This window comes from Corallococcus sp. CA049B (genome assembly GCF_003611685.1).
Lineage (GTDB): Bacteria > Myxococcota > Myxococcia > Myxococcales > Myxococcaceae > Corallococcus > Corallococcus coralloides.
The window spans coordinates 1-49,886 of the sequence record NZ_RAWC01000047.1 but is presented as its reverse complement, the minus strand read 5'-3'; the positions used below and the strand labels follow the sequence as shown (position 1 = coordinate 49,886).

The following is a 49,886-nucleotide window of genomic DNA, read 5'->3' as shown; positions in this document are numbered from 1 at the left end:
GGGTGGGGTCGGGCGGAAGGAGTGCGTCTCGGCCGGGCGTGCCCGTGCCCTGCGCGCCGGTGGGACGCGAGCCCGTGGCCTGCGTGCCCTGTGAGGTGTCCGTACCCTCGGGCGAACCCCTCGTGCCGCCCGCACCCTGGCCGCCGTGAGCGGTGCCCGTGCCGTCGGGTGAACCTGTCGCGCCGCCCGTACGCTGGCCGCCGTGAAGGGGGCCTGTGCCGTCGGGTGAACCCGTCGTGCCCTGCGTGCCGCCAGCCGCGGGCTGGGGACCCGGGGCCTTCGAGCCATCCGCGCGAGGAGCCTCCGGTCGCGCCTTCGGCGTCTCGGGCGCGCTCGCGTTCATCCGGTACACCTGCCAGCCGCCCAGCCCCAACGCGAGCGCCACGCCCGCCGCGATGCCCACGCGGAGGCCGCGCCTGCGCCACGTGCGCCGCCGCTGCTGACGCTGGATGCCCTTGAGCAACCCCAGCGCCCGTTCATTCGTCGCGTCCAGCGCGAGCACGTGGTTGAGGCACGCCAGCGCGCGCGGCGTCCGCTTCTCCGCGAGCTGCCGCTCCCCGCGCTCCAACAGCGCCGCGACGATGCGCTGGCGCGCGAGCCGCTGGTACGACGGCGGATCCGCGAAGAACGAGATCAGCTCCTCGCCCACGCGGGAGAACCCCAGCCCCGCGAGCGCATCCGCCAGCGCGTCGCGCAGCTTCCCCGCGTTGGGATAGCGCCGCGCCGGGTCGCGCTGGAGGCACGTCGCGCAGATCTCCGCCAGCTCGTCCGAAAGCGCGGGCACACGGCGGCGAGGGTCTTCATACGCCCCGTCCAGGATGCGCTTGAGCGTCGCCGTGGTGTTCGACGCGGTGAAGGGCAGCCGGCCCGTCATCAGCGCGTAGAACATGATCCCCAGGCTGAAGACGTCCGCCTCCGGCCCGGCCTCCAGGCCCTCGATGATCTCCGGCGACATGTGCGCGGGCGAGCCCACCAGCGCGCCCGTCACCGTCATCCGGTCCTCGATGTCCAAGAGCCGCGCGATGCCGAAGTCCATGAGCTTGAGGACCCCGTCCTCGCGCACCATGACGTTCTCCGGCTTCAGGTCGCGGTGGATGACGCCCGCCTCGTGCGCGTGCGCCAGCGCCGCCGCCAGCTCGTGGATGATCATCGCCGCCAGCTCCGGCGGCTCCAGCGGGCCTTCATCCAGGTACGTCTTGAGCGTGCGGCCGCGGATGTACTCCGTGACGATGAAGGCGTCGTGCGCCTCCGCCGAGGAGAAGTCGAACACCTCCAGGATGTTGGGGTGGTGCAGCTTCGCCACCGCGCGGGCCTCGCGCGCCAGGCGACGGCGCGACTCGTCCTTGCCGGCCAGGTGCGGGTGCAGCACCTTCACCGCGACCTCGCGGTCCAGGGCCGTGTCCAGGCCCTTGTACACGACGCTCATGCCCCCGGAGCCCAGCTCCTCCAGGATGCGATAGCGACCGATATGGCGGCCGACGAGCGTCATGGCGTGCGGTGCGCGCTCTCCCCTCAGTCCCCGAACCCGATGCCCATGCTCCGCGCGAACCGCACCAGGTCCCCCTGGACGTCCACCCGTCGCTCCTTGCGGGACTCACTCAGCGGCACCGGAATGACGTCGTTGTTCCGGAGCGCCACCATGTGCCCCCACTGTCCATCCCGCACCAGGTCCAGCACCTTGCAGCCGTAGCGCGTGGCCAGCACCCGGTCCGCCGCGCTCGGGCTGCCGCCGCGCTGCAGGTGGCCCAGCACCGTCACGCGGATCTCCGCCTCGATGTGGCTCGCCAGCAGATCCGCGCACACCTTGCCGGATCCACCCAGCCGCACCACGCCCCGGCCCGGGATGTCCGCGGCCTCCGCCAGCACGGACAGCGCGCCGCCCTCCGGATACGCGCCTTCGGAGATGGCGATGATGGAGAAGCTGCGCCGCCGCGTGGCCCGCCGCTTCAGCGTCTCCAGCATGGACTCCACGCGGTACGGAATCTCCGGGATGAGGATGAGGTCCGCGCCGCCGGCGATGCCGCTCTCCAGCGTGAGGAAGCCCGCGTGGCGGCCCATGATCTCCACCACCATCACGCGGTCATGCGCCTCCGCGGTGGAGTGCAGCCGGTCCAGCGCCTCCGTGACGATGAGCCGCGCGGTGTCGAACCCGAACGTCTGGTCCGTGCCGGACAAGTCATTGTCGATGGTCTTCGGACACCCGACGACCTTCAGCCCCTTCTCCGCCAGCTGGTGCGCGATGGACAGCGTGCCGTCCCCGCCAATGGCGACCAGTCCGTCCAGCCGCAGCTCCTCGCAGCGGCGCAGGACCTGATCCGACAGATCCCGCGTCCCCCAGCCCGTGCCCTCACGCACCGGGTAGGAGAACGGGTTCGCCTTGTTGGACGTGCCGAGGATGGTGCCGCCCTTGGGCAGGATGCCGCGCGTGTCCTCCACGCCGAGCGGGCGGACGAGCTCCGGCTCCACCAGGCCCATGTACCCATTCTCGATGCCCACGAACGAGTGGCCGAACTCGAGCACGCCCCGTCGTACGAGGCCTCGGATGAGCGCGTTGAGTCCGGGGCAGTCACCACCGCCGGTGAGGACGCCGAGTCGAAGAGGTCGAGCCATAGGAATGAAGAAAGTCGGACGCGGGTGTCAGTGGGAACGGGCGGCACTATGACAGCAACGTCGGTGCGGATTGTAGGTGCCACCCCAGGGGGGTGCAACGCACGAATCAGCGGTTGCGTCGGATCCGCGCTCGCGGCGGACGCGGGGGCGGCCCCTCAGTCGCGCTTGAGGCGGCGCCGGGAGGCCAGCCGGTCCAGGAGGGCCTGGAGGCGATCCTCCTTCTGCGCGGGGAGGGCCCGGTCCGTGGGGGACTGCACGGGCATCTCGCGGGCCATCCGGTACAGCTCTTCCAGCCGCTCCAGCACCAGCTCGTTGCCGGGGCGCTCCTGGAGGGCCCGGCGGTACGCGGCGGCGGCGCCCACGTAGTCACCCAACGTGAAGAGTCGCTCGCCCTCCTGCATGGGGGAGGGCGGGCCCAGCGGGAGGCGCTGGGGTTCGCGCACGCGGTTCTTCAGGTGTTGCAGCTCCTCCGGCTGGAGGCTGTCGCGCAGCTGGGCCAGCCTGGCGGCCAGGGCCTCCTCGCGCGGAAAGGCGGCGAGGAGGTGCTCGAAGAGCTCATACGCCTCCGCCAGCTCGCCCCGGCGCAGGGCGCGGTCGGCACGTGCTTCCATGTCGGCCCGGACGGCAGGGGTCATCTCGGGCGGGAGAGTAACTGGAGCCCACCCGGGATGTCACATGCGGAAAAGCCTGCGCTCGCCGGGCCGCAAGGCCTCTCAGGCAAGCGTCGCGGACGACTCCGGCAATACCGCGCTTTCCGGGGCCTGCGCGCTCCGCCTCCAATGGCGGAAGAGCCACACGGCCACCAGCCCGTGGAGCAGCACGCCGAAGACGCCCTCGCCGTTGAAGACCCAGACCTGGCCACCGAAGAGCCCCGGCCGGCCGTTGTAGACGCTGCCGAAGAGCTGCGGGTTGATGAGGTTCCAGCTGATGTGGAAGAGGGCGGGCGGCCAGATGGAGCGCGACGCCATGTAGAGCTGCGCGAACACCACCGCGGCCACGGCGATGGACAGCAGGAACGTCACGTTCTGCCCCACGTGCCCGCGCTGCGCCTTGGAGAAGATGAGGGGCAGGTGGAACGCGGCCCACACCGGCATGGTGAGGGCCGCGGCCAGCGCCGGCCGGTGCATCCACCAGCGCACCAGCGTTCCGCGCCAGCCCACCTCTTCACCCAGCTCGCTGGGGACGCCGAAGCCCACGACGGGCCCCCATACCAGCGCGGCCAGGCCGTAGCGCAGCCAGCGCCAGCGCTCCGGCAGCTTCGCGCCCAGCTTCTCCACCCAGCGCCAGCGCACGGACGCGGCGGCCAGCCACCACGTCACCGTCATCGCCCAGAATAGGAGGATCATCACCGGCACCGTCGCCGCGCCCGTCACTCCGAACGGGCCCTTGAGCACCTCCGGCTGGTACGTGATGAAGGACGCGTCCCCCGTGATGAACCGGATCGCGTAGGCCAGCGGCGCGATGACGGCGCCGTACGCCAGGGGCAGCGCCAGCCCCAGGAACCACCACTTCCAGCCGGGGAAGGAGAAGCCCACCGCGGACGGGGGCTCGCGACGGAAGAACCAGGAACACGCCAGACCCACGATGCCGGGCACGCACATCATCCAGCGCATCAGCCACACGGACTCGCGCGTCTCGCCGCCCATGATGAACAGGACGGCCATCGTCCAGCTCACGGCGAGCGTCACCGCGATGAACGTGAGCGTTTCTTTCCGGGGATTCCTCATGTTCCGGAGCATACCGGTTGGGCTCGTCCCGTCGAGCCCGACGTACGAGGGGAGGGCGGGCAGGCCGCCCCGCGCCCACGTGCGGCTTCAGCTCTTGAGGACGACCTCGCGCGCGCCCTCGAGTCGCTCGGCCTGGAGGCCGCGCTCGCGGGCGGTGGCGAGCAGCAGATCCGACTCCTTCATGCGGGGCGTCTCCGGCGTGGCGGCGGGCCCGATGATGTGCTCCATCCAGGGCTCCAGGCCCATGGCGTAGTTGAAGAGCCGCTTCGCGCCCACGAGCTCCAGCAGGCGCAGGCCTTCGGCGGAGTTGCTGCCGCGGCAGCGGCGGTTCTTCTCCAGCTTGCGGTCGCGCTTCTTGGGGAAGAAGCCCTCCAGCATCCACGTGTGCGGCGCGCCGACGATCTCCGTGTTCATGAAGACCGTGTGCAGGTCGCCCACCGTGCCGCGCAGGTCGCGGTACGTCGTCTCGTCCACGCACATGGAGTCGGCGGCGAAGAACAGGCGCTCCTCGCCCGTGCGGATGATCCACGCCGTCTTGGCGTGGGCCACGTCGCCGTGCTCGCCCATGAACGGCGCGGCGATGATCTCGCCGTCCGGGATGGGCAGGGATTCGTAGAAGTAGGGCTCCAGCACGTTCTTGAAGCCGAGCGCCTTGCCCAGGAGCCGCGGCGAGTAGTCACCCGCCAGGGCGCCGCTCGCGCGCGGCACCATCAGCGTGCCCACGCGGTGGCGCAGGCGCAGCAGCGTCTCGATGTCCAGGTGATCCGGGTGGCTGTGGGTGATGACCACGTAGTCGATGCGGCGGGGCAGGTCCGCGAAGGACATGCGCGCCAGCGGGCCCATCTTCTCCGGCCGCACCGGCACCACCGCGTCGATGAGGATGGACGTGCCCTTCCACTCCACCAGCACGCACGCGTGGCCCACGTAGCGGATGCGCACCCCCGGCCCGCTCCACGTCTCCGGAAGGGTCTGCGGCGCCTCCGTGAGCAGGGGCATCAGGTCCGCGTCGGACTGCACCGCGCCGCCCAGCACGTCGCGGATCCACTCCAGCGGCTGGGGCTCCAGGTCCAGGCTGAACAGCTTGTCCAGGCGCTCGTCGTGGAAGGGCACCTTCCAGTCCAGCTGCCCCGCCTCCATCAGGCGCGGCGTGGTCAGCAGCGAGTCGCGCTCCGCGTCCGCCTTCAGCCGGCGCAGCCGCATCGACTGGAGGTCCGTCTTGTGGTGACGGCCGCGGTACAGCAGGCCTTCGTGCACGCGCATCGACGGGCGGTTCACGTAGTCGTACACCAGCTCCACCACACCCTTGAGCGGCTCCGGCAGCCGCGCGTACAGCGGCTCCAGGGACTGGCCCTTGGCCTCCGCCAGGAGCTGCGTCTGGAACTCGTCGAACGCCTCCGCCAGCTTGATGTTGTCCTCCTGCGCGGTGGTCATCCGCTGCATGAGCGCCCGCACCTCTTCGGCGCGCTCCGGCGCGATGCCCACGAAGGAGCTGCCGCTCAGCTCCGGATCCTTCGCCGCCTTCGCGTGGAAGTCCGGCGTCTGCAGGTAGGCCTTCAGCAGCGGCAGCAGGTAGGCCTGCAGATGCAGGCTCGCGGGCATGGGCGCCACCGTCATCCACCAGGCCTGGAAGTCCTGGACGAGCGGTTCAACGAGGGTGGCGTCCGCGAGGCGATACAGGGGAGCAGTCATGGTGGGCGATCGCGAGGAGACCCCCACCCCCGGACTCGATTCACGGCGGTTCCCGTAGGGGAACTCGCGGAGTCAAGAGAGGGCGGGGTGAGTGCTGAAGACCAGGAAGCAGGGCTGACGAGCGAATGTGAGCGATTCGAGCAAATTGTTCAAGTTCAGTAGAACCCAGTCCTAGTGGTATTCTCGTATCCAGTTCTGCTCCCCCGGACTCATTGCAAGGGCGCCTGTGCCACACACGACGTAGGTGCGTGTCGCACAAGCAGTCGGCCCACTGAAGCTCTTGCGGTGTTTTCCGGCCTTCCACATGGGTTCTTCCTTGCCGCGTTCCCCTGAGCTGACGCCCTCGAATTCCACCCTCGTCGAAATCTTGCGGAGCCGGGCCGAGTCGCGGTCCGAGCAGCCGCTGTACACCTTCCTGGATGACGCGGGTCAGGAAGACGGAACGCTGAGCTACGCGGGGTTGGACGCGCGGGCGCGGCGGATCGCGGTGGCGCTGCGGAAGGTGGCGAAGCCGGGCGAGCGCGTGATGCTGCTGTATCCGCCCGGCCTGGAGTACGTGGCGGGGTTCTTCGGGTGCCTCTACGCGGGGCTCATCGCGGTGCCGGCGTATCCGCCGGATCCGATGCGGCTGGAGCGGACGCTGCCGCGCCTGCGGGCCATCATCCAGGACGCGAACGCGACGGTGGTGCTCACCACGTCCGGCATCCTGTCCATGACGGAGTTCGTCTTCGAGCAGGCGCCGGACCTGCGCTCGCTGCACTGGGTGGGGACGGACGAGATCCCGGCGGGTGGGGAGGCGGAGTGGACGCCGCCGGCGGTGGACGCGTCGACGCTGGCGTTCCTCCAGTACACGTCCGGGTCCACGGGCTCGCCCAAGGGCGTGATGCTGAGCCACGGCAACCTGGCGCACAACCTGGCGCTGATCACGGACGCGTTCGAGCTGGGCCCCAGCAGCTCGGCCGTCATCTGGCTGCCGCCGTACCACGACATGGGGCTCATCGGCGGCATCCTCACGCCGCTGTACGCGACGTTCCACGCGGCGCTGATGTCGCCGCTGACGATGCTCAAGAACCCGCGCGTGTGGCTGGAGGCCATCACCCGCTACAAGGCCACCATCAGCGGCGGCCCGAACTTCGCGTTCGACCTGTGCGTGCGGCGCATCCCGGCGGAGGAGCGGCAGGCGCTGGACCTGAGCTCGTGGAAGGTGGCGTTCACCGGCGCGGAGCCCATCCGTCCGGCGACGCTGGATCGCTTCGAGCAGGCCTTCGGGCCGCACGGCTTCAAGCGGGAGTTCTTCTTCCCGTGCTACGGCCTGGCGGAGGCGACGCTGCTGGTGTCGGGCGGGCGCGTGGCGGCGCCGCCGGTGAGCTGCGCGCTGGATGCTCCGGCGCTGGAGCAGCGCCGGGCGCTGCTGGTGGACGCGGCGAAGCCGGAGGCGCGCGTCCTGGTGGGCTGCGGCGATGAGCGGCCGGGACACCCGGTGGTCATCGTGGATCCCCAGACGCGCGAGGCGTGCGCGCCCGGCGGCGTGGGTGAAATCTGGGTGCGCGGCCCCAGCGTGGCGCTGGGCTACTGGAACAAGCCGGAGGCGACGGCGGAGGCGTTCCAGGCGCGGGTGAAGGGCACGGACGAAGGCCCGTTCCTGCGCACGGGGGACCTGGGCTTCATGCGGGACGGCGAGCTGTACGTCACCGGCCGCGCCAAGGACCTGATCATCATCCGCGGCCGCAACCACTACCCGCAGGACATCGAGCAGACGGTGGAGGAGAGCCACCCCGCGCTGCGCGCCGGCAGCGTCGCGGCGGTGTCGCTGGAGGTGGCGGGCGAGGAGCGCCTGGTGGTGGTGCAGGAGGTCGACCTGCGCAAGGCGGGCAACCTGCGCAAGCAGGTGGATATGGCGGAGGCGGCGGTGAAGGAGATCCGCCAGCGCGTCGCCGAGCGGCACGAGGTGCAGGTGCACGCCGTGGCGCTGATCGAGCCCGGCAGCATCCCGAAGACCTCCAGCGGGAAGATCCAGCGGCACGCGTGCAAGGCGCAGTTCCTCGCGGACGAGCTGCGCACGGTGCTGGTGTGGCGCGAGCCGGGGTTCGAGGAGGCGGAGGAGACGGAAGCGGCCTCGGAGCCTGCCGCGGCGCCGGTCCGTGAGGACGTGCCGGAGGCGGCGCGGGCCACGCTGACGTGGCTGGTGGAGCGCGTGGCGGAGCAGCTGAAGGTGCCGGCGAAGACGGTGGACGTGCGTGAGCCCATCACGCGCTACGGCCTGGATTCGCTGAGCGCGGTGGAGCTGGCGCACGCGGTGGAGAAGGGGCTGGGGATCGCGCTGCCCATGGAGCTGCTGCTCCAGGGCCCGAGCCTGGTGGACCTGGCGAAGCGCATCACGGCTTCGAAGCAGGAGCCGAAGGCGGCGGTGCTCGCGCCCCGTCCGCGTGGGGCCACGCAGCCGCTGTCGTTCGCGCAGCAGCGCCTGTGGTTCCTGGACCGGCTGGAGCAGGGCAGCGCGCTCTACAGCATCCCGGGCGCGGTGCGGCTGGACGGCGCGCTGGATGCAGAATCGCTGCGGCGGAGCCTGGAGGAGATCGTCCGCCGGCACGAGTCGCTGCGCACGACGTTCCGCGAGGAGAACGGCGAGGCGGTGCAGCTCATCCACCCGGCGAAGGCCTTCGAGCTGCCGGTGGTGGACCTGACGGGCTTCCCGGAGACGGAGCGCGAGGCGGAGGCGCGGCGGTGCGTGGATGAAGAGGCCGTGCGCCCGTTCGACCTGGGCGCGGGTCCGCTGGTGCGCGCGCGGTTGCTGAAGCTGGGTGAAGCGAAGCACGTGCTGCTGGTGACGATGCACCACATCGTCTCCGACGGCTGGTCCATGGGCGTGCTCGTGCGGGAGGTCGCCGCGCTCTACGACGCGTTCCGTGGCGGACGGGGTTCTCCGCTGCCGGAGCTGCGCGTGCAGTACGCGGACTTCGCGCAGTGGCAGCGGGAGTGGCTGCTGGGCGGCGTGTTGGAGAAGCAGGTCGGCTACTGGAAGCAGCGGCTGGCCGGGGCTCCGGCGGTGCTGGAGCTGCCGACGGACTTCGCGCGTCCGGCGGCGCAGACGTACCGCGGCGCGACGGTGCCGGTGAAGCTGGGCGCGGACCTGAGCAAGGCGCTGGGCGCGCTGGCGAAGAAGGAAGGCGTCACGCCGTACATGCTGCTGCTGGCGGCGTTCCAGGTGCTGCTGGGGCGCTACTCGGGGCAGGAGGACATCTCGGTCGGTTCGCCCATCACGGGCCGCTCGCGCGCGGAGACGGAGGGCCTCATCGGCTTCTTCGTCAACACGCTGGTGCTGCGCACGACGCTTTCGGGCAACCCGTCCTTCCGCGCGCTGCTGGCCCAGGTGAAGGAGACGACGCTGGGTGCGTACGCGCACCAGGACGTGCCGTTCGAGAAGCTGGTGGAGGAGTTGCAGCCGCAGCGCAGCCTGAGCCACGCGCCGCTGTTCCAGGTGATGTTCGTGTTGCAGCAGGACGTGCTGCCGCACTTCCGTCTGCCGGGCGTGGAGCTGTCGCCGTACGAGGTGGAGTCGAAGACGGCGAAGTTCGACCTCACGCTCTACCTGACGGAGACGGCGGGCGGGCTGGAAGGGACGCTGGAGTACAACACCGACCTGTTCGCCGCGGCGACGGCGCGCCGGATGATGGAGCACCTGCGGGTGCTGCTGGAGTCGCTGCTCACGGACCCGGGCGCGAAGCTGTCCGACCTGTCGCTGATGGGGGCGCAGGAGAAGCAGACGCTGCTGAAGGATGTGTCGGGGACGGACCTGCCGGCCGCGGTGAGCGGGACGATGCAGGCGCTCTTCGAGGCGCAGGTGGCGCGCACGCCGGACGCGGCGGCCGTCTACTTCGACGGGCAGGCGCTGACGTACGCGCAGCTGGACGCGCAGGCGAACCAGTTGGCGCATCACCTGCGTGGCATGGGCGTGGGCCCGGACACGCTGGTGGGCGTGAGCCTGGAGCGTTCGGCGCGCATGGTGGTGGCGCTGCTGGGCGTGCTGAAGGCGGGCGGCGCCTACGTGCCGCTGGATCCTGCATACCCGCGTGAGCGCCTGGGCTGGATGCTGGAGGACGCGCAGGCGCCGGTGCTGCTGACGCAGCAGAAGCTGCTGGGCGTGCTGCCCGAGCACTCCGCGAAGGCCGTCTGCGTGGACGCGGATTGGGCCGTGATCGCTCGGCAGCCGACCACGCCTGTCGCGACGAGCACGGGCGTGGGGAACCTGGCGTACGTGCTGTACACGTCGGGCTCCACGGGCCGTCCGAAGGGCGTGGCCATCGAGCAGCGCAGCGTGGTGGCGTTCCTGCACTGGGCGACGACTGCGTTCACGCAGCAGCAGCTGGCGGGCGTGCTGGCGGCGACGTCGCTGAACTTCGACCTGTCGGTGTTCGAGGTCTTCGCGCCGCTGATCAGCGGTGGTGCCGTCATCGTCGCGGAGAACGCGCTGGCGTTGCCGACGCTGAAGGACGCGGGCCGCGTGACGCTGGTGAACACGGTGCCCTCCGCGATGGCGGAGCTGGTGCGCAGCCAGGGCGTGCCGTCTTCGGTGCGGACTGTGAACCTCGCGGGCGAGCCGCTGCTGAACCGGCTGGCGCAGGCGCTGTACGGGCTGAAGAACGTGGAGGGCGTCTACAACCTCTACGGCCCGACGGAAGACACGACGTACTCGACGTACACGCGCGTGGAGAAGGACGGAGCGCGGGAGCCGACCATCGGCCGTCCGCTGACGGGCTCGCGCGCCTATGTGCTGGACGCGTGGCTGCGTCCGGTGCCGCAGGGCGTGCCGGGTGAGCTGTACCTGGCGGGCGCGGGCCTCGCGCGCGGCTATCTGGCCAAGCCGTCGCTGACGGCGGAGCGCTTCGTGCCGAACCCGTTCTCGGCGCAGCCTGGAGCGCGGATGTACCGCACGGGTGACCGCGTGCGGTGGCTGGCGACGGGCGAGCTGGAGTACCTGGGCCGCATCGACTTCCAGGTGAAGGTGCGTGGCTTCCGCATCGAGCTGGGCGAAGTGGAGTCGGCGCTGGCGTCTCAGCCCGGCGTGCGCGAGTCGGTGGTGGTGGTGCGTGAGGACGTGCCGGGTGACAAGCGCCTGGTGGCGTACGTGGCGGGCGCGTCGCTGGATGTGGCGGAGCTGCGCAAGGGCCTGAAGGCGCGGCTGCCTGAGTACATGGTGCCGTCGGCGTTCGTGGTGCTGAGCGCGCTGCCGCTGACGCCGAACGGGAAGGTGGACCGCAAGGCGCTGCCGGTTCCGGAGGCCCAGGCGCAGAGCCAGTACGTGGCGCCTCGCACGGCGACGGAGGAGCAGGTGGCGACGCTGTTCGCGCAGTTGCTGCGCGTGGAGCGCGTGGGCGCGGAGGACTCGTTCTTCGATCTGGGCGGCCACTCGCTGCTGGCGATGCAGCTGGTGTCCCGGCTGCGCACGGCCTTCAGCATCGAGGTCCCGCTGCGTTCGCTCTTCGAGCTGAGCACGGTGGCTTCGCTCGCGGCGTTCATCGATGGGAAGAAGCAGCAGGCGGAAGGCGCGAACCTGCCGCCGCTGAAGCAGGTGTCGCGCGAGGGCGCGTTGCCGCTGTCGTTCGCGCAGCAGCGCCTGTGGTTCCTGGATCGGCTGGAGCAGGGCAGCGCGCTCTACAACGTGCCGGGCGCGGTGCGCCTGGAGGGCGCGCTGGATGTGGAGGCCCTGCGGCTGACGCTCCAGGAGATCGTCGCGCGGCACGAGTCGCTGCGCACGACGTTCCGTGAGGAGAACGGCGAAGCGGCGCAGATCATCCACGCCGCGAGCCGGATGGACCTGCCCGTGGTGGATCTGTCGACCGTGGCCGAGTCGGCACGCGAGACGGAGACCCAGCGCCGCGTCAACGAAGAGGCCGTGCGCCCGTTCGATCTGGGCACGGGTCCGCTCTTCCGCGCTCAGCTGCTGAAGCTGGGCGAGGCGAAGCACGTGCTGCTGGTGACGATGCACCACATCGTCTCCGACGGCTGGTCCATGGGCGTGCTCGTGCGCGAGATGGCCGCGCTCTACGAGGCGCACTCGCAGGGCCGCGCCATGCCGTTGCCTGAGCTGGCGGTGCAGTACGCGGACTTCGCGCAGTGGCAGCGGGAGTGGCTGCTGGGCGGAGTGCTGGAGAAGCAGGTCGGCTACTGGAAGCAGCAGCTGGCCGGGGCTCCGGCGATGTTGGAGCTGCAGACGGACTTCGCGCGTCCGGCGGTGCAGACGTACCGCGGCGCGACGGTGCCGGTGAAGCTGGGCGCGGACCTGAGCCGCACGCTGAATGCGTTGGCGAAGCAGGAAGGCGTCACGCCGTACCAGCTGCTGCTGGCTGCGTTCCAGGTGCTGCTGGCGCGGTACACGGGCCAGGACGACATCTCGGTGGGCTCGCCCATCGCTGGCCGCACGCAGGCGGAGACGGAGGGCCTCATCGGCTTCTTCGTCAACACGCTGGTGCTGCGCACGAAGCTCTCGGGCAACCCGACTTTCCAGCAGGTGCTCAAGCAGGTCCGCGAGACGACGCTGGGCGCGTACGCGCACCAGGACGTGCCGTTCGAGAAGCTGGTGGAGGAACTCCAGCCGCAGCGCAGCCTGAGCCACGCGCCGCTGTTCCAGGTGATGTTCGCGTTGCAGCAGGACGTGCTGCCGCACCTGAAGCTGTCGGGCGTGGAGCTGTCGCCGTACGAGGTGGAGTCGAAGACGGCGAAGTTCGACCTCACGCTCTTCCTCACCGAGACGGCGGGCGGGCTGGAAGGGACGCTCGAGTACAACACCGACCTGTTCACGGCGGTGACGGCCCAGCGGATGACGGAGCACCTGCGGGTGCTGCTGGAGTCCGTGGCGGTGCGGCCCATGGCGAAGGTGTTCGACCTTGCGCTGATGAGCGCGCAAGAGAAGCAGACGCTGCTGATGGACGTGTCGGGGACGGACCTGCCGGCCCCGGTGACCGGGACGATGCAGGCGCTCTTCGAGGCGCAGGTGGCGCGCACGCCGGATGCAGCGGCCGTCTACTTCGACGGAGAGGTGCTGACGTACGCGCAGCTGGAGGCGCAGTCGAACCAGTTGGCGCATCACCTCCGTGGCATGGGCGTGGGCCCGGACACGCTGGTGGGCGTGAGCCTGGAGCGTTCCGCGCGGATGGTGGTGGCGCTGCTGGGCGTGCTGAAGGCGGGTGGCGCCTACGTGCCGTTGGATCCGGCGTACCCGCAGGATCGTCTGGGCTGGATGTTGGAGGACGCGCAGGCGCCGGTGGTGCTGACGCAGCAGAAGCTGCTGGGCGTGCTCCCCGCGCATTCGGCGCGCAACGTGTTCCTGGATACCGATTGGGAGACCATCTCCAAGAACCCTGTTTCGCGCGTCGATGCGCGCACGGGCCTGAGGAACCTGGCGTACGTGCTTTACACGTCGGGTTCGACGGGCCGTCCGAAGGGCGTGGCCATCGAGCAGCGCAGCGTGATTGCGTTCCTGCACTGGGCGACGGCGTTCTTCACGCCGCAGCAGCTGTCGGGCATGCTGGCGTCGACGTCGCTGAACTTCGACATCTCGGTGTTCGAAGTCTTCGCGCCGCTGAGCGTCGGTGGTTCCGTCATCGTCGCGGAGAACGCACTGGCGCTCCCGACGATGAAGGACGCGAGCCGGGTGACGCTGGTGAACACCGTGCCCTCCGCGATGGCGGAGTTGCTGCGCAGCGGGGGCGTGCCGGAGACGGTGCGCACCGTGAACCTCGCCGGTGAGCCGTTGCTGAACCGGCTGGTGCAGGCGGTGTACGGGCTGAAGAACGTGGACGCCGTCTACAACTTCTACGGCCCGACGGAAGACACGACGTATTCGACGTACTTGCGAGTGGAGAAGGGCGCGACGCGGGAGCCGACGGTGGGCCGTCTCCTGACGGGCTCGCGGGGGTACGTGCTGGATGCATGGCTGCGTCCGGTGCCGCAGGGTGTGCCGGGCGAGTTGTACATCGCGGGTGCGGGCCTCTCGCGAGGCTACCTGGCGAAGCCTGCTCTGACGGCGGAGAGGTACGTCCCCAACCCGTTCAGCGACGAGCCCGGCGCGCGGATGTACCGCACGGGCGACCGCATCCGCTGGTTGCCGAACGGCGAGCTGGAGTACCTGGGCCGCTTCGACTTCCAGGTGAAGGTGCGTGGTTTCCGCATCGAGCTGGGTGAAGTGCAGTCGGTGCTGTCCACGCAGCCTGGCGTGCGCGAGTCCGTGGTGGTGGTGCGCGAGGACGTGCCGGGCGACAAGCGCCTGGTGGCGTACGTCGCGGGCGCGACGCTGGACGTGGCGGAGCTGCGCAAGGGCCTGAAGGCGCGGCTGCCGGAGTACATGGTGCCGTCGGCGTTCGTGGTGCTGAACGCGCTGCCGCTCAATCCGAACGGCAAGGTGGACCGCAAGGCGCTGCCGGTGCCGGAGGCCCAGACGGCGCAGGGCCAGTACGTGGCCCCGCGCACGGCGACTGAAGAGCAGGTGGCCACGATCTTCGCGCAGCTGCTGCGCGTGGAGCGCGTGGGCGCGGAGGACTCGTTCTTCGAGCTGGGCGGACACTCGCTGCTGGCGATGCAGCTGGTCTCCCGGCTGCGCACGGCCTTCGGCGCCGAGGTCCCGCTGCGTTCGCTCTTCGAGCTGAGCACGGTGGCTTCGCTCGCGGCGTTCGTGGATACGGCCGTGTCAGGCCGTGATGCGTCCAAGGCCCCGGCGATCAAGCCTCGGCCGCGGAGCGCCACGGAGCCGCTGTCGTTCGCGCAGCAGCGTCTGTGGTTCCTGGACCAGCTGGAGCAGGGCAGCGCCTTCTACAACGTGGCGGGCGGTGTGAAGCTGGAGGGCGCGCTGCATGTGGAGGCCATGCGGCGGGCCCTGGAAGAGATCGTCCGCCGGCATGAGTCGCTGCGCACGACCTTCCGCGAGGAGAACGGTCAGGCGGTGCAGGTCATCCACCCGGCGAAGGCCTTCGAGCTGCCGGTGGTGGACGTCTCCGGTGCGCAGGACACGGAAGCGCGGCGGTTGGCGGAGGAAGAAGCCGCGCGCCCGTTCGAACTGGGCACGGGGCCGCTCTTCCGCGCGAAGCTGCTGAAGCTGGGCGAGGCGAAGCACGTGCTGCTGGTGACGATGCACCACATCGTCTCCGATGGTTGGTCCATGGGCGTGCTCGTGCGCGAGGTCGCCGCGCTCTACGAGGCCCAGGTCCTCAACCAGAAGTCGCCGCTGCCTGAGCTGGCGGTGCAGTACGCGGACTTCGCGCAGTGGCAGCGGGAGTGGCTGCTGGGCGGGGTGCTGGAGAAGCAGGTCGGCTACTGGAAGCAGCAGCTGGCCGGGGCTCCTGCGGTGCTGGAGCTGCCGACGGACTTCGCGCGTCCCGCGGTGCAGACGTACCGGGGCGCCACGGTGCCGGTGAAGCTGGGCGCGGACCTGAGCCGCACGCTGAACGCGCTGGCGAAGCAGGAAGGCGTCACGCCGTACCAGCTGCTGCTGGCGGCGTTCCAGGTGCTGCTGTCCCGCTACAGCGGGCAGGACGACATCTCGGTGGGCTCGCCCATCGCTGGCCGCACGCAGGCGGAGACGGAAGGGCTCATCGGCTTCTTCGTCAACACGCTGGTGCTGCGCACGAAGCTCTCGGGCAACCCGACTTTCCAGCAGGTCCTCAAGCAGGTGCGTGAGACGACGCTGGGCGCGTACGCGCACCAGGACGTGCCGTTCGAGAAGCTGGTGGAGGAGTTGCAGCCGCAGCGCAGCCTGAGCCACGCGCCGCTGTTCCAGGTGATGTTCGCGTTGCAGCAGGACGTGCTGCCGCACCTGAAGCTGTCGGGCGTGGAGCTGTCGCCGTACGAGGTGGAGTCGAAGTCGGCGAAGTTCGACCTCACGTTGTCGCTGACGGAGACGGCGGGCGGGCTGGAAGGAACGCTTGAGTACAACACCGACCTGTTCGCGGCGGAGACGGCGCGGCGGATGACGGAGCACCTGCGGGTGCTGCTGGAGTCCGTGGCGGTGCGCCCCATGGCGAAGCTGTCCCAGCTCGCGCTGATGGGCCCGCAGGAGCGTCACCAGGTGCTGGTGGCGTGGAACGACACGCGCGGCGACGTCGCTGGTGACGTGACGTTCCCGGCGCTCTTCGAGGCCCAGGTGCGTCGCGCGCCGGACTCGCAGGCGCTGGTGTTCGAGGATGCCTCGCTGACGTACGCGCAGCTGGACGCGCGGGCGAACCAGCTGGCGCACCACCTGCGCACGCTGGGCGTCGGGCCCGAGGTGCGCGTGGCGCTCTGCGTGGAGCGTTCGCTGGAACTCGCGGTGGCGATGCTCGGCATCCAGAAGGCCGGTGGCGCCTTCGTGCCGTTGGATCCGTCGTACCCGCGTGAGCGCCTGTCCTTCATGTTGGAGGACAGCGGCGCGCCCGTGCTGGTGACGCAGGACTCGCTGAGCCAGCAACTGCCCTCCGACGGCCTGCGCGTGGTGCGCATGGACGTGGAGGCGGCGCACCTCCGGACGCTGCCGGAGACCGCTCCGGCCTCCAGCGCCAACGCCGACACCCTGGCGTACGTCATCTACACGTCCGGCTCCACGGGCCGCCCCAAGGGCACGCTGCTGCCGCACCGCGGCCTCAACAACACCGCCCGGCAGGCCGCCGCGGCGAAGGGCCTGGGTACGGGCCGCCGCGCGTTGCAGTACGCGGCGTCCAGCTTCGACGCCAGCGTGTGGGAGGTGTTCAGCACGCTCGTGTCCGGGGCCACGCTGGTGCTCGCGCCGCGCGACCGGCTGCTGCCGGACGAGCCGCTGCGCACGCTGCTGAAGTCGCAGCGCATCACCACCGTGACGCTGACGCCGTCGGTGCTCGCGCAGCTGAGCACGGACGGGCTGGAGGGCCTGTCCACCATCGTCTCCGCCGGTGAGGCGCTGAGCGTGGAGATGGCTCGCAAGTGGGGGCAGGGGAGGACGCTGATCAACGCGTACGGCCCCACCGAGACCACGGTCTGCGCGACCCTCACGCACGGCGGTGTCCGGGCGGAGCGCCTGACCATCGGCAAGCCGCTGGCGAACGTGCAGGTGTACGTGCTGGATGCCCTGCACCACCCGGTGCCCGTGGGCGTGGCCGGTGAGCTGTACGTCGCGGGTGAAGGCCTCGCGCGCGGCTACCAGGGCCGGCCGGACATGACGGCGGAGAAGTTCGTCCCCAACCCGTTCAGCAACGAGCCCGGCGCGCGGCTGTACCGCACCGGCGACCGCGTGCGCTGGCTGGCCGAGGGCGAGATCGAATACCTGGGCCGCATCGACCACCAGGTGAAGGTGCGCGGCTTCCGCATCGAGCTGGGTGAAATCGAGGCCGTGCTGCTGCGCCACGCGGACGTGCGCGAGGCGGTGGCCGTGGTGCGCGAGGACGTCCCGGGCGACAAGCGGCTGGTCGGCTACGTCGTGCCGCAGCCGGGGCGGACGGTGGACGCGGCCTCGCTGCGCAAGCACCTGAAGGACGGCGTGCCGGAGTACATGGTGCCGTCGGCCTTCGTGGTTCTGGAAGCGCTGCCGATGACGCCCGCTGGCAAGGTGGACCGCAAGGCGCTGCCGGCCCCCACGGGCGCGCTCACGCGTCCTGACGCCTACGTGGCCCCTCGCACGCAGACGGAGACGCGCGTGGCGGCCCTCTTCGCGCGCGTGCTCACCGTGGAGCGCGTGGGCGCGGAGGATTCGTTCTTCGAGCTGGGCGGCCACTCGCTGATGGCCACGCAGCTGGTGTCGCGCCTGCGCGGCGAGTTCCAGGTGGAGCTGCCCCTGCGCGCGCTCTTCGAGTCCCCGACGGTGGCCGCCCTGGCCGCCCGCGTGGACGAGGCCACCGGCGCCGAGCGGAAGTTCAAGACGCCGCCGCTCAAGCCCGCGTCGCGTGAGGGCTCGCTGCCGCTGTCGTTCGACCAGGAGCGCCTCTGGCTCTTCGAGCAGCTCACGCCGGGCACGCCCATCTACAACGTGCCCAGCGCGGCCCGCCTGAGCGGCGACCTGGACGTCGACGTGCTCCGCCGCGGCCTGGAGGAGATCGTCCGGCGCCACGAGGCGCTGCGCACCGTCTTCCATCAGGATGCGTCCGGTTCTCCCGTGCAGGTCATCCTGCCGGCGAAGCCGTTCGTGCTGCCCGTGGTGGACCTGTCCTCGCTGCCCGCCGACCAGGCGGAGGCCGAGGCCCGGAAGCACCTGAACGCGGAGGCCGCTCGGCCCTTCGACCTGGTGCAGGGGCCGCTGTTGCGCGCCCAGCTCCTGAAGCTGAGCGCGCGCGAGCACGTGCTGTGCCTCGCCATGCACCACATCGTGGTGGATGGCTGGGCCGTGGGCGTGTTCATGAACGAGCTCCAGGCGCTCTACACCGCGTTCTCGCGCGGAGAGGCCTCGCCGCTGCCCGCGCTGCCCGTGCAGTACGCGGACTACACCCTCTGGCACCGCCAGTGGCTGAGCGGTGACGTGCTGGAGCAGCAGATCTCCTGGTGGAAGAAGCAGCTCGCCGGAGCGCCTCGCATCGCGCTGCGCACGGACGCGCCGCGCCCCGCGGGTGACCGCTTCCACGGTGACAGCCGCCGCTTCCACCTGTCCCCGGACCTCACGTCCCGCATCGAGGCGCTGGGGCGAGGGGAGGGCGCCACGCTGTTCATGGTGCTGCTCGCCGCGTTCGACGCGCTCATGCACCGTCGCACTGGCCAGGACGACATCGTCGTGGGCACGGACATCGCGAACCGCGCCCGCGAGGAGCTGGAGTCGCTGGTCGGCTTCTTCACCAACCAGCTCGTCCTGCGCACGCAGGTGTCGGGTGACCTGTCCTTCCGCTCACTGCTGGACCGCGTGCGCAAGGGGACCCTGGACGCCTACGAGCACCAGGACCTGCCCTTCGGCACGCTGGTGCAGGCGCTCAAGCCGCCGCGCGAGCCGGGTGGTCAGCTCTTCAACGTGAAGTTCGTGCTGGAGAACGCGCCGCTGCCGCCGCTCCAGCTCCCCGGCCTGGAGCTGAGCCTCCTGGACGCGGAGACGAACGGGACCGCGAAGTGGGACCTGCTCGTCGTCGTGTTCCCGTGGCAGGGCGGGCTCACAGTCACGGTGGAGCACAACACGGACGTGCTCGACCGCGCGTCGGTGGAGCGCCTGTTCGCCCACTTCGAGTCGCTGCTGCGCGCCGTCGTGGACGACCCCGAGCTCCGCATCGGCACGCTGCCGCTGCTCACGCCGGAGGAGCGCAACACGCTCGCCGCGTGGAACGACCGCCCGCGGACGTATCCGCACGGCCAGCCCGTGTCGCGCGTCTTCGAGGCGCAGGCCGCCCGTGCCCCGGACGCGGTCGCCGTGAGCTTCGAGGGCGAGACGCTCACCGCCGGCCAGCTCAACGCGCGCGCCAACCAGCTCGCGCACCACCTGCGCGCCCTGGGCGTCAGGCCCGGCAAGCGCGTGGGCGTGTCCCTGGAGCGTTCGCTGGACCTCGTGGTGGCGGTGCTGGGCATCGCCAAGGCGGGCGGCGCGTACGTGCCGCTCGACCCCAGCTTCCCCACCGAGCGCCTCTCGATGCTCATCGAGGACGCGGGCCTGTCCGCGCTCGTCAGCGTCTCCGCGATCGCGGACGAGCTGCCCGCGCAGTGGCTCCAGGTGATCTGCCTGGATGACGACGCGGCCGCGCTCGCGAAGCGTTCGGACGCCAACCTCGACACCGCGCCGAGCGGCGAGGACGAGCTCTACGTCCTCTACACCTCCGGCTCCACGGGCCGGCCCAAGGGCGTGTCCGTGCCCCACCGCGCCGTGGTGCGTCTGGTGTGCGGCCCGGAGTGGGTGAACCTGTCGTCGAAGGAGGTCTTCCTCCAGCTGGCGCCGCTCGCGTTCGACGCGTCCACCTTCGAGCTGTGGGGCGCGATGCTCAACGGCGCGAAGCTCGCCGTGTTCCCGCCGCGCGCGCCCACCCTGGACGAACTGGGCCAGGTCATCACCCGCGAGGGCGTGAGCACGCTGTGGCTCACCGCGGGTCTGTTCCACCAGATGGTGGACGGCAACCTGGACGGCCTGCGTCCCGTGCGCCAGCTGCTGGCGGGTGGTGACGTGCTGTCCCCCGCGCACGTGCTGCGCGTGATGGAGCAGTTGCCGGGCTGCCGCGTCATCAACGGCTACGGCCCCACGGAGAACACGACGTTCACCGCGTGCTACCCGGTGGAGGACGCGGGCGCGCTGGGCATCTCCGTGCCCATCGGCCGTCCCATCAACGGCACGCGCGTGCACGTCCTCAACGCGTCCCTGCAGCCCGTGCCCCTGGGCGCCCCCGGCGAGCTGTTCGCGGGCGGCGACGGCCTGGCGCATGGCTACCTGAACCAGCCGGAGCTGACGGCGGAGAAGTTCATCCCGGATCCGTTCAGCCCCGTGCCCGGCGCGCGGCTGTATCGCACCGGCGATCAGGTCCGCTTCCGCGCGGACGGCTCGCTGGAGTTCCTGGGCCGCATCGACCAGCAGGTGAAGGTGCGCGGCTTCCGCATCGAGCCGGGCGAGATTGAGACGGCGCTGCGCGGACACCCGTCCGTGCTCGACGTCACCGTCGCCGTGCAGGAGGTCGCGGGCGAGAAGGCCCTGGTGGCCTACGTCGTCACGGAGGAGGGCGCGGAGCCGCTGGGCGTGGACACGATGCGTTCGTTCCTCCACGACAAGCTGCCCGCGTACATGGTGCCCACGGCGCTGATGGCGCTGGACGCGCTGCCGCTCACGCCCAACGGCAAGGTGGACCGCCGCGCGCTGCCCGTGCCCGGCAGCGAGCGTCCGCAGATGTCCACCGCCTACGCCGCTCCTCGCACCATGGAGGAGACCGCGCTGTGCGAGGTCTGGGCGGAGGTGCTGGGCGTGGAGCGCGTCGGTATCGACGACAGCTTCTACGACCTGGGCGGTGACTCCATCCGCAGCATCCAGCTCATCGCGAAGCTGCGCGAGCGCGGGCTGGATCTGCCCATGGTGGAGCTGCTGCGTCAGCCCACCATCCGCGCGCTGGGGAACCTGGTGCACGCGGCCCCGTCGAAGGCCGCGGCGCAGGCCGTCCCGGGCTCGGAGCCCTTCAGCCTGCTGTCCGACGCCGACCGCGCGCGTCTGCCCGCGGACGTGGAGGATGCGTACCCGGTGGCCGTGCTCCAGGCCGGCATGCTCTTTCAGAGCGAGCTGGACCAAGCGTCCGGCATGTACCACGACGCCACCAGCTACCACCTGGAGATGGCGCTGGATGAGGCGAAGATGCGCCAGCTGCTGGCCGAGCTGGCCCGCCGCCACGCCATCCTGCGCACGTCGTTCGACCTCACCGGTTACGAGCAGCCGTTGCAGCTCGTGCACCGCGAGGCCCAGGTGCCGCTGGAGCTCCACGACGTGCGCCACGTGCCTGCCTCTGAGCAGGACGCGCTGCTGCGCAAGCTCGTGGAGGAGGACCGCTGCCGTCCGTTCGACTGGAGCCGCGCGCCGCTCCTGCGCTTCGCGATCTACCGGCGCTCGGAGAAGACGCTCCAGTTCTCGCTCATCTTCCACCACGCCATCCTGGATGGCTGGAGCCTCGCGACGCTGCTGTCGGAGCTGTTCCGCGGCTACGTGAACCTGCTGCGCGGCACGCCGGCCCCGGAGGCGGCGCCGCTGGCCGTCACCTACCGCCAGTTCGTCGCGCTGGAGCACCAGTCGCTCACCTCCGGCGAGGGCGAGCGGTTCTGGAAGTCGCGCCTGTCGGAAGTGGACCGTCCTGCTCCCCGCGCGCCGCTGCCGGCGGGCCAGGAGCCGGTGCTGAGCATGCGGCAGGTGGACGTGCCCGCCGCGCTCCAGGACGGCCTGCAGCGCGTGGCGCAGGCGGCCAACGTGCCGCTCAAGACCGTGCTGCTGGCGGCGCACCTGCGCGTGCGCGCGCTCATGGAGGGACAGCGCTCGGTGGTGACGGGCGTGGTCTCCAACGGCCGTCCGGAGACGGCCGACAGTGAGCGCATGGTCGGCCTGTTCCTCAACAGCATCCCGTTCCCGGTGACGCTGGAGGACGGCACGTGGCTGGACCTGGTGCGCCAGGTCTCCAAGGCGGACGGCGACATCTGGCCGCACCGCCGCTACCCCATGGGCCGGTTGCAGCAGCAGTTGGGGGGCCAGCGGCTGTTCGAAACCATCTTCAACTTCGTCCACTTCCACGTGGCCGGAGGACTGTCGCAGCTCGAAGGCGTGCGCCTCTTGGAGGAGACGCCGTCCACCGCGTGGATGGAGCTGCCGCTGAGCACGCTGTTCCTCCAGCGCCCGGACACCGGCGCGCTGATGCTCGTGCTGCGCACCAACGGCACGCAGCGCGACGCGGACCAGACGGAGGCGCTGGCGGGCTACTACTTCCGCGCCCTCGAAGCGATGGCCGCCAACCCGCACGCGCGTCACGAGCACGCGCGGCTGCTGCCGGACGCGGAGCGCCAGAAGCTGCTGGTGGAGTGGAACGCCACGGGCTCCCAGCCCGTGGGCGACACCTGCGTCCACGAGCGCTTCGCCGTCCACGCGGCCCGCACGCCGGACGCGGTGGCGGTGGTCTGCGACGACGGCCAGCTCACCTACGGGGAGCTGAACCGCCGGGCCAACCAGCTCGCGCACTGGCTGCGCGCGCGTGGCGTGGGCCCGGATGCGCGCGTGGGCCTGCTCACCGAGCGCACCCCGGAGGCCATCGTCGGCATGATGGGCATCCTCAAGGCCGGCGGCGCGTACGTGCCGCTGGATCCGTCGCATCCGCCGGAGCGCCTGCGCACGGTGCTGGAGGACGCGTCGGCTTCACTCGTCGTGACGCAGGCCTCGCTCGCCGCGCACGTGGCGGACGCCTCCAGGGGACACGTGTGCCTGGACTCCGACGCGGGGCTGCTCTCGCGCGAGCGTGAGGACGACCCGAAGCGCCTGGGCGACGCGAGCTCCCTGGCCTACGTCATCTTCACGTCCGGCTCCACGGGCCGGCCCAAGGGCGTGGCCATCGAGCACCGTCAGCTCAACCACTACGTGGAGGGCGTGACGCTCCGGCTGGAGCTGCCCCCGGCGGCGAGCTTCGCGTCGGTGTCCACGCTGGCCGCGGACCTGGGCCACACCGCCGTCTTCCCGACGCTGAGCGGCGGCGGCACGCTGCACCTCATCTCCCGCGACCGCGCCTCTGATCCGGCCGCGCTGGGCGACTACTTCGAGCGCCACGCGGTGGACTGCTTGAAGATCGTCCCCTCGCACCTGACGGCGCTGCTGTCGTCGCCGTCGCCCGAGCGCGTCCTGCCTCGCAAGCGGCTGGTGCTGGGCGGTGAAGCGTCCGATCCGGCGCTCGTGGCGCGCGTGCACGCGCTCGTGCCCGGGCTCGAAGTCTTCAACCACTACGGCCCCACCGAGACCACGGTCGGCGTGCTGACGTGGAAGGTGGAGCGGGGCACTGCGCTTGCCGCCACGGCCTCCGTGCCGCTGGGCCGCCCGCTGCCCAACGCGCGGATGTACGTGCTGGACGCGGCGCTGCAGCCCGTCCCCGTGGGCGTGCCCGGCGAGCTGTTCATCGGCGGCGCGGGCGTGGCCCGGGGCTACCTGGGCCAGCCGGGCCTCACGATGGAGCGCTTCCTGGCGGATCCGTTCCACCCGGAGCCGGGCGCGCGCGTGTACCGCACGGGCGACCGCGTCCGCTACCTGCCGGACGGCGCGCTGGAGTTCCTGGGCCGCGTCGACTTCCAGGTGAAGGTGCGCGGCTTCCGCATCGAGCTGCCGGAGATTGAAGCCGCGATGAGCGGCCTGCCCGGTGTCGCGGAGGTCGTCGTGCTGGCGCGCGAGGACGTGCCGGGCGACAAGCGCCTGGTGGCCTACGTCGTCGCGGTGCCCGGCCACACGCTGGAGGCCGGGGCGCTGCGCCAGGGCCTCAAGTCGCGGCTGCCGGACTACATGGTGCCGTCCGCCTTCGTCATGCTGGACGCGCTGCCCCTCACGCCCAACGGCAAGGTGGACCGCCGCGCGCTGCCCGCGCCGGAGAAGGAGTCCGAAGCCGGCCGCGCCCACGTGGCCCCGCGCACTCCCACCGAGGAGCTCATCGCGGGCCTGTGGTCGAAGCTGCTGGGCGTGGAGCGCGTGGGCGTGAAGGACGACTTCTTCGCGCTCGGCGGCCACTCGCTGCTGGCGACGCAGATGATCTCCCGCATCCGGAGCGCGTTCCGCGTGGAGCTGCCCCTGCGCGCGCTCTTCGAGGCGACCACGGTGGAGACGCTCTCCGCCCGCGTGGACGAGGCGGTCCGCCAGGGCTTCGGCCTGGAGGCGCCGGCCATCGTGCCGCTGTCTCGCGAGCACACGCTGCCGCTGTCGTTCGCGCAGCAGCGCCTGTGGTTCCTGGATCAGCTGGAGCCGGACAGCGCGTTCTACAACATCGCCGCGCCGGTGATGCTGGACGGCGCGCTGGAAGTGGCCCCGCTGGAGCAGGCCTTCACGGAGCTGGTGCGCCGTCACGAAGTGCTGCGCACCACCTTCCGCGCGGAGGGTGGCAACCCGGTGCAGGTCGTGCACCCGGCGTCCGCCATGCCGCTGCCGCTCGTGGACCTCACGCACCTGCCGGAGGCCGAGCGCGAGGCGAAGGCGCAGCGTCTGGCGGACGAGGACGCGGGCAAACCGTTCAACCTGGCCACGGGCCCGCTGCTGCGCGCCACGCTGGTGCGCATCTCGGACGTGCGCCACATGCTGCTGCTCACGGTGCACCACATCGTGTCCGACGGCTGGTCGCGCGGCGTGCTCGTGCGCGAAGTGGCCGCGCTCTACGAGGCCTTCCGTCAGGGCAGGCCGTCGCCCCTGCCGGAGCTGCCGGTGCAGTACGCGGACTACTCGGGCTGGCAGCGTGGCTGGCTCCAGGGCGACGTGCTGAAGAAGCAGGTCGGCTACTGGAAGCAGCAGCTGTCCGGCGCGCCCTCCGCGCTGGAGCTGCCCACGGACTTCCCGCGCCCGGCGGTCCAGACGTACCGCGGTGAGACGCTGCCCTTCACGCTGCCGCGCGAGCTGTCGGATGCCCTGCGCGCCCTGGCGCTGAAGGAAGGCGTCACGCCGTACATGTTGCTGCTCACCGCGTGGCAGGTGCTGCTGGCGCGCCACGCGGGCCAGGACGACGTCACGGTGGGTTCGCCCGTGGCCGGCCGTGGCCGCATGGAGACCGAAGGCCTCATCGGCTTCTTCATCAACACGCTCGTGCTGCGCACGCGGCTGGAAGGGGACCCCTCGTTCCGCCAGGTGCTCGCGCGGGTGCGGGAGTCGGTGCTGGGCGCGCACGCGCACCAGGAAGTGCCCTTCGAGAAGCTGGTGGAGGAGCTGCAGCCGGTGCGCGACACCAGCCGCTCGCCGCTCTTCCAGGTGTGGTTCGTGCTGCACCAGGAGCTGGCGGCGAAGCTGTCCGTGCCGGGCCTCACCCTGAGCGCCTACGAGGCGGAGGCGCGCACCGCGAAGTTCGACCTGGCCCTGTCCATGCTGGACGCGGCGGACGGCTTCGTGGGCCGCCTGGAGTACAACTCCGACCTGTTCGCCCGCGCGACCGCGGAGCGGATGATGGCGCGCCTGCACGTGCTGCTGGCGGGCATCGCCACGAAGCCCGAGGCGCCCGTGGGCGAGCTGCCCCTGCTGTCCGCCGAGGAGCGGCACCAGGTGCTGGTGGGCTGGAACAGCGTCCGCGCGGAGCTGCCGCGCGAGGCGACCATCCACTCGCTCATCGAAGCGCACGCGGAAGGAACGCCGGACGCGGTGGCCCTCGTGTACGAGGACCAGTCGCTCACGTACGCGGAGCTGGACGTGAAGGCGAACCAGCTGGCGCACCACCTGCGCCGCCGGTACGTCGGACGTGAGGTGCGCGTGGCGCTCTGCCTGGAGCGCTCGCTGGATCTCGTGGTGGGCATGCTCGGCATCCTCAAGGCCGGCGGCGCGTTCATCCCGTTGGATCCGTCGTACCCGGTGGAGCGGCTCGACTACATGCTGTCGGACTCGGGCGCGCCGGTGCTGGTGACGCAGGAGTCGCTGATGGACTCGCTGCCCACCGACGGCCGCCTGACCATCCAGCTGGACATGGACGTGGACGCCATCGAGCGGATGCCGGAGGAGGCGCCGCGCTCGGGCACGTCCGCGCACAACCTGGCGTACGTCATCTACACGTCCGGCTCCACGGGCCGTCCCAAGGGCACGCTGCTCCAGCACGAGGGCCTGGTGAACACGGCCCTGCGCGCCGCCGCGGCGAAGCGGGTGGGGCCGGGCAGCCGCGTGCTGCAGTACGCGGCGTCCAGCTTCGATGCCAGCGTCTGGGAGATCTTCAGCACCCTGGCCGCGGGCGCCACGCTGGTGCTCGCGCCGCGCGACCGGCTGATGCCGGACGAACCGCTGCGCACGCTGCTGAAGGAGCAGGGCATCACCACCGCCACGCTGACCCCGTCGGTGCTCGCGCAGCTGAGCACGGAAGGGCTGGAGGGCCTGCGCAGCGTGGTGTCCGCCGGTGAAGCGCTGAGCGTGGAGCTGGCGCGCAAGTGGGGCGCGGGGCGCCTCATGATCAACGCCTACGGCCCCACGGAGGCCACGGTCTGCGCGACGCTGACCGAAGGCGGCGTGAACCCCGAGCGGATCACCATCGGCAAGCCGTGGGCGAACGCGCAGGTCTACGTGCTGGACGCGTCGCAGCGTCCGGTGCCGGTGGGCGTGGGCGGTGAGCTCTACATCGGCGGCGTGGCGCTGGCGCGTGGCTACCAGGGCCGGCCGGACCTGACGGCGGAGAAGTTCGTGCCGCATCCGTTCAGCCAGGAGCCGGGCGCGCGCGTGTACCGCACGGGTGACCGCGTGCGCTGGCTGGCGACGGGCGAGCTGGAGTACCTGGGCCGCATCGACTTCCAGGTGAAGGTGCGCGGCTTCCGCATCGAGCTGGGCGAGGTCGAATCCGTGCTGCTGCACCACACGGACATCCGTGAGGCGGCGGTGGTGGTGCGCGAGGACGTGCCGGGCGACAAGCGCCTGGTGGCCTACGTCGTCGCGCAGGAGGACACCGAGCTGGACGTGGCGGAGCTGCGGCGCCACCTGAAGGGCGAGGTGCCGGAGTACATGGTGCCGTCCGCCTTCGTGGTGCTGGAGGCGCTGCCGATGACGCCCGCGGGCAAGGTGGACCGCAAGGCGCTGCCCGCGCCGTCAGACACCCGCACGGAGCGCAGCGAGGCGGAGTTCGCCGCGCCGCGCACGCCGACGGAGGAGCTGCTCGCCACGGTCTGGACGGAGATCCTGGACGTGAAGCGGGTAGGGGTGCGCGACAACTTCTTCGACCTCGGCGGGCACTCGCTCCTGGCCACGCAGGTCGCCTCGCGCATCCGCGAGGCGTTCGGCGTGGAGCTGCCGCTGCGCGCGCTCTTCGAGGCGCCCACCATCGCGGACCTGGCCCAGCGCGTGGATCAGTCCGTGCGTTCGGAGCAGGGACTCCAGGCGCCGCCCATCGTGCCGCTGCCGCGCGAGGGCTCGCTGCCGCTGGGTCTTGCCCAGCAGCGGCTGTGGTTCCTGGACCAGATGGAGCCGGACAGCGCGTTCTACAACATCGTGCTGCCCGTCCGTCTGGAGGGTGAGCTGGACCTGGGCGTGCTGGAGCGGACCTTCACGGAGCTGGTGCGCCGCCACGAATCGCTGCGCACCACGTTCCACGCGGAAGGCGATCAGCCCGTGCAGCGCATCCACGCGCCCACGCCTGCGTCGCTCGACGTCGTGGACCTGAGCAGCCTGCCGGACGCGGAGCGCGAGGCCGAGGCGAAGCGCCTGGCCGACGCGGAGACCAACCGCGGCTTCAAGCTGGCCACGGGGCCGCTCATGCGCGCCCTCATCCTGCGCATGTCCCAGACGGAGCACGTGCTGCTCCTGTCGCTTCACCACATCATCACGGACGGCTGGTCCATGAGCCTGCTCGTCCGCGAGATCGCCGCGCTCTACGCGGCCTTCCGCGAGGACAAGCCGTCGCCACTTCCGGAGCTGCCGGTGCAGTACGCGGACTACGCGGGCTGGCAGCGCGACTGGCTGCGCAGCGACGTGATGGGCAAGCACGTGGAGTACTGGCGGCAGCAGCTGTCCGGCGCGCCCTCCGCGCTGGAGCTGCCCACGGACTTCCCTCGCCCGGCGGTGATGACGTACTCGGGCGGCGGTGTGGCGGTGAAGGTGCCGCAGACGCTGTCGCAGCGGATCAAGTCGCTGTGCCGCGAGAAGGGCGTGACGCCGTTCATGTTCCTGCTGGCGGCGTGGCAGGTGCTCCTGGCGCGCCACGCGGGTCAGGACGACATCAGCGTGGGCTCGCCGGCCGCCGGCCGCGGGCACTCGTCGACGGAGGGCATCATCGGCTTCTTCGTCAACACGCTGGTGCTGCGCGCGAAGCTGGAGGGCAACCCGTCCTTCCGCGACGTGCTGACCCAGGTGCGTGACACGGTGCTGTCCGCGCACGTCCACCAGGAGGTCCCGTTCGAGAAGCTGGTGGAGGAGCTACACCCGGTGCGCGACACCAGCCGCTCGCCGCTCTTCCAGGCCATGTTCGTGCTCCAGGCGGAGGAGCTGTCCGGCCAGGTGTCCGTGGCCGGCCTCACGCTGAAGACGTTCGAGGCCGAAGCGCGCACGGCGAAGTTCGACATGTCGCTGTCGCTGGCGGACGCGTCCGAGGGCTTCCTGGGCCGGCTCGCGTACAACTCCGACCTGTACTCCCGCGCCACCGCCGAACGGCTGATGCAGCACTTCGTGATGATGCTGGAAGGCATCGCCACGGACATGGACCAGCGCGTGATGGCGCTGCCGCTCATGACGGAGGACGAGGCGCGGCAGGAGCTGGTGGTGTGGAACGACACCCGCGTGGACTTCCCGCGCGAGGCGTGCATCCAGTCGTTCATCCAGGCGCATGCCCGCGCCACGCCGGACGCCGTGGCGCTCGTCTTCGAGGACGCGTCGCTCACGTTCGCGCAGCTGGACGCGAAGGCGAACCAGCTGGCGCACCACCTGCGCACCCTGGGAGTCGCGCCGGAGGTGCGCGTGGCGCTCTGCCTGGACCGCTCGCTGGACCTGGTGGTCGGCATGCTGGGCGTGCTCAAGGCCGGCGGCGCGTTCGTGCCGCTCGACCCGGCGTACCCCATCGACCGGCTCGACTACATGCTGGAGGACAGCGGCGCCACGGTGCTCGTGACGCGCGGCGAGCCCATGCCGGGCCTGCACGCGGAAGACCGTGTGGGGCTGCACCTGGATGACGTGCGGGACGTCCTCAAGGCGCTGCCCACCACGGCGCCGTCCGTGAACATGACCTCCGCCAACCTGGCGTACGTCATCTACACGTCCGGCTCCACGGGCCGTCCCAAGGGCACGCTGCTCCAGCACCAGGGCCTGGTGAACACGGCCATCCAGGCGGGCCGCGCGCACCGCTACGCGCCGGGCAGCCGCGTGCTGCAGTACGCGGCGTCCAGCTTCGACGCCAGCGTGTGCGAGGTGTTCGGCACGCTCGTCGCCGGGGCCACGCTGGTGCTCGCGCCGCGCGACCGGCTGCTGCCGGATGAGCCGCTGCGCACGCTGCTCCAGCAGCAGCGCATCACCGCCGTCACCCTGACGCCGTCGGTGCTCGCGCAGCTGGGCACGGAGGGGCTGGAGGGCCTGCGCACCGTCATCTCCGCCGGCGAAGCGCTGAGCGTGGAGCTGGCGCGCAAGTGGGGCGAAGGGCGCTTGATGATCAACGCCTACGGCCCCACGGAGGCCACGGTCTGCGCGACGCTGACCGAGAACGGCGCGAACCCGGAGCGGCTCACCATCGGCAAGCCGTGGGCGAACGTGCAGGTGTACGTGCTGGATGACGCGCTCCGGCCCCAGCCGCCGGGCGTCCCGGGCGAGCTGTACGTGGCGGGCGTGGGCCTGGCGCGCGGCTACCAGGGCCGGCCGGACCTGACGGCGGAGCGGTTCATCCCGAACCCGTTCAGCCAGGAGCCCGGCGCGCGGCTGTACCGCACCGGTGACCGCGTGCGGTGGACGTCGTTGGCCGAGCTCGAGTACCTGGGCCGCATCGACTCCCAGGTGAAGGTGCGCGGCTTCCGCATCGAGCTGGGTGAAGTCGAGTCCGTGCTGCTGCACCACGCGGAGGTGCGTGAGGCGGCGGTGGTGGTGCGCGAGGACGCGCCCGGCGACAAGCGCCTGGTGGCGTACGTCGTGCCCCGGGCCGCGGGCACGCTGGACGCGGTGGAGCTGCGCCGCCACCTGAAGACAGAGGTGCCGGAGTACATGGTGCCCTCCGCCTTCGTGGTGCTGGAGGCCCTGCCTCTGACGCCCGCGGGCAAGATCGACCGCAAGGCACTGCCCGCACCGACGGGCGAGGTGGCGCGCACGCGCACCTTCGTGGCCGCGCGTACGCCGACGGAGGAGCTGCTCGCGGCCCTCTTCGCGCAGCTGTTGGGCGTGGAGCGCGTGGGCGTGGAGGACCACTTCTTCGAGATGGGCGGCCACTCGCTCATGGCCACGCGGCTGGCGTCGCGCATCCGCGAGGCCTTCGACGTGGAGCTGCCGCTGCGCACGCTCTTCGAGGCGCCCACGGTGACGGACCTGGCCCGGCGCGTGGACGCGCTCGTGGCGCAGGGCAGGGGCGTGAAGGCGCCGCCGCTCGTGGCGCTGCCGCGCGCGGAGCGGATGCCGCTGTCGTTCGCCCAGCAGCGTCTGTGGTTCCTCAACCAGCTGGAGCCGGACAGCGCCTTCTACAACCTCCCGCTGCCGGTGCGGCTGGAGGGCACGCTGGACGTGTCCGCGCTGGAGCGCGCCTTCACGGAGCTGGTGCGCCGCCACGAATCGCTGCGCACCACGTTCCCCATGCGTGACGGCCAGCCCGCGCAGGTCGTCCACCCAGCCGCGCCGCTGTCGCTGCCTGTGGTGGACCTGTCCGGTCAGCCCGAGGACGTCCGCGAGGCCGAGGCCCAGCGCCGGGCCAACGAAGAGGCGCAGCGTCCGTTCCACCTGGCGAACGGCCCGCTGCTGCGCGTGAAGCTGCTCAAGCTGGAGGCCCAGCGGCACGTGCTGCTCGCGACGATGCACCACATCGTCTCCGACGGCTGGTCCATGGGCGTGCTGGTGCGGGAGATGGCGGCCCTCTACGAGGCCTTCGCCTCCGGCCGCGCGCCGTCCCTGCCGGAGCTGCCGGTGCAGTACGCGGACTACGCGGGCTGGCAGCGCGGCTGGCTGCAGGGTGACGTGCTGGCCCAGCAGATGGCGTACTGGAAGCAGCAGCTGACCGGCGCGCCCGCAGCGCTGGAGCTGCCCACGGACCGCCCGCGTCCGGCGGTGCAGACGTACCGGGGCGCCAGCGTGAACCTGCGCGTGGGCAAGCCGGTGACGGACACGCTGAAGGCCCTGGCCTTGAAGGAGGGCGCTACGCCCTTCATGGTGCTGCTGGCCGCGTGGCAGGTGCTGCTCGCGCGCTACTCCGGTCAGGACGATGTGAGCGTGGGCACGCCCATCGCGGGCCGTGGCCGCACGGAGACGGAGGGCCTCATCGGCTTCTTCGTCAACACGCTGGTGCTGCGCACGAAGCTGGACGGCAACCCGTCCTTCCGCGCGCTGCTGGCCCAGGTGAAGGAGACGACGCTGGGCGCGTACGCGCACCAGGAAGTCCCCTTCGAGAAGCTGGTGGAGGAGCTGGCGCCCACGCGCGACACCAGCCGCACGCCGCTGTTCCAGGTGCTGCTGTCGTTCCAGAACGCGCCGGTGCCGGAGCTGGAGGTCAAGGGCCTCACGCTGCGCGCCGTGCCGCTGGAGCACGCCACCGCGCAGTTCGACCTGAACATGACCCTGTCGGAGGTGGACGGCGAGCTGCGCGGCGCCATGGAGTACAACTCCGACCTGTTCGACGCCGGCACCGCCACCCGGATGCTGGAGCACCTCCGCGTCCTGCTGGAGGGCGTGGCGTCGCAGCCGGACGTGCCCGTTCAGCGACTGCCGCTGCTCACCGAGGGCGAGCGGACGCAGTTGCTGACGACGTGGAACGACACGCGGGCCGACTTCCCGCGCGACGCCTGCATCCATCAGCGCTTCGAGGAGCAGGTGGCGCGCACCCCGGACGCGATCGCCGCGACCTTCGAGGGTGAGCAGCTCACGTACCGGCAGCTGGACGCGAAGGCGAACCAGCTGGCACACCACCTGCGCCGGCTGGGCGTGGGGCCCGAGGTGAAGGTCGCCCTGTGCCTGGAGCGCTCGCTGGAGATGGTCATCGCCGTGATGGGCGTGCTCAAGGCCGGCGGCGCCTACGTTCCGCTCGACCCGAAGTACCCGCTGGATCGCCTGTCCTTCATGCTGGAGGACACGCAGGTGCCAGTGGTGCTGACGCAGGACTCGCTGGCGGACGAGCTGCCCGTCTCCACCCAGCAGCTGATCAGCCTGGATGGCGACTGGAAGCGCAGCATCTCCCGCGAGCGCGAGGACGCGCCCGTGACGGCGGTGACGGCCGGCAACCTGGCGTACGTCATCTACACGTCCGGCTCCACGGGCAAGCCCAAGGGCGTGGCCATCGAGCACCGCGGCGTGTCCAACTACCTGACGTGGTGCTTGTCCGCGTACGGGCTGGACACGGGCGCGGGCGCGCCGGTGCACTCGTCACTCGCGTTCGACCTCACGGTCACCAGCATGCTGGCGCCGCTGGTCGCGGGCCGGGGCGTGGTGATGGTGTCGGAGACGCGGGGCGTGGAGGGCCTGGCGGACGTGCTGCGTGAGGGCACGGGCTTCAGCCTGGTGAAGCTGACGCCCAGCCACCTGCGGCTGTTGTCGGACCTGCTGGGCGCGGACGCGGCGGCGGGGCGCACGGGCGCCTTCGTCATCGGCGGCGAAGCGCTCTTCTCGGAGGAGCTGGCGTTCTGGCGCAAGCACGCGCCGGCCACGCGGCTCATCAACGAGTACGGCCCCACGGAGACGGTGGTGGGCTGCTCGGTGCACGTCGTGGCCCCGGAGGATTCCGCCTCCGGCGCGGTGCGCATCGGCAAGCCGCTGCCCAACACGCGGATGTACGTGCTGGATGCGCAGCTGCAGCCCGTGCCGGTGGGTGTACCGGGTGAGCTGTACATCGGCGGCGTGCAGGTGGGCCGCGGCTACCTGGGCCGCCCGGAGCTCACGGCGGAGAAGTTCGTCCCGGATGCGTTCAGCACCGACGCTGGCGCGCGGCTGTACCGCTCCGGCGACCTGGCCCGTTGGCGCGCCGACGGCACGCTGGAGTACATGGGCCGCGTCGACCACCAGGTGAAGGTGCGCGGCTACCGCATCGAGCTGGGGGAGATCGAATCCGCCCTCATGGGCGCCTACGGTGTCCGCGAGTCCGTCGTCGTCGTCCGCGAGGACGTGGCCGGTGACAAGCGGCTGGTCGCCTACGTCGCGGGTGACGTGGAGTCCCTGGACCGCAAGGGCCTGCGCGAGCACCTGGAGCGCATGCTGCCGGAGTACATGGTGCCGTCCGCCTTCGTGGTGATGGAGGCGCTGCCGGTGACCTCCAACGGCAAGGTGGACCGCAAGGCGCTGCCCGTCCCCAGCGACGAGCGCGCGCAGGACGACGCGTTCATCGCGCCGCGCACCCCCACGGAGCAGCTGCTCGCCGGGGCGTGGAGCGAGCTGCTCAACGTGGATCGCGTGGGCTCGACGGACGACTTCTTCGAGCTGGGCGGACACTCGCTGCTGGCCACGCAGGTGCTGTCGCGCGTCCGGAGCATCTTCCGGATCGACCTGCAGCTGCGGGACGTCTTCAACGCGCCCACGGTGCAGAAGCTGTCCGTCCTCATCGACCAGGCGCTCCAGGCCGGCGCGGGCACCCAGGCGCCCGCCATCGTGCCGCTGCCTCGCGAAGGCCGCCTGCCGCTGTCCTTCGCCCAGCAGCGCCTGTGGTTCCTGCACCAGCTGGACGCGTCCAGCCCGGCCTACAACGTGCCCATGGTCCTTCGCCTGAAGGGCTCGCTGGACGTGGCGGCGCTGGAGCAGAGCTTCACGGAGCTGGTGCGCCGGCACGAATCGCTGCGCACGTCGTTCCACCTGGACCACGGCCAGGCCACGCAGGTCATCCACCCGGCGGTGTCGCTGCCGCTCCCGGTGGTGGACCTCTCCGACATCCCGGATCCGGAGCGCCATGACGAGGCCCGCCGGCTCGCGGACGAGGAGGCGGTGCACCCGTTCCAGCTGGCCACCGGTCCGCTGTTGCGCGTGAAGCTGCTCAAGCTGGACGAGGAGGAGCACATCCTCCTGCTCGTCATGCACCACATCGTCTCCGACGGTTGGTCCATGGGCGTGCTGGTGCGCGAGATGGCCGCGTCCTACGAGGCCTTCTCCCACGGCGGCACGCCGTCCCTGCCGGAGCTGCCGGTGCAGTACGCGGACTACGCGGGCTGGCAGCGCGGCTGGCTCCAGGGCGAGGTGCTGGAGAAGCAGCTCGGCTACTGGAAGCAGCATCTGTCCGGCGCGCCCTCCGCGCTGGAGCTGCCCACGGACCGTCCGCGTCCGGCGGTGCAGACGTCGCACGGCTCCAGCGTCCCGGTGAAGGTCAGCCGCGAGCTGACGGAGACGATCAGGGCCCTGGCGCTCAAGGAGGGCACCACGCCCTTCATGGTCCTGCTGGCCGCGTGGCAGACGCTGCTGTCCCGCTACTCCGGACAGGATGACATCAGCGTGGGCACGCCCATCGCGGGCCGCCAGCGCGCGGAGACGGAGGGCCTCATCGGCTTCTTCGTCAATACGCTGGTGCTGCGCACGAAGCTGGACGGCGACCCCACGTTCCGCGAGCTGCTGGGCCGCGTGCGGGAGACGACGCTGGGCGCGTACGCGCACCAGGAGGTGCCGTTCGAGAAGCTGGTGGAGGAGCTGGCGCCCACGCGCGACACCAGCCGCACGCCGCTGTTCCAGGTGTCCATGACGCTGCAGAACGCGCCGGAGGGGGCGTTCAACCTGACCGGCCTCACCCTGGAAGGCGTGGAGGTGGAGCACCGCACCGCGAAGTTCGACCTGTCGCTGGGCCTCACGGAGACGGCGAACGGCATCGAGGGCGGGCTCGAGTTCAACACCGACCTGTTCGACGCGAGCACCGCCGAGCGGCTCGCCCGCCACCTGGGCGTGTTGCTGGCGGGCATCGGGGCGAACCCGGACGCGCGGCTGCACCAGCTGCCGCTGCTCACGGAGCAGGACCGCGCGGAGGTGGTGACGGACTGGAACACGTCCTTCCGCTTCCCGGTGGACGCGTGCCTGCACACGCTGTTCGAGCGTCAGGCGGCGCGCACCCCGGACGCCATCGCGGTCACCTACGCCGAACAGCGCCTCACGTACCGCGAGCTGGACACGCGGGCGAACCAGCTGGCGCACCACCTGCGCACGCTGGGCGTGGGGCCGGAGGTCCTGGTTGGCCTCGCGGTGGAGCGCTCGCTGGAGCTGATGGTGGGCCTGCTGGCCATCCTCAAGGCCGGCGGCGCATACCTGCCCATGGATCCGGCGTACCCGCGCGAGCGCCTGGAGTTCATGGTGGAGGACGCGCGCGTGCCGGTGGTGCTCACGCAGCAGCACCTGCTGGACGTGGTGCCGTCGGGCGCGGCGAAGCGCCTGTGCCTGGACTCGGATGCCGCCGCCTGGGCCTCCGCGCCCACCACCACGCCGGACAGCGGCGTGGCTCCGCATCACCTGGCGTACGTCATCTACACGTCCGGCTCCACGGGCAAGCCCAAGGGCGCGCAGATTGAACACGCCCAGGTGGTGCGCCTCTTCGACGGCACGAAGCACTGGTTCGACTTCGGCGCGAAGGACGTGTGGACGCTGTTCCACTCGTACGCCTTCGACTTCTCCGTCTGGGAGATGTGGGGCGCGCTCCTGTACGGCGGCAAGCTGGTGGTGGTGCCCTACGAGGTCAGCCGCACGCCCGCGGACTTCCACGCGCTGCTCAAGCGCGAGGGCGTCACGGTGCTCAACCAGACGCCGTCCGCGTTCCGTCAGCTCATCCAACACGAGGAGCGCACGGGCGACCACGAGGGCCTGTCCCTGCGCACGGTCGTGTTCGGCGGCGAGGCGCTGGAGTTCGGCAGCCTGCGTCCCTGGTACGCGCGCCACGCGGACAACGCGCCGGTGCTCGTGAACATGTACGGCATCACCGAGACGACCGTTCACGTGACCTACCGCGCACTCAAGGCGGCGGACGCGGAGGGCGGGCGCGGCAGCGAAGTGGGTGTCGCGATTCCGGACCTCCAGGTGTACGTGCTGGATGCGCACGGACAGCCGGTGCCTCCGGGCGTCACGGGTGAGATGTACGTGGGCGGCGACGGCCTGAGCCGCGGCTACCTGGGCCGGCCGGAGCTGACCGCGCAGCGCTTCATCCCGGATCCGTTCAGCACGCGGCCCGGGGCGCGGCTCTACCGCTCCGGCGACCTGGCGCGGTGGCGTCCCGACGGCACGCTGGAGTACCTGGGCCGTGCGGACTTCCAGGTCAAGGTGCGCGGCTTCCGCATCGAGCTGGGTGAAATCGAAGCGGGCCTGCTCTCGCACCCGAGCGTGCGCGAGGCCGTGGTGCTGGTGCGCGAGGACGTGCCGGGCGATAAGCGCCTGGTGGCGTACCTGGTGGGCGCGCCGGGCCAGACCGTGGCGGGCGTCCCGGAGCTGCGCGAACAGCTGCGGCGCACGCTGCCGGAGTACATGGTGCCGTCCGCCTTCATGGTGATGGAGTCGCTCCCGCTCACGTCCAACGGCAAGGTGGACCGCCGCGCGCTGCCCGCTCCGGACACGACGCGCGCGGAAGGCTCCACGCTGGTGGTGGCGCGCACGCCGCTGCAGCTGCAGCTGGTCCGTGTCTGGGAGGAGACGCTGGGGATGTCGCCCATTGGCATCCGCGACGACTTCTTCGACCTGGGCGGCCACTCCATGCTGGCGGTGCAGCTCATGGGCCGCATCCAGCAGCTCACCGGCAGGAACCTGCCCCTGGCGTCGCTGTTCCAGGCGTCGACGGTGGAGCAGCTGGCCGCGCTGCTGGAGGCCGAGTCACGCGCCTGGTCGCCGCTGGTGGCGCTGAAGCCGGAGGGCACGAAGCCTCCGCTGTTCGCCATCCACCCGGCGGGCGGCGGCGTCCTCTGCTACGTGGACCTGGCGCGCGAGCTGGACGCGGATCAGCCGTGCTACGGCCTGCAGGCCCGGGGCACCGAGGGCGAGGAGCCCCTGGGCACCGTGGCGGAGATGGCCGCGCTGTACCTGGCGTCCGTGCGCGAGGTGCAGCCGCACGGGCCCTACCACCTGGCGGGCTGGTCGCTGGGCGGCATCATCGCCTTCGAGATGGCGCGGCAGCTGCGCGCCGTGGGCGAAGAGGTGGCGCTGCTGGCGAGCATCGACGCGTACACCGTGCAGCACATGGTGCCGGACAAGACGCCGGAGCAGGTGCTGGAGGACATGCTCACCTCCGAGCTCACCATGATGCTGGCGGCCACCACCGGCCGCGACCCCCTGGAGCTGCGCGAGCGCATCAGCCAGATGACGCAAGCGGAGCGCGTGAACTACTTCTACGAAGTGGGCAGCCAGGGAGACACGCAGATCGCCGACGTGGGCGTGGAGCGCGTGCGCAACCTGTACCGGGTGTTCGAGTCCACCTCGCGCGCCTTCACGCAGTACGACGCGAAGCCGCTCGACGGGAAGCTCGTGCTGCTGCGCGCCAGCCAGCGTCCGGACACGCGTGAGCACACCGGCTGGGAGGAGCTCGTCACCGGCGGCGTGGAGATCGTGGACATGCCGGGCACGCACATGACGATGATGCGCAAGCCGCTGATCACGAACGTGGCGCGGGAGCTCCAGTCCCGCATCGTCACGCACACGGCGCCGGTGGACGACCTGAAGAAGAAGATCGGGTAGCGGCGGGGCAGGGGAGCGGGCGTGGCGCGGGCTTCGGGGTTATCCTCGGGGCCCGTGCTCCTGCCCGTCCTCACCGGTGTGTGGTTGTCGCTGTCCGGTGCGCTCGGCACGGAGCTGCGGCGGGACGGCTACAGCTTCCGGCCTCCGGACACGTTCCGGATGACGCGCTGGGAGCGCTACACCGGTTCGCAGGTGGGCGCGGTGTCGGAGGACGGCGTGCGCACGCGCGGCCTGTCCGCGGCGCTGGCGGACGGAGAGGGCCCGGACGCGGCCACGTTCCTCATCGCCGTGGTGGATGGGGACTTCTCCGCCAGTCCTTCCGAGCGCGATTCCTTCTCCACCGCCGTGGTCCAGCACTTCCAACGCGAGCTGGGCGTGGCGCTGACGCCGGAGCGGGTGGACCGCGTGGGCGGTCCCGTGCCTCGGGTGGAGGTGCTGGGGACGCTGCGTGAAGCAGGGCAGGTGCGCACTGTGCTGGTGACGGGGCTGGCCTCCGAAGGCCGCCACGCCGTGGTGACGGTCAGCGCGCCCGCCGCCCGCTGGGACGCCCTGGCCCCCGGGGTGCGCGCCTCGCTGGAGACCTTCCGCATGGAGGCCCCGGTGGCGGGCGTCGTCTCCCGGCGGCTCGCGGGGGCGCTGGCGGGCACCCTGGCCGGGGCCCTGCTGGTGTCGTACGCGGCCTGGCGCCGCCGCCGGCAGGGGGAGGGGCCGGCCACTCCGTAGCGTGGCCTGACAGGAGGGCCAAGGCGTCCCCCGGTGGGGCTCGCGGTGGGATACGGTGCCGCCGCCCATGTTCTCCCTTCTCCTTGTCGCCGTGCTCGCGCAGGGGCCCTCGGCTCCTCCGGAGCCTTCGGCGTCTCCAGCCCCGCCGGTGGTCCTCCCGGCGCCGGACGCTGGCGTCGCGGACGCGGTGGTGCCGCCCCTGCCGGTGGCGTCGCTGCCTCCGGCCACGCACGACCTGTTCCGCCGCATCCAGGGCCGCGTCTCGCAGGTGCGCATCATCGAGCGCCGCTCCGGGACGAAGTCCTCCATCGGCTCCGCGTTCTTCGTGAGCGCGAAGGGCCACGCCCTCACGAACTACCACGTCGTCTCCGACCTGGTGCTCCACCCGGAGGACTACACCGCGGAGCTGGACCGCGGCGACGCGACGGTGCCGGTGCGCCTGCTCGCGGTGGACGTGGCGAGCGACCTGGCCGTCATCCAGGTGGACGCGCCCATCAGCGACTACTTCAAGCTGGAGGAGCACGAACCGCCGCAGGGCACGCGCCTGTTCGCCATGGGCAACCCGCGCGACCTGGGCACCACCATCGTGGAGGGCACCTACAACGGCCTGGTGCGCGACGCCCTCTACGAGCGCGTGCACTTCACCGGCGCCATCAACCCCGGCATGAGCGGCGGGCCCACGCTCAGCGGCGAAGGCGGCGTCGTGGGCGTCAACGTGGCCACCATGGGCAACCAGGTGGGCTTCCTGGTGCCAGTGGCCCGCGCGCGGGCGCTGCTGGACAGGGCGCTGGAGCAGGGCGCTCCGCCGGAGCCCGCCGCGCTGATGACGTCCGTGAAGGATCAGCTGCTGGCCAACCAGCAGCGCATCACCGACCGGCTGATGGCCACGGACCTGCCGAAGCAGTCGCTGGGCGAGTACCGCGTCCCCGGCCGCTGGAGCCCCTTCCTCAAGTGCTGGGGCGACACGCCGCATGATCCGGAGACGCCCTACACGGTGACGAGCTACCAGTGCTCCTCCGAGGAGGACATCTTCCTGTCCTCCAGCCACCGCACGGGCGTGGTGGCCTACCTGCACCAGCACGTCGAAAGCCAGAAGCTGGGCGCGATGCGCTTCTCCGCGCTCTACAGCACGCTCTTCTCGCAGGACCCGGACGCGGTGTCCGCCACGCGCGAGGACGTCACCAACTTCCGCTGCAAGTCGGAGTTCGTGGACGTGAACGGACTCACGGTGCGCGCCGCCATCTGCCTGCGCGCCTACCGCCGCTTCCCGGGCCTCTACGACCTGGTGCTGCGCGCGGCCACGCTGAACGCCTCCACGCACGGCGTGGACACCAGCCTCACGCTGGGCGGCTTCTCCGCGGAGAACGCGCGCAAGCTGGCGCGCCGCTACCTGGAGGGTCTGTCGTGGGTGAAGTGATCTTCCTGGAGGTGCTGGAGGGGGACGCCGTCCAGTCGCGCCACCGGCTGGACACGCTGCCGGTGACGGTGGGTCGCGGCTACGCCAACGACATCATCCTGGACGACCCGAAGGTCTCCGCCGAACACCTGCGCCTGGAGCGGCGCGAGGACGGCGCGGTGGTGCTGCATGACGTGGGCAGCGTCAACGGCACCTTCAGCGTGGAGCCGTGGGCGGTGCTGAAGGAGCTGGTCATCACCCCGGACGCGCGCGTGTCCGTGGGGGACACGGTGCTGCGCTTCCGGCCCCGCTCCTTCGTGGTGGAGGACACCGTCGTCAACGAAGCCCCCGAAGCGCCCAGCGAGCGCCTGATCGAGCGCCCCCGGGCCTTCGCGCTCACGCTGCAGGCGCTGGTCGTGGCGTCCTTCATCTCAGAGCGGGTGACCCAGTTCCGGAAGACGGACTGGGGCGACCTGCTGATGTCCGCCGTGGTGCCCCTGGGGCTGGCGCTCCTGTGGGCCGGCGGCTGGTCGCTGGCGAGCCGCATCGCGCGCAAGCGCTTCCACTTCCGCGTGCACGCCACCATCGCCGCCCTGGTGCTGCTGGGCTTCGCGCTGCTGCCGCCCCTGTTCGCGCTCGTGAGCTTCAGCTTCTCGCTGGGCTCGTGGCTGGCCTTCGTGCGCATGCTGGCCGTGTTGGGACTGGTGGGGTGGGGGCTCTACTGGCACCTGCGCTACGTGACGCGCTGGAGCGGCAGGCGGGTGGTCCGCGGGCTCGTCATCGCGTCGGTGGGCGTGATGGTCCTCACGAACGCGTCGGAGATGCTGGGCAACGAGCCCTTCAGCGAGGAGCTGGAGTTCCCCCGCTCGCTCCTGCCGCCGGTGCTGCGCCTGGCCCCGGCGCACTCCATGGACTCGTTCTTCGAGGACGTGAAGCCGCTGGAGAAGAAGGTGGACGCGCTCGTGAAGGAGCGCTGAAGACGCGTCCACCCCTGGCACCGCTCTACAGGCCGCGCACCGCGTGCGGCTTGTAGGGGGCCTCCAGCGCCTTCACTTCTTCGGGCGTCAGCTTGAGGCTCACGGCCTTCACCGCGTCCTCCAGGTGCTCGGGCTTCGTGGCGCCGATGATGGGCGCGGTGACGACGGGCTTGGACAACAGCCACGCCAGGGCCACCTGCGCGGGCGGGGCCTTGCGTCCTTCCGCCACCTGCTTCACCGCCTCCACCACGTCCCAGTCCCCGGGCTGGTTGTAGAGCATGGGCGACAGCGTGTCCGAGCCCGCGCGCGTCGTGGCCTCCTTGTCGTCCAGCGACTTGCGCGAACCCGCGAGCAGCCCGCGCGCCAGCGGCGACCACGGGATGACGCCCACGCCCTCCGCCTCGCAGAGGGGCAGCATCTCCCGCTCCTCCTCGCGATAGACGAGGTTGTAGTGGTTCTGCATGGACACGAAGCGCGCCCAGCCGTTGCGCTCGGACACGCTGAGCGCGCGCATGAACTGCCACGCGTACGCGGAGCTCGCGCCCAGGTAGCGCACCTTGCCCTGGCGCACGAGCTGATCCAACGCGGACAGCGTCTCCTCGATGGGCGTGTTCGGGTCCATCCGGTGGATTTGATAGAGGTCGATGGTGTCCACGCCCAGCCGCTTGAGGCTCGCCTCGCACGCCTGGGTGATGGCCTTGCGCGACAGGCCGCGCTCGTTCTGGCCCTTCCCGGTAGGGAAGTAGACCTTCGTGGCCAGCACCACCTCGTCCATGTTCGCGTACTTGCGCAGCGCGCGGCCCGTCACCTCTTCACTGACCCCGTCCGAGTACATGTTCGCGGTGTCGAAGAAGGTGACGCCCAGCTCCACCGCGCGGCGGAAGAAGGGCTGCGCCGACTCTTCGTCCAGCACCCACGGGCGCCACTTCGGGGTGCCGTAGCTCATGCAGCCCAGGCAGATGCGGGAGACCCGCAGGCCGGTGTGTCCCAGGTTCGTGTACTTCATGGGTCCGCTCCTTCGCGTGTGGTGCCAGGGATGTTCGCTGCTTGCGTATTGCCCGGCATGAGCGAGCGCTTCAACCTCCTGTCGCCGGAAGTGAAGGCCAACCCCTATCCCACCTACGCCCGCATGCGCCGCGAGGCCCCCGTGTGTCAGGTAGAGCCCGGTGGCATGTGGGCCGTGTCGCGCCATGAAGACGTGCTGCGCGTCCTCAAGGACCCCCAGCGCTTCTCCTCGCAGGGCTTCCGCGTGGCCACCAACCCGCCCTGGCTGGGCGGCAATCCCTTCTCCGAGTCCATGCTCACCCTGGACCCGCCCCAGCACGGCCGCCTGCGGGTGCTGGTGCAGAAGGCGTTCGGCGCGGGCGCCATGGCCCGGCTGGAGCCCCGCGTGCGCGACATCTGCCGGCAGGCGGTGGCGGAGCTGCCCCGGGGCGTGCCGGTGGACCTGATGCCTCCGTACGCGCTGCGCATCCCGGCCGCCGTCATCAGCGAGCTGTTGGGCCTGGACCCCGCGCGCGCCACGCGGCTGAAGCAGTGGGCGGACCTCATCACCGGCGGCGTTACCACCGTCCGCCCGGAGGAGGAGGACCGCAAGCAGAAGGCCCGCGACGCGGTGGCGGAGCTGCGCCAGTACTTCGGCGAGGTGCTGGACGCCCGCGCCCGCGCGCCCGGCACGGACCTGGTCAGCGAGCTGCAACAGGCCCGCGTGGACGGCGAGGCCCTGTCCAAGGACGAGCTCATCGCCTTCATGGCGCTGCTGCTGGTGGGCGGCATCGAGACGGTGGTGCACCTCTTGGGCGCATCGCTCGTCGTGCTGCGGGAGTACCCGGAGATCTGGGCCCAGCTGCGCTCGGACCGCTCGCGCATCCCGGCCTTCATCGACGAGGTCCTGCGCTACGAGCCGCCCGCCCAGGCCGCGCCGCGCCTCACCACGGAGGCCGTGGAGCTGGGTGGGGTGAGCCTGCCCAAGGGCGCGCCGGTGCTGGTGCTCCTGGGCTCCGCCGCGCACGACGACGCGCACTTCCCGGACGGCGACCGCTTCAACCTGTCCCGCCCCGGTCCTCAGAACCTGCCCTTCGGCCACGGCATCCACTTCTGCCTGGGCGCCCAGCTGGCGCGCCTGGAGGGCCGCCTGGCCCTGGAGGCCCTGCTGGACGCCTTCCGCCACCTGCAGGCCGGCCCGGAGCCAATGACGTGGCACCGCACGCTGGTGGTGCGCGGGCCCGCCACGCTGCCGCTCGTGCTGCACCCGCACTGATGCGAAGGCAGGGCAGGGCAGCCCCGCAAAGACGACGGGCAGGTCCCCCGTGAAGGGAACCTGCCCGCGTCACTTCAAACCATGGACCTCGTTACGCCCGGACTTCCGCCGGGGGCGTGTCCGTGGTGGTCGCCGGGATGGCGGCGCCCTCCTTGAACGGAGACGTCTCCAGCGCGGCGCTGAGGACCTCGTCCATCTTCGTGGCGAAGATGAACTCCAGCTCGTTCTTCGCCTGATCCGGCACGTCGATCAGGTCCTTGCGGCAACGCTCCGGCAGGATGACCCGCTTGATGCCCGCGCGGTGCGCCGCCAGGACCTTCTCCTTGATGCCGCCCACCGGCAGCACCAGGCCACGCAGCGTGGCCTCGCCCGTCATCGCCGTGTCGTGCCGCACCCGGATGCCCGTCAGCAGGCTGGTGAGCGCGGTCAGGATGGTGACGCCGGCCGAAGGACCATCCTTGGGGATGGAGCCCGCGGGGAAGTGCAGGTGGATGTCCGTCTTCTCCAGGAAGTTCGGGTTGATGCCCAGCGCCTCCGCCTTGCTGCGCAGGTAGCTCAGCGCCGCCGTGGCGGACTCCTTCATCACGTCGCCCAGCTGGCCGGTCAGGGTCATGCCGCCCTTGCCCGCCATCTTGGTCGCTTCGATGAAGAGCAGGTCGCCACCCGCCGCGGTCCACGCGAGGCCCGTCGCCACACCGGGAACCTCCGTGCGCTCCGCGACCTCCGAGTAGAACGTCTCGGGCCCGAGGATCTCCTTCACGCGCTCCGCGCCGATGACCTGCTTCTCCAGCTTGCCGCCGGCCACCTCCACAGCCACCGCGCGGCAGATGTCCGCGATGCGGCGCTCCAGGTTACGCACGCCCGCCTCGCGGGTGTACGACGTGGTCAGGATGAGCAGCGCCTCGTCCTGCACCTCGATGTGGTCCCCGTTGAGGCCGTGCTCCTTGAGCTGCTTCGGCACGAGGTGGATGCGGGCGATGGCCTGCTTCTCCTCGAACGTGTAGCCCGTCAGCTCGATGATCTCCATGCGGTCCCGGAGCGGCCCGGGGATGGGATCCAGCTGGTTCGCCGTGGCGACGAACATGACCTTCGACAGGTCGAACGCCACGTCCAGGTAGTGGTCGCTGAACGTGCTGTTCTGCTCCGGGTCCAGCACCTCCAGCAGCGCCGCGCTCGGGTCGCCGCGGAAGTCCGCGCCCAGCTTGTCGATTTCGTCCAGCATCATGACCGGGTTCTTCGTCCCGGCCTTCTTCATGCTCTGGATGAAGCGGCCCGGCAGCGCGCCCACGTACGTGCGGCGGTGGCCACGGATCTCCGCCTCGTCACGCACGCCGCCCAAGCTGAGGCGCACGAACTTGCGGCCCGTGGCCTTGGCCACGCTCTGGCCCAGCGACGTCTTGCCGACGCCCGGGGGACCGACGAGGCACAGGATGGGCCCGCGCATGTCGTTCTTCAGCTTGCGGACGGCCAGGTACTCCAGGATGCGCTTCTTCACCTTCTTGATGCCGAAGTGATCCTTGTCCAGCTGCTGGCGCGCGTTCTCGATGTCGAGGTTGTCCTCGGACACCTTCGACCACGGCAGGTCCGCGATCCAGTCCAGGTAGGTGCGCGCGACGGTGTACTCGCTGGAGGCCGCCGGGATCGTCTTCAGGCGGTTGAGCTCCTTCTGGGCGACCTTCTCCACCTCCGGAGGCAGGGCGGCCTTCTTCAGGCGCTCCTGCAGCTCGTCGAGCTCCTCCTCCTCCTCGCCCATCTCGCCGAGCTCTTCCTTGATCGCCTTGAGCTGCTGGCGCAGGTAGTACTCGCGCTGGGTCTTCGACATCTCGCCCTTCACGGCGGAGTCGATCTTGTTGGAGAGCTTGAGGATCTCGCGCTTGCGATTGAGCAGCTCCAGGACGAGCTTCATGCGCGCCTTGAGGTCGACCGTCTCCAGCACGGCCTGCTTCTCCTCGATGGGCACGTCCACGTTGGCGGCGATGAGGTCCGCCAGGTGGCCCGGATGCGTGATGCTCTCCACCAGCTCCGTGGCGGCGGCGGGCAGCTCGGGCATCAGCTCGATGACCTCGCGCGCCAGCTTCTTCAGGTTGATGCCCAGGGCCTCCACTTCGACGTTCTCGCTGGAGGTCTTGTCCTCCACCGCGTCGACGCGGGCCTTGAGGTAGGGCGCTTCCTGGACCAGCTCCATCACGCGGAAGCGCGCGAGTCCCTGGACCACGAGCGAGTAGTTGTCCTCGCCCATCTTCAAGAGCTTCACGATGCGGGCGACGGTGCCCATCGTGTACAGGTCGGACGCGCCCGGATCCTCTTCCTCGGCGCGGCGCTGCGTCACGACGCCGATGACCTGGTCGTCACGGACGGCGTCCTTGATCAGCGCAATCGTCTTCTGGCGGCCGACGGCCAGGGGCAGCACGCCGCCGGGGAAGAAGACACTGTTGCGCAGCGGCAGGATGGGCAGCACCTGCGGAATGTCTTCCTTGTTGATGAGCCCCGGAGGGGCCATCGCGGTGGGCATGGCGCTGGCCGCGGTGCCCTTCTTCTTCTCGTCAGACATGGGAGTTCGGCCTCTTCCTTGCTTGAACCCGGTCAGCAAGCGGCCGGGCCGGTGAACCATCCGGTTGTTTTCTGCGGCGGATGAACCAACGTAACAACCAAACGGGACATGGCAAACGCGATGTGCGTTATTTCCGTGCCTCGTCTTCTGTACGACGCTCCTCTATGTAACGGCCCAGAAGTCTCGCGTCCGGCGAAGGGGTGGGGCATGCTCGCCCCCTCTCACGCCTGATGCGGTGCGCGAGCGCGCGTCCCCGCACTGGAGGACGATGTGAAGCTCCACACCTGCGCCCACCTGATGTCGCTGTCCGCGCTCCTGGCGCTCGGATGCCACTCCCCCGTGGATGATGATGGCTCCACGGTCCCGGACGCCTGCGAGGCGACCCCTCCGGTGGTGGCCCCCCAGAAGACGGACATCCTCTTCGTCATCGACAACTCCGGATCCATGAGCGAGGAGCAGCAGGGAATCGCCACGGAGTTGCCTGCCTTCCTGGCCGCGCTGAAGGAGGGCAACGGTGTGTCCCAGGACTTCCGCGTGGGGGTCATCACCACCTCCGTGTACCAGCGCCAGCTCTTCCCGGATGGGGCGGACGTCATCCGCTCCTTCCCGGATCAGGAAGGCCGACTGCAGCCGGTGAGGGACGAGGCGAACCAGCCCACCGCCGAGCGCTTCATCGAAGGTTCGGATCCGCTGCTCTTGCCCAAGTTCCAGCGGCTGGTGGACCAGGGAACCTCAGGCAGCGGTCAGGAGGCGCCCTTCGAGGCGGTGCGGCTGGCGGTCGCCTCGCCGCTGGCCACCCAGCCGCTGGCGGAAGGGGGCAACGGGGGCTTCCTGCGGGACGACGCCCGCCTGCTGGTGGTGGTGGTGTCCGACGAGGAGGACTGCAGCTCCAAGCAGCGGCCGCCCCCGGTGGCGCTGGGCGTGGACCGGGCCGTGGACTCGTGCACGGAGCAGGGGGACAAGCTGACCCCGGTGTCGGAGTACTACCAGGACTTCCAGAGCCTGCGTGACAGCCAGGGCGCGTCGCGCGAGGTGCTGTGGGCGACCATCGGGCCGGTGGCGGTGGAGGACAAGCGCGCGGAGCTGATCGTGGACACGACGGGCGGCACCACGAACGTGCGCAACGTCGACTGCCCGACGTCCTACGGGCCCGGCTACCGGCAGAGCGACATGGCGAAGGCGTTCGACGCGACCCGGGCGAACCTGGATTCCATCTGCAAGACGAGCTACCAGCAGACGCTCCTGGACATCGCGGACCTGGCCACGGTGGCGCAGAGCGTGTCCGTGGTGAACCTGCCGGATCCGCGGCTCGCGGTGGTGTACGTGACGCGCGCGGATGGCTCCGTGCAGACGTGCACGGCGTCCAACGGCGACTTCCGCTACGAGCCGCCCAGCGGCGACCGCTCCGCGCGCATCTTCTTCCTGGGCCCGTGCCTCCGGCGCGTGGGCGACACGAAGGTGGAGGTGAAGGTGCTGTGCGCCGGGTAGCCCGGAGCTGATCCGCCAGGCCTCACCCGAAGGGCCCCGCGAAGGACGCGGGGCCCTTTTTCGTGGCTTGAGCACGTGACCTGTCATGTCCGGTGCCAGAAAAAGAATGCGCGCGGATCCGCCCCGTTCCGTCGAGCGGAGCACCCGACGCGACAGGTCCGGTGCACCCGGAATGACGCCTGCTCGGGTGTCAGACGGCTTCGGATACTGGCCCCATGCGCGCGCGGTGCGCGAGGCGAGGAGGCCACATGGGCGCGGCGGTCGAACGGTCGGGGTTGGCGGTGGTGGAGGAGCTGCGCGAACGGATCCGCCAGCTGCAGGCGGCGCCCCGCCGCGCGCTGTCGGTGCTGCGCACGGGCGTGGACGCGGTGGACGCGCTCCTGCCTCAAGGGGGCTTGCCGCTGGGGCACTCCGTGGAGCTGTGCGGCGAGGCGGCGTCGGGGCGCACCAGCCTGGCGCTGCGCGCGGTGGCGTCCGCGCACCGGGAGCTGCGCCTGTGCGCGTGGGTGGATGGTCCGAAGGAGCTCTATCCCCCCGCCGCTGCGGCGCTGGGCGTGTACCTGGAGCGGCTGCTCGTCGTGCGGCCCCAGGCCTTCGCGCAGCGCGTGTGGGCCGCCGTGCAGCTGGCGCGCAGCGGTGCCTTCACGGCGGTGGTGGTGGACCTGACGCTCGGCGTGGGCGCCCCGGGGCGTCCGGAGCGGCTGGCCCTGACGGAGGCGCGCAAGCTCGCGGACGCGGCGGCGCGCGGCGGGACGCTGGTGCTGCTCTTGACGTCGCCGGAGGCGCCCGCGGACGGGCTCGCGCGGCTGCGGCTGGAGGCCCGGGGCGTCCAGGGCTGGTCCGTGGAGTTGGAGCGCAGCCGGGGCGGGGGCGTGGGGACGCGCGTCGTGAGCCCCTGGCGGGAGCTCTACCCGGAGGTGGGGCTGGATTCCGGGGCGCGGCTCTTGGACGCGGACGTGGAGACGCCAGAGGCCGCGGGGCCGGGCTTCTACCGGGACCCCGCCGATCGCGTGCGCAACGGCATGGGCATCCTGGGCCAGCGCCCCGGCCGGGACGCGCCCATGCCTCCGCTGGGGAGCGCGCTGTCCCCGGACGGCCGCTGACAGGAAGGAGGGTGGGCCATGCGGAGGGGCTACCTGCACGTCACGCGCTTCCCGGTGCAGCGCAAGGTCATTGAGTCGCCCGCGCTCGCGGGCCAGCCGCTGGTGCTGGTGGAGGAGGTGCGCGGCCAGCGCCGGGTGGCCTTCGCGTCCACGCGCGCGCTGAAGGCCGGCGTGCGGCCGGGGATGACACTGACGGCGGCCACCGCGCTGGAGCCCGAGCTGCGCAACTTCCCGTACCGCTTGAAGGACGAGGCCCAGGCGCTGGCCGCGCTGGGGGAGTCGCTGCTCGGCCTGTGCCCGGGCTTCCAGCGCGACGCGCCGGACGGGCTGTGGTTCGACGCGAGCGCGGCGCACCTGGTGGGGGGCGAACGGGAGCTGGCCGCGCGCGTGCTGGAGCTCTGCGGCGAGCAGGGCTACCGGGCGCACGTGACGGTGGCGTCGGAGGCGTTCACCTCGCGGGTGCTGGCGCGGCATGGCTCCCGGCGGGTGGAGGTGGTGCCGGAGGGGCAGGGCGCTCGGGCGCTGGCGCCGCTGCCGCTGGGCGCGCTGGAGGACGCTGCGGCGAAGGCCTTCTCCGTCCTGGGACTGTCCACGTTGGGCCAGGTGGCGGCGCTGCCGGCCGGGGCGGTGACGGCGCGAGGAGGCGCGGCCGCGGCCCGGGCCCATGCGCGGTGCCGGGGCGTGGACGACACGCCCTTCACGCCGGAGCCCCTGGAGGAGGCGCTGGAGGACCGGGTGGTGCTGGACGCGCCCGCGGACACCTTCGAGCCCGTGCAGTTCGCGCTCAAGACGCTGCTCGACCGGCTGGGCGCGCGGCTGTCCGGGCGGCAGCGGGCGGCGGTGCGGCTCACCTTCGTGCTGCGCCTGGACCCCACCGGCGAGGCCCAGGTGCCGCTCCTGCTGGCGCGGCCCACGGCGCGCGCGAAGCTGCTGTTGGACCTGGCGCGGCACCGGCTGGGGGAGCTGCGGCTGGAGCGGCCGGTGGCGGAGGTCGCCGTGCGGGTGGACGCGCACGACGAGGACCTGGGCCAGCAGCTGGCATTGGGGGACGCGCCGGAGGGGGACGCGGCCCTGGAGGGCGTGCTGTCGCGGCTGGCGACGACGCTGGGTGAGGGGGCGCTGTTCGCCGCGTCCCTGGAGGCGGTGCACCGGCCGGAGTCCGCGCATACGCCCCGGGCCTTCCATCCTCCGGAGACGCGGCGAGGCCTGCTGTCCCCGTCGGGCCCGCTGGCTCCAGCTCCGGAGGCAGCCGCGCCCATCACCGTCTGGCGCGAGACGGGGGCCGCCCGGGAGCGGCCGTCGCGGCTCTTGGCCCAGCCGGCCCGGCTGGACGCGGAGGTGACGGCGTCCGGGGAGCTGCTGGCGGCGAGGCTCGCGGGGCGGCGGCACCGGGTGACGGCGATGGCGGGGCCGGAGCGCCTGGGTGGCGAGTGGTGGACGGACACCCCGTACCAGCGGGACTACTACCGCGTGCACTTCGAGGGGCTGGGGCCCGCCTGGGTGTACCGGGACGGGCGGGACGGGGACTTCTACCTGCAGG

15 protein-coding genes are annotated in these 49,886 nt (G+C 71.2%); 8 read left to right on the top strand and 7 right to left on the bottom strand.

Translation table 11 applies throughout. The features are described from left to right. The 5 genes from D7W82_RS13625 to D7W82_RS13605 all read right to left on the bottom strand — a co-directional run. A partial coding sequence (locus D7W82_RS13625; protein ID WP_233587516.1) for a serine/threonine-protein kinase occupies window positions 1-1,489 on the bottom strand: 1,489 nt, incomplete at its 3' end. Window positions 1,490-1,512: 23 nt separating this feature from the next. Continuing rightward, the gene (locus tag D7W82_RS13620) at window positions 1,513-2,610 is read right to left on the bottom strand and encodes a 6-phosphofructokinase (RefSeq protein WP_120618766.1); all 1,098 of its coding nucleotides are present in this window, start codon (window positions 2,608-2,610) and stop codon (window positions 1,513-1,515) included. A gap of 155 nt (window positions 2,611-2,765) precedes the next feature. Then, window positions 2,766-3,245, bottom strand: a complete 480-nt coding sequence (locus tag D7W82_RS13615) for a hypothetical protein (protein ID WP_120618765.1) — start codon at window positions 3,243-3,245, stop codon at window positions 2,766-2,768. A gap of 78 nt (window positions 3,246-3,323) precedes the next feature. Further along, window positions 3,324-4,337 carry a CPBP family intramembrane glutamic endopeptidase gene (locus D7W82_RS13610; RefSeq protein WP_158617654.1) on the bottom strand — a complete coding sequence of 338 codons (1,014 nt, stop codon included), beginning with the start codon at window positions 4,335-4,337 and terminating at the stop codon, window positions 3,324-3,326. A gap of 87 nt (window positions 4,338-4,424) precedes the next feature. Further along, a complete protein-coding gene (locus D7W82_RS13605; protein ID WP_120618763.1) occupies window positions 4,425-6,026 on the bottom strand; it encodes an MBL fold metallo-hydrolase in 1,602 nt (533 codons plus the stop codon). A 316-nt stretch (window positions 6,027-6,342) separates the two neighbouring features. On the opposite strand from D7W82_RS13605, the gene D7W82_RS13600 reads away from it, so the two are divergent. The 4 genes from D7W82_RS13600 to D7W82_RS13585 all read left to right on the top strand — a co-directional run bounded on the left by D7W82_RS13600 (window position 6,343) and on the right by D7W82_RS13585 (window position 40,944). Next, complete coding sequence (locus tag D7W82_RS13600; protein ID WP_158617653.1) at window positions 6,343-37,848, top strand: non-ribosomal peptide synthetase; 31,506 nt, start codon at window positions 6,343-6,345, stop codon at window positions 37,846-37,848. Between the two features lie 54 nt (window positions 37,849-37,902). Continuing rightward, window positions 37,903-38,571: a hypothetical protein gene (locus D7W82_RS13595; protein ID WP_120563047.1), complete on the top strand. Its 669-nt coding sequence runs from the start codon at window positions 37,903-37,905 to the stop codon at window positions 38,569-38,571. A 67-nt stretch (window positions 38,572-38,638) separates the two neighbouring features. After that, on the top strand, window positions 38,639-39,988 hold the full coding sequence (locus tag D7W82_RS13590) for a serine protease (RefSeq protein WP_120618761.1): 1,350 nt from the start codon (window positions 38,639-38,641) through the stop codon (window positions 39,986-39,988). Beyond that, complete coding sequence (locus D7W82_RS13585; RefSeq protein ID WP_120618760.1) at window positions 39,976-40,944, top strand: FHA domain-containing protein; 969 nt, start codon at window positions 39,976-39,978, stop codon at window positions 40,942-40,944. Before D7W82_RS13590 ends, D7W82_RS13585 begins: the two co-directional genes overlap by 13 nt. 25 nt (window positions 40,945-40,969) lie before the next feature. Here the strand turns inward: D7W82_RS13585 and D7W82_RS13580 are convergent, their stop codons facing one another. Continuing rightward, entirely contained in the window at window positions 40,970-41,950 is a 981-nt protein-coding gene (locus D7W82_RS13580) for an aldo/keto reductase (RefSeq protein WP_120618759.1), read from the bottom strand. A 57-nt stretch (window positions 41,951-42,007) separates the two neighbouring features. Here D7W82_RS13580 and D7W82_RS13575 point away from each other — a divergent pair, with 57 nt between their 5' ends. Further along, a complete protein-coding gene (locus tag D7W82_RS13575; RefSeq protein ID WP_120618758.1) occupies window positions 42,008-43,204 on the top strand; it encodes a cytochrome P450 in 1,197 nt (398 codons plus the stop codon). A gap of 91 nt (window positions 43,205-43,295) precedes the next feature. On the opposite strand, the gene lon is transcribed toward D7W82_RS13575, so the two are convergent. Further along, the gene (lon, locus tag D7W82_RS13570) at window positions 43,296-45,755 is read right to left on the bottom strand and encodes an endopeptidase La (protein WP_120618757.1); all 2,460 of its coding nucleotides are present in this window, start codon (window positions 45,753-45,755) and stop codon (window positions 43,296-43,298) included. Between the two features lie 270 nt (window positions 45,756-46,025). Here lon and D7W82_RS13565 point away from each other — a divergent pair, with 270 nt between their 5' ends. The 3 genes from D7W82_RS13565 to D7W82_RS13555 all read left to right on the top strand — a co-directional run. Further along, the gene (locus tag D7W82_RS13565; RefSeq protein WP_120618756.1) at window positions 46,026-47,243 is read left to right on the top strand and encodes a vWA domain-containing protein; all 1,218 of its coding nucleotides are present in this window, start codon (window positions 46,026-46,028) and stop codon (window positions 47,241-47,243) included. Window positions 47,244-47,491: 248 nt separating this feature from the next. Further along, a complete protein-coding gene (locus D7W82_RS13560) occupies window positions 47,492-48,346 on the top strand; it encodes an ImuA family protein (protein WP_120618755.1) in 855 nt (284 codons plus the stop codon). 18 nt (window positions 48,347-48,364) lie between these two features. Continuing rightward, the coding region (locus tag D7W82_RS13555) for a DNA polymerase Y family protein (protein WP_147439323.1) at window positions 48,365-49,886 on the top strand (1,522 nt) is incomplete at its 3' end.

Coding starts and splice junctions, on each gene's coding strand:
- D7W82_RS13620 (WP_120618766.1), bottom strand. CDS start 2,610: ATGGCTCGACCTCTTCGACTCGGCGTCCTCACCGGCGGTGGTGACTGC.
- D7W82_RS13615 (WP_120618765.1), bottom strand. CDS start 3,245: ATGACCCCTGCCGTCCGGGCCGACATGGAAGCACGTGCCGACCGCGCC.
- D7W82_RS13610 (WP_158617654.1), bottom strand. CDS start 4,337: ATGAGGAATCCCCGGAAAGAAACGCTCACGTTCATCGCGGTGACGCTC.
- D7W82_RS13605 (WP_120618763.1), bottom strand. CDS start 6,026: ATGACTGCTCCCCTGTATCGCCTCGCGGACGCCACCCTCGTTGAACCG.
- D7W82_RS13590 (WP_120618761.1), top strand. CDS start 38,639: ATGTTCTCCCTTCTCCTTGTCGCCGTGCTCGCGCAGGGGCCCTCGGCT.
- D7W82_RS13580 (WP_120618759.1), bottom strand. CDS start 41,950: ATGAAGTACACGAACCTGGGACACACCGGCCTGCGGGTCTCCCGCATC.
- D7W82_RS13575 (WP_120618758.1), top strand. CDS start 42,008: ATGAGCGAGCGCTTCAACCTCCTGTCGCCGGAAGTGAAGGCCAACCCC.
- lon (WP_120618757.1), bottom strand. CDS start 45,755: ATGTCTGACGAGAAGAAGAAGGGCACCGCGGCCAGCGCCATGCCCACC.
- D7W82_RS13560 (WP_120618755.1), top strand. CDS start 47,492: ATGGGCGCGGCGGTCGAACGGTCGGGGTTGGCGGTGGTGGAGGAGCTG.